This window comes from Endozoicomonas sp. ISHI1, from assembly GCF_024606225.1.
Lineage (GTDB): Bacteria > Pseudomonadota > Gammaproteobacteria > Pseudomonadales > Endozoicomonadaceae > Endozoicomonas_A.
Window position 1 is genome coordinate 115343 of record NZ_JAGRPU010000011.1, and the last position, 42101, is coordinate 157443.

Here is a 42101-nt window from a genome sequence, read left to right on the forward strand (position 1 = left end):
AATACTCTCTTTCGCTTTATCTCTACTCTGGGTCTGAAACTGACAGGCTGGAAATTGTCAGGTAAAAAGCCAAATGCTCGAAAATATGTCCTTATTGCTGCCCCCCATACCAGCAACTGGGACTTTATTCTGGTGATAGCCATTGCCTTCAGATTCGGTATCAAGATTTCCTGGATGGGCAAGAGCGGCCTTTTTAAGGGGCCCATGGGCCCCATAATGCGTTGGATGGGTGGCATTCCTGTGGAGCGAAGCCGAAATACCGGACTGGTGCAGCAAGTCGTCGACCGGTTTAATGCTTCTGAGGATCTTATCGTGACTATCCCTCCTGAGGGAACGCGCAGCAAGGTAGGCCAGTGGAAAAGTGGTTTTTATCATGTTGCGGCTGGTGCAGGTGTGCCCATTGCCCTGGGGTTTCTGGATTTTAAAACCAAAGTGGGAGGTTTTGGTCCCATGTTCTTCCCTACGGAAAAATACGAGGATGACCTGAAGAAGATTCAGGACTTCTATCGGGGGATGACGGGCAAAAGGCCTCATAGATTCTGAAGAGACCTGCTGGTATTTGGTGTGGGATAGGTAAATGGCTGCAAATAGTCATCAGTAGCTATAAACCCCTTCTCTCTATCGGCTAAAAACAGGCCGGTTGCTTGAAATACAGCTATCTATGTTGAGCGATTAGCGATAGAATGACCGCCCTTTTGTGGGAAGGCTGTTCAATAAGGCTTCCCAGTAGTCCTGGTACTCCGTTTACCTCTGTGGTCGGTTTGCATATTGAATGCTCATCGGATACCGACCCTGTCAGTTCTTTCGAGATCATCAACGAAGTCATGGACACCCAACTGCCATGAGTGAAAAGGCCGCTGGCTGTTAATGAGCGGCCGGAACATGGTTAATAATCACCGCACGTTACGAAAAGGATCGTGCAGTGGATCAGTGTACATGGGAGTCTGTTCACAGGCTCAGGTCGCAAGATCCGGAAAGAGCGATCAGCGTTTTCATTGGATTATTCAAGCTAATCAATAACTTGTCTGACTCTCTGAAACCTGTCCTGTTCCATAGAACATGATGACCGTCTTTCTACCTGCGACTGGCCCATGGGTGATTCTCACGGCTTAAGACCGGCATTACCCCGTCGGCTGCCTGTCAGAGTATCTACAGGGACAGCACTGATCATATCAATGCCTAATTTTTCGGAGCACTTGATGTCTGACGACACAACCCCTACTGAGTCAATGATTACCTTTGCTGAACTGCCCCTTTCTCCGGCGGTGATCAGGGCGGTACAGGATGTTGGTTATGAAACACCTTCTCCTATTCAGGCTCAGAGTATTCCCCGGATTCTGGATGGTAGAGACCTGCTGGGTCTGGCCCAGACCGGTACAGGCAAAACCGCCGCTTTTGCCCTGCCAATGCTTTCCAGACTGGATATGAAGGCCAATGATCCTCAGGTTCTGGTCCTGACACCAACGCGCGAACTGGCCATCCAGGTGGCTGAAGCTTTCCAGCGTTATGCCCGTCACATGCCTGGCTTCCATGTACTGCCAGTTTATGGTGGTCAGGATATGCGTGGTCAGCTGAGAGGTCTCAAGCGTGGTGCTCATGTTATTGTGGGTACGCCGGGTCGTGTCATGGACCATATCCGCAGAGAAAGCCTCAAATTGGATGCACTTAAAGCGGTCGTTCTGGATGAGGCCGATGAAATGCTGCGCATGGGCTTCGTCGATGACATTGAATGGATCATGGAACAGACACCTGAAGAGCGTCAGGTAGCCCTGTTCTCTGCCACTATGCCCAGACAGATTCGCAAGATTGCTGATACGCATCTGAAAAATCCTGCCACTGTTGAGATCAAGGCGAAAACCGCCACTGTTGATACCATCACTCAGAAAGTCTGCATGGTCAGCGGCTTTCACAAGCTGGACGCACTGACCCGTATCCTTGAAGTCGAACCTTTTGATGCCATGATTATCTTCGTGCGCACCAAAACCGCGACCGTAGAGCTGGCTGAAAAGCTGGAGGCAAGAGGTTTTGCTGCTGCTGCATTAAACGGTGACATGAGTCAGGGGCTGCGTGAAAAAGTGGTGGATCGACTGAAGAAAGGCTCTCTCGATATTCTCATCGCCACCGATGTTGCAGCCCGTGGTCTTGACGTTGAGCGTATGTCTCACGTCGTAAATTACGACATTCCTTATGACACGGAAGCTTATGTTCATCGTATTGGTCGAACTGGCCGTGCTGGTCGTCAGGGTGTTGCTATTCTGTTTGCTACGCATCGTGAGCGTCGTATGTTGCGTGCTATTGAGCATGCTACCCGTCAGCGCATCGAAACTATGCGTCTGCCATCCATGCGTGACGTCCGTGATATGCGCATCCGTGCCTTCAAGGAAGAGGTTGTGAAATCCCTGGAAATGGGTGAAGAGCTGGATGCATTTCGTGAAATCATTGCTGAGCTGGAAACCGAACATGCACTGAGTTACCAAGACATGGCCGCTGTTCTTTGTTTTATGGCTCAGAAAGATCGTCCGTTCCCGGATGGTAAAGAACCAGAACGTACACAGCGTGAGCGCCGGGATCGTGGCGACAGGGGAGACCGTGATCGTGGTGAGCGTCTTCGTCGTGATCGGAAAGAAGATAATGAAGGCATGGTTCGTTACCGTGTTGATGTAGGTCGCGATCAGGGTATTTCGCCCGGAGACCTGGTCGGTGCGATTGCCAACGAAAGTAATATTTCTGGCAAAAACATCGGTCACATCCGCCTTTTCGACACCTGCTCTTCCATCTACCTGCCGGAAGGTGTGGATGCGACTACGCTGGATGCTCTGAAAAATGTCAAGGTACGCAACAAGGCTCTCGGTCTGAAAGTTTGGGTTGATGATGGTCGTCGTGATAACAGTCGTCCTCCTCGTCGTGGTCGTGGTCGTGAAGGTGAAGGTTTCAGAAGAGATCGTGATAATCGTGGTGGAGACAGACGTCAGAGTTCACGCAGGCCTCGTCGTGAAGCATAAGCCGGTCATCTTTCCCTGATGATGAAAAAGCAGAAGCCAGGTACTTCTGCTTTTTTTTTGAGTGGAGCACTGCAAAAGTCGATTAACAGACCGTTAAAGGGCGGGTAGACTGTCAGGAAATAAAAATTAAAGAGGTCTCGTTTATGCTATACGTGGCATTTTCTGGCTCGAAAGGGCGAGGAGTCTTTACCCGTAAAAAGATTGAGCGAGATACGGTCATCGAGCGTTGCCCTGTTCTTGAATTGCCTCCTGAAGATCTTGAACATATCGATCAAACGTCAATATACAACTATTACTTTACCTGGGGCGAGGCAATGGATTCAGCCGCCATTGCTTTGGGGCTGGGTTCAATTTATAACCACTCTTACACACCTAATGCACTCTATCGGTTTGATATGGACGACCGGGTGATTGAATTTATTGCCATTAAAAAAATTCGGCCCAATGAAGAGATAACGATTAACTACAACGGTTCACCAAACGATCGATCGCCGCTTTGGGAAGGTATTCAGTGGGAACCCTGAACAGTGGATACCTGAATTCAGGAATCATTAGTTAGTATGATTGATTTATGTTGTGAATCATTTGGCTGCTACACTAAGAGATGTTTATCTGGAGGTGTTCAGTCATATGAGTATCGGTCGATGTTCTACTGTTTGCTACTTCTTTGTCGTGTATAGGTGTCGCTTCTATCCGGGTTAGTGGTGTCACTGCAATCTTGGGTTTCATCAGGATTCTGTACTACTTTTTATAGAACTGTATTCCGTATATAGCTCCGTATTTTGTGTCAGGCCTTGGTAATGAAGGTTTCTGGCGGTTTTCAATGAGCAGCTTCAGGGTTTATGCTCAGGCCTTTCTGCCAGAGCAGAAATCAAGAACCGTCTCACGTGAGGTATAAGGTAAAATCATGAGAACCATGGGCCGTTATGTTCTGGTGCTGGCAGCAGGAGGTTTTCTTGCTGCCTGTACTACACCGGACAAGAGTGTGGTGGTAACACCCACTGACGTTGAGGGTAAAACCTGGGTGCTGCATTCCCTGAATGGCGCGCCACCGGTAAATGGTAAAAGAGTTACCCTTGAGTTTCAGTCTGCTTCCAGCAAGGATGGTCAGATCAGTGGTCGCGGCCCTTGTAATGGTTACTTTGGTAGCTATACGATGCAGCAGGATGAGCTGCAGTTTGGTAGAGTGGGCTCCACCATGATGGCCTGTCCGGAACCTTACATGAAACAGGAAATGGCTTATTTCAAAGGGCTTCAGCAGGTTGACACCATGACGTCCAATGGTCTGGTGATGACTCTCAAGGGGCGCCACAATGATGAGACGATCACTTATTTTGCAGAGAGCGCGAAAGTCAGAGGGGTCATCAAATCATCCACAGGCAGTTTCCCTGCTGGCTCGGATGTTATCGTTTCGATGAAAGATATCACCAACAAGGATCATCACTCGAATCTGATTGGTGAGAAAAAAATCAGGCTGGATCAGGGGGTTGATGGACCCTTGAAATTTGATGTTCCATACTCGCCCTCTCTGATTGAGCCAAACCACACCTATTCTGTTGCTGTAGAAGTCAGGCAAAATGGAAAGCTGATTTCCCACAGTACTTCGAATAAGATTATTGATTTCTCCAGACCTCTGGAATTTAACTCAGGTCAATGATTATGGCTTGAATGCCTGTTCAGAACTTCAGCCAGTTGATAACCTGAAGTCGTTATCCTCTCTTTTGCAATCCTTTGCCCTCTCAGCAAATATTCTTTGCTGAGAGGCTTGCCTGTTTTGATCTGATCAAAGACTGATGTTCTCTGTATATCAAGGCTCTCCCTGGTCCGGTTTGCAGGGGACTTCCACCGACACATGGCGCCTTCTTTTCCTCTGTTCCGGAAGCAACTACTAACTTATTGGTCAGGGTATGGCTGGAAAGATTCTCTCAGCTCACGGTTAATGTGATAGATTTAGACCTTCCATTTTACTGTTAACAAGACACAAAGGAGTTCCCGTTATGCAGTTTCGACCCTGTATTGATCTGCACGAAGGCAAGGTGAAACAGATTGTGGGAAGCTCTCTGCGTGATGGTGATAATTCGGCTCAGGTGAATTTTGAAAGTGACCGTTCAGCGGCTTATTTTGTGGAACTTTACCGTCAGGAACAGTTAACCGGTGGCCATGTCATAAAACTGGGGCCCGGTAATGAGGTCGCCGCCGCTTCAGCTCTTTCAGGCTGGCCCGGAGGCCTTCAGGTTGGCGGCGGTATTACAGCAGAAAATGCCGTTCAGTACCTTGATATGGGAGCCTCCCACGTCATTGTGACCTCCTACGTTTTTAAGGATGGTCAGATCAATTTTGAAAATCTCAACAAATTGCTGGCCGCGGTGGGCAGGGAGCGCCTGGTGCTGGATCTTTCCTGTAAGAAAAAAGGCGGTGACTATTTCATTGTCACGAATCGCTGGCAGAAGTTTACCGATACTCGAATCAATGCTCAGACACTGGAGAAGCTGGCTCACTATTGTGATGAGTTTCTTGTTCATGCCGCATCGGTTGAAGGCTTGATGGGTGGGCCTGATCTGGAACTGGTTTCCCTGCTGGCTCAATATTCACCCGTTCCGGTGACCTATGCGGGGGGGATTGCCTCTCTGGAAGACATTGAGGCGGTGAGAAAAGCCGGTAACGGTCAGGTGCACATTACCATAGGCAGTGCTCTGGATATTTTTGGTGGTTCCCTGGCGTTTATGGATGTCGTCGCGAGCTGTAAAACGGATTACCCATCTTAAGCAAGCCGTTTTGAATAACTGTCAGTATCAATATCAAGAATTTCAACCGTCAGAATATTCACGTTCGGGATGATCTGGTCAGCAGCACTGAGCACTTTTTGGCTCAGATCTTTCTTCTCGGTGGTGGTACGACCTTTCATAATCCTGACGGTGATGTGAACAAAGGATTGCTCAGGCTGAGCGGTTTGAAAGTACTCACAGGGGATGGCTCTGGACTTGATGTCTTCTGCTTTAAATAGCCTTGATTCCAGAGCGCTTTGATGAACAGTTGAAATCAGATCTCTGATTGAGTGATTCTGTTCAATGTCTGAAGAGTATTCGATGACGCAATGTGGCATGGCGAATTGTCTTTAAGAAGTGTTGTGAAGTAGCCTATCAAAAGCTCGGGAAGAGAAACAGCAAGAAAGGTGGCTCTATAAATTCCTGTTGATTCTTGTCTATTCTGGTTGTTTGGAAAGGAAACGATGAACTAATACATGAACAGTCAAACACTGGGAAGCACCCTGCTGGTAGCAGGCACATCTATTGGGGCAGGTATGCTGGCTTTGCCGCTGGTTTCTGCTGCTACGGGTATTTGGTCAGGCATCCTGCTGATGATGTTAATGGCTGCTCTGGCCTGCTATGGAGGTTTGCTCATAGCGGAGGCCTGCCGCGCCGTGCCAGAAGCCGATAACCTTCATGGTGTGGTGGGGCGGTTGCTGGGAAAATCTGGTCAGGCTGTGGCTATTCTGGCCATGCTGTTTCTATATTATTCACTCTGTTCAGCCTATATCACAGCCGGCGCAGGGCAAGTTGTTTCCTTCAGCCACAGGATGGGACTGGCTCTCAGTTTTTCTCAGTCAGCTACGCTGGTGGCAGTTGTTATTGCCGTTATGGTGGTGATCGGGACTGTGGTTGTGGATTATGCCAATCGCACAATGTTCTTCCTGATGATGATGTTATTGATGTTCATCATGGTGCTTCTACTGCCAGAAGCAGAAGCCGAAAATCTCACCCTTGGAGTCGGTGAACCCGGTATGCTCTTCGCCGCTTTGCCAGTACTTTACACCTCCTTTGGGTATCATTGTGCAGTACCTACCGTCGTGCGATATGTCAAAGGCAGGCCCGGAGATTTTCGCCTGGCATTGGTGCTGGGCAGTGTCTTGCCCCTTGTGGTCTATTCACTCTGGCAGGTTGCGACCAACGGTACTTTGTCATCTGTGGAGATCAACAGCCTGCACAGTAGTCCGGATGCAGTGGGCCAGCTTATCCGTAAAATTGGGGATGCCAGTCATTATTCCGGCTTTAGTTATCTCATCAGTGGTTTCACAGTCTGTGCGCTGGGTACTTCATTTTTAGGAGTGGCCATTGGCCTGTTTGATTATCTGGCTGAGGTCAGCCAGAGACCTGATAACATCATGGGTCGTATTCAGACTGTCTGCCTGACACTGGGCCTGCCATTGCTGGTGGCGGTTTTGTTTCCGGGAGGCTTCGTGATGACTCTGGGCTATGCTGCTGTGGCTTTGGTGATTCTGGCGGTCTTTATTCCTGTCATGCTGGTCTGGGAAGCACGAAAGCAGGACCTTGAAGAGCCTTATCAGGTGGCCGGGGGCAAACTGTTGCTGGTGATTATGTGTTTGATCGGGCTGGCCGTCATTCTTGCTCAGGCAGGCATTGTTTCCGGCTGGCTGCCAGCTCTGGATTCTTGATCATTCATAAAAAATCACTGTCAGAAGAGTTTGTCTGGTTGTTTGAGAATGATCCGATTAATATCAGTTCATCCACTCAGGAAAACAGGAACTCCTCATGTTACGAAAAGCACTTCTGGTAGCCTCTGCGCTGCTTCTCCCGGCTTTGTCTCTTGCCAATGGATACGTTGGTCAATGGTACACCGTTGATGAAGAAACCCATAAAAAGGAATCTCTGGTGACTATCTGGGAAGAAGGTGATCAGCTGAAAGGCAAGATTGTGGAGATCCTTGATCCTGCATCCAGAAATGCGGTCTGTGAAAAATGCAAAGGTGATAATAAGGATCAGAAGATAGAGGGGCTGACTTTTCTCTGGGGGATGAAAAAAGACGGTTCTCAATACGACAACGGAAAAGTGCTAGATCCGAAGTCGGGCAAAGTATACAGCGGCAGCATGAAATTGATTGACGGAGGTAAAAAGCTCAAGCTTAGGGGGTATGTGGGCTTTTCATTGTTAGGCAGAACCCAGGTTTGGGTTAAAGCCGACTAGCAGCCTGTCGGACTTAAGCGTCCGTAGCGAGGATTGCAAGACGCAGTAGGACAGCCTTAAGTCCGACAGGCTGCTAGATAGATTTGAAAATGGCCCTAAGTCCATGGGCCAATAATAGCCGGCAGAGATGACTGCCGGGGTCAGTGAATGGCTCCAATGAAGCCATATGGCAGTCATTTGTACTGACTGAAGAGCTCAGCTTTGTCGTCTTTCTCCTTTTTCAAAGTCAGTGCCAAAAACAGAATTGCCATGCCACAGGCTGCCAGTATCAGCATAAAACCGCCACTCCAGCCCATCGCGTCAACAATGACTCCCATGGCCAGGTTGGCAAACAGCGCACCACCGAGGTAACCAAACAGGCCGGTCAGGCCAGTGGCGGTTCCGGTCGCTTTCTTCGGGGCTGAGTCAGCGGCCTGCAAACCTACCAGCACCACAGGACCATAAATCAGAAAGCCCACAAATATCAGGCAGAGGTTATCAATCATCGGGTGCCCGGCAGGGTTCTGCCAGTAGATAACAATGGCTACACAGACCAGCGCCATCATCCACATACTGACTGGAGCACGACAGCCTCTGAAAAAGCGGTCACTGGCCCAGCCACAGAGCAGGATACCCGGAATGCCTGCAAACTCGTAAAAGAAATAGGCCCAGCCACTTTGAGCCATTGAAAAACCTTTAACTTCTTTCAGGTAAGTTGGCGCCCAGTCCAGTACTCCGTAGCGAACCAGGTAAACGAAGACATTGGCCAGTGAGAGATACCAGAGCAGTTTATTGTTGAATACATATTTGAAAAAGATGTCTTTGGCCGACATCTCTTGCTCATGGTGATGCTCGTCATAGGATTTAAGCTTATCGCCAGTCCAGGCTTCGATGCTGGGCAGACCGCAGGACTGGGGGGTATCTCTTAATAATGTCCAGGTGATACCGGCCAGAACAAGGGCTACGACGCCATGGAACCAGAGCTGTGATTGCCAGTCGCCAAACAGAAAGACCGCAAATATGGCCATAGGTCCCACCAGACCGGCTCCGAGGTTATGAGAGGTATTCCAGTAGGCCCATTTAACCCCTCTTTCTCTAACGGAGAACCAATGTGTCATGACCCTGCTGCCCGCCGGATAGCCCATGCCCTGAAACCAGCCATTAAGAAACAGCAGGGCAAACATGGCAGGGACTGAAGCTGTGGCAAAAGGAACGGTTCCCATAAAGATCATGGTCAGAGCCGAAAGAATCAGGCCAATACTCATGAATTTCCGGGCGTCACTGCGATCAGACAGGTTGCCCATGAGAAACTTGCTAAAGCCATAGGCAAAAGAAACGGCTGAGAGGGCCACGCCGAGTTCGGATTTGCTAAAACCCTGTTCAATCAGATTGGGCATGGCCAGAGAGAAATTTTTGCGAATCAGGTAATAAGCGGCATAGCCAACAATGATGCCGAACAAAACCTGAAAACGGAGCTTTTTATAAGTTTCATCGACTTCTTTGGACGCAATCTGCTCTTGATGAGCAGGAGGACTGAGAAAGCCCAGCATATGAAGTACTCCCGAATTTATTTGCTAGTGCCATTTTTCCCGAATATGTTTTTATGTCTGGGCAGCCAAGAGTTACGTCTTGTATTCCTTTGGCCGACAATTGGGTCCATGGCTGAATGATCCGAAACGGCTTTTCTCTCCATACTGCGAGAATCATTCTTACAGGCAACTGCAAAATGATGGTTAGACTCACCGATATCAAAAGAGAAGCTGCTTTATAAGTCCCACAGAACCTGTGTGAAGATGTGCCTATGGGTTTTTATCAAGTGTTAATTTCAGTCCAGATTTGTGATTTAGCAAGTCGAAAGTCTAAAAAACTTAATATCCGAATGAAATTTGTTAAATAGAACTATCGTTTAATTTTCTGTTATTGAAGCCATGTACTTGCCTGTCCGGTACAGTAAAATGCTGTTAATTATCTTTTATATGCAGGTTCCATGAACTGGTTCGTTTATATCATTCTGGCAAGTAACAACAGTCTGTACACGGGTATTACCACCAATATCGAACGGCGCTGGAAAGAGCACTCGGGCGAAAAGAAAGGCGGTGCTCGATTTTTCAATGGTAAAAAACCTTCTGCCCTGATGTATGTGGAAGAAGGTCATAACCGTTCAACAGCAGGCAAGCGGGAAGCCGCCATTAAAAAGATGACTCGTACCCAGAAGGAAGCTCTGCTGAAAGAAAAGCAAAACAGGGCTTCAAACTATGCTGAAGTGCTGCCAACAGGGGCAGGTTTTGAGTAATCGATCCTGTCAGAATGCGCTTCCTGTCAAAAGATACATTGAAATCAAAAGTGCCAATGCCGGTGGGTTGTAGAGGGTGTTGGCTGCACTGATATACTGAGTCTTGAAGCTGCCCACATTGACAGACAGGGTTGATTTCCATACTCGTATACGGCTGAACTCGGGTGATGCCTCAAATAAATAAACCTCACCATTGCGATATTCAGGCTTGAGTATGGTCAGGCGTTCACCTGCTTTCTGACATAACCAGCTATCAACAATCCTTCCTTTATTGTTCAGCAGGCTGATCTTGGTGTTGGGTTCGTTACACAGTGCAACCACCGGGTAATTCCTTTCTTCGAAGATAGAGGCCGTTTGGGTCCGGTTATAGCTGATCTCCCAGATTAACTGAATGGGGGGTGTCACTGAACGATCATAGTCGGTGGGAATTATTTCAGTAGCCGTTGTCATGGCCGTTTCGGTATCTTCGTCAGCATCGGTGTCACTAATAATAACAGGAACCTTGTCTGTCGCATTTGTCATAACCGTTTCGGTATTCGTTCTGGCAGGACGGGTAGTGGTCACAGGATCTGTTACAGGCGTTGTTAAAAGAGTGGTTAAAGGAACAGGGGTATAAGGGGGAATGATAAAACCGTCATTTAACTGAGGATCCGGGTCTGCGCAGCCGGGATTGGCGTCAGCCGTTTTATTACAGACGTAAACCTTTAGGCGCATGTTGTGTGTCAGGCAGTGTCCGCCTTTTTTGTTATGAATAGAAGACTCCAGGCCATTGGATGTGGATAGGAAGTAGTAATGTTTTCCCCCTTCAAAGGTTCTGTCGTTGAGTCCGGCAGCATGTTCGAGAAAAAGTATGCTAAGAAAAGACAGCTCGACGGGTTGGTTGCAAGGAAAGAGATCTATGACTTTATCTCGTGGATTTTCTCCTATTTCACAATTCTCATAGTAGGTTTCGTTGTCCGTTAGCCATATATTTTCGTACATGGTTAGGGTTTGTCTATCATTAGCGCGCTTCTTTACCACTGTCGGCTTATTGGGACAAATAAAATACAGCTGCGAGTTTAGTCTCACAGATATGCTCTTGTTCTTGGCGTGGGAATATAAATGATCCCACCACCAGACGCTGGTGTAGACATCACGAGCATCGCATGTCTGAAACAGAGGGAGTAACAGCAGGAATCCGAATAAAACAAATTGCATGGTTTTTCTCTGTTAAAAGTCAGAATAAAAGTAGCAGACCTATCTGCATAGCTTCAGAAAATCGTGTCAGAGCATGCTTGCAGTAAAAAGATACATTGAGATCAAAAGAGCTAACGCCGATGGGTTGTAGTGTGGGGTGGCCTTACTGATATAAAGATCCTGAAAACTACCCACATTGACAGACAGGCTCGATTTCCATACTCGTATACGTTCATATTCGGGTAATGCCTCAAATAGATACGTTTCGCCATTCCGGTATTCAGATTTAAGTATCGTCAGATGCTCACCGGCTTGTCGGCATAACCAGCTGTCGACAATCGTTCCTTTATTGTTTAGCAGGCTGATCCTGGTGTTGGGTTCTCTACAAAGTGCAATCACCGGGTAGTTTTCTTCTTCAGTGAGGTAGGCTGTTTGGGTCTGGTTATAGCCGATCTCCCAAAGTAACTGAATGGGCTCTGCCAGTGAATGATGAAACCTGGTGGAAGCTGTTTCAGTAGCTATTATCCTGACCGCTTCGTTATCGTTGTGAGAATCGGTATCACTGTCGCTAGCAGTGTAGGGGCCCGTCATTATGACAGGAGCCTTTTCAGTCGTATTTGTACTGACCGTTTCGGCATCGGAGTCGGTAGTAACAGCAGGAACAGTCGTCGTTACAGGGTCGGTTAATGGCTCTGTTAAAAGAGTTGCAAAAGGAGCAGGAGTAAAAGGATTGTTTGCAGAAAACCTGTTTATATTAGGGTCCAGGCCTTTTTTGCAGTTAGGGTCCGGGTCTCCTCCTTTCATGCAAACGTAAATCTTGAGGCGCATGTTATGTGTTGAACAATGCCCGCCTTTTCTTCTATAAACTGAAGATTGAGTGCCATCTGATGTGGAAAAGATATAGTAATTTTTTCCTCCTTCAAAGGTTCTGTCGTCTGCTCCGGCAGCATGTTCAAGAAACAATAAATTAAGATAAATTAATTCATTGGGCTTGTTGCAAATAAAGCGATCTATAGGTTTATTGGTTCCTATTGCTTTCAATCCCCCTACTTCACAATTCTCATAGTCGGTTGCGTTGCTCGTCAACCATATATTTTCGTACATTGTTGAGGTTTGCCTATCGTGACTGCGCTTTTTTACCACTGTGGGCAGGTTGGGACAAATTATAGAGATCTCTGAGTTTAAATGCACAGTGATGCTCTTGTTATCAGCATGCGAATAAAAATCGTACTCCCACAAAATGCTTTTGTAGACATCACGAGCATTGCATGCCTGAAACAGATGGAGTAACAACAGGAACCCGAACAAAATAAATCGCATCGTTTTTCTCTGGTAAAAAGTCAGAATGAATGTAGCAGACTTTTCTACGCACTTTCAGAAAATCGTGTCAAAGTGCATTTGCAATAAAAAGATACAATGAAATCAAAAGCGCCAATGCCGGTGGGCTATAGAGTGAGTTTACATTACTGATATAACGATGCTTGATGCTATGCACATTAACAAACAGGCTTGATTTCCATATTCGCCCGGGACTGTATTCGGGCGAGGCCACGAATAGATAAACATCGTCATTCCGGTACTCCGGTTTAAGTATCGTCATACGCTCATCTACTTTCTGACACAACCAGCTATCAACAATCCTCCCTTTATTGTTAAGCAGGCTGATTTTTGCGTTGGGTTCATTACACAGTGCAACCACCGGGTAATACTCTTCTTTAGAGATGGTGGTTGTTTGGGTCTGGTTGTAGCGGATCTCCCATATTAACTCAACGGGCTCGTTCGGTGGATCATTATGGATGGTGGAAACCGCTTCAGTGGCCTTTCTCGTAAACGTTTCAGTAGCCTTTGTCGTAACCGCTGCAGTAGCCTTTGTTGTAACCGTTTCGGTATTAGTATTGCTATAGGTATCAGTAATAATGGCAGGAACATTCGGCACTCCGGGATTTATTAAGCCGAACATGAAAGGAGATGGCGTAGAAGGATCACTTGGAGGAATAATGTTTAACTTAGGGTCTATGTTTTTGCAGAGAGGATGGGGGTCACTACGTTTTTTACAGACATAAATCTTGACGCGCATGTTGTGGGTCAGACAATGTCCGCCTTTTCTGTTGTTAAGTGAACCTATGGTGCCGTCTGATGTCGACAATACATAATAATATTTCCCCGCTTCAAAAGTCATATCGTTTTGTCCGGCAGCAAATTCAAGAAACAGTAGATCTACAAAAAACAGTCGAGTGGCATCGTTGCAAACAAAATGGTACGCCAGACTTGAGGTGTTTGTTGGTATCTCACAGTTTTCGTAGAAGGTTTCGTTCTGTACTAACCATAGATTTTCATTCATTTCTGAGGATTGTCTGTCGAACCCGCGTTGCCTTGCCACAGTGGCGATATTGGGACAAATAAACCCTATCCGTGAGTTTATCCGTACAGCTATGGTTTTGTTCTCGGCGTGTGAATATAAATCTTCCACCCATAGAGCGCTTGTGTAGACATCACGAGCATTACATGTCTGAAACAGACAAAACAACAAGATGAATCCGAACAAGACCCGTTTCATAATGTTTCTCTTCTACGAATTCACAGTGTGCTTGCACTAATAAGATACATAGAGATCAAAAGCGCCAACAACGATGGGTTATAAAAGGCGTTTGCGTTATTAGTATGATAATCCCTGGAGCTAACCACATTGATAGACAGTTTCGATTTTGATGTCCGCAAGCGGCGATACTCAGATGATGCCTCAAATAGATGAGTGTCGCCATTCCGGTATTTGGGTTTAAGTATCGTCAGGCGCTCACCGACTTTCCGACATAGCCAACTATTGGCAATGGTTCCCTTGTTGTTCAGCAGATTGATCCTGATGTTGGGCTCTCTACACTGCGCAACCACCGGATAATGCTCTTCTTCAAAGATATTTGCAGTTTGGTTCTGGTTATGGCCCATCGTCCAAACCAACCGAATGGGCTGTGCCAGTGAATGATCATATCTGGCAGGAACCGTGTTGGTCGCTTTTAGCGTGATCGTTGCGATATCAGTTTGAGCATTGTTGTCAGTCATAGTGACAGGAACCGACCCCGTCGCGGTTGTTGCCATAACTATTGCAGTGCTGTTGTCAGTCATAGTGACAGGAACCGACCCCGTCGCGGTTGTTGTCATAACTATTGCAGTTCTGTTGTCAGTCATAGTCACAGGAGCCGACCCCGTCGCGGTTGTTGCCATAACTATTGCAGTGCTGTTGTCAGTCATAGTGACAGGAACCGACCCCGTCGCGGTTGTTGCCATAACTATTGCAGTGCTGTTGTCAGTCATAGTGACAGGAACCGACCCCGTCGCGGTTGTTGCCATAACTATTGCAGTGCTGCTGTCAGTCATAGTGACAGGAACCGACCCCGTCGCGGTTGTTGCCATAACTATTGCAGTGCTGCTGTCAGTCATAGTGACAGGAACCGACCCCGTCGCGGTTGTTGTCATAACTATTGCAGTGCTGTTGTCAGTCATAGTCACAGGAGCCGACCCCGTCGCGGTTGTTGCCATAACTATTGCAGTGCTGTTGTCAGTCATAGTGACAGGAGCCGACCCCGTCGCAGTTGTCACAATTACTGCGGTATCGTTGTCAGCCATAGTGACAGGAGTTGCTCTCTTCACGGTTGTCATAACGATTGCGGTACTGTTGTCAGCCATAGTGACAGGAGTCGCTCCCGCTGCGGTTGTGATAACTATAGCGGTACTGTTGTCAGCCATAGTGACAGGTGTCGTTCCCGCCGCGGTTGTCACAACTATTGCGGTATCGTTCTTAGCCATAGTGACGGGGACCGTTTCATTAGCGATTGTGCTAACCATTGCAGTACCATTGACAGCGGTATTGGTGGGAACGGTCGTCGTTAAAGGAGTTGTTAAAGGCGTTTTTACAGGGGCAGAAAGAAAAGCACCCGTTGCACTATACCAGTTTAACTGAGGGTCCGGATAAATGCAGCCGGGATCCGTTTCATTGAATTTTTTACAGATATAAACCTTGAGGCGCATGTTATGTGTTCGACAATGTCCGTCTTTTCTGTTACGTACTGTGCTCGATTCCCCCGTTGACGTGGATAGGAAATAGTAGTGTTTTCCCTCTTTAAAGGTCACGTCGTCTTTTCCGGCAGCATGTTCAAGAAACAGAATACTAAGAAAAACCAGGCGTGTGGGTTTGCCGCATACGTAGCGGCTTGTGAATTTGTCTTGAGGATCATCTCCTATTTCACAATTCTCATAATAGGTTTCGTTGTCCGTTAGCCATACATTTTCATACATGGTTGAGGTTTGCCTATCGTGGCCACGCATCCTGACCACAGTGGGCAGATTAGGGCAAACAAAATACAGCTGTGAGTTTAACTTTACCGATATGCTCTTGTTCTCGGCCTTCGAATATAATTCGTCTATCCACCAGGCACTTTGGTAGACGTCACGAGCATCGCATGCCTGAAACAGATGGAATAATAACAGGAGCCCGAATAAGACAAATGGCATAGTATCTATCTGGTAGATAAGTCAGAATAAAAGTAGCAGACATGCCTTCACATCTTCAGAAAATTCCACACTTTCAAGTCTTCCTTCCCATGGGCAGCAAGGCCTCTGAAACCGACCTGACTTTGCTCCATAAAAAAACAGTTATCTGCTCATACTGAAGACCTTCCAAGGAATCACAAAATCTTACAAAAATAATTCAAGACTGCCGGGTAAGCGGGTATAATGCGCTCCCGATCAGGTTTGAATAATCTGTAGATGGCCGGTGGCAGCCCGGACGACATTCACAACAATAAGACGAGGAGCTCTCCATGGAAGTAGCTTTTTGGGATGGCAAACGCGCACCCGGTATATCTGATCATATTGACTTCGGAGCCTTCTCTAATCTCAGGGAAGTGATTGCAGATGCTGTCGACAGACACGGAGACAAGCCCGCGTTCACAGGGCTGGGATTAACGCTCAGCTTTAAGGAAGTGGATCGGCTGAGCGATCAGTTTGCAGCTTACCTTCAGCAACACACCGGACTGCAGCCCGGCGATCGCATCGCACTACAGATGCCCAACATTCTGCAATACCCGGTGGTGGCCTTCGGTGCCATCAAGGCCGGTTTGGTCATTGTAAATACGAACCCCCTCTATACCGCCAGAGAGATTAAGCATCAGTTTAATGACGCAGGCGTGAAAGCTCTGGTTTGCGTCAATATTGTTGGGCACCTGATCGAAGAAGTTTTGCCTGAGACCGGTGTTGATCACCTGATAGTGACAGATCTGGCGGATCTGTTGCCCTGGCCAAAGCGCTCCATAATCAACTTTGCCGTTAAGCACATCAAGAAAATGGTGCCGGCTTATAGCCTTCCAACAGCGGTACCTTTCAGGCAGGCCCTGGCACTGGGTAGCAAGGCAACCTACAAGCCACCCAGGCCGGCTCAAAAAGAAGACCTGGCTGCTTTGCAGTACACAGGAGGAACTACCGGTGTCGCCAAGGGCGCCATGCTGACCCATAACAATCTGATCAGCAATGTTCTTCAGACAGTAGAGTTGAGAAGGCAGACAAAAGCTGATGGTAGTCCGGTTTCCAATCCTGAAGGTGATACCGTGGTAGCGCCGCTGCCTCTTTACCACATCTATGCCTTTTCGGTTCATCTATTGTCTTACTTCTCTCTGGGGGGGCACAGTATCCTGATTGCCAACCCCAGGGATATTGATACGTTCATCAAAACCATCAAGCCCTGGCGTATTAATGCATTCATTGGCCTCAACACTCTGTTTGTGGGCTTGATGAATCATCCTGAGTTCAAGAATATTGACTTTTCTGATCTGAGAGTGACCAACTCCGGGGGTACGGCACTTCAGCAGGCCACAGCAGATCGCTGGCTCGAACTCACTGGTTGCCGAATCGGTGAAGGTTATGGTTTGTCTGAAACCTCTCCGATTTTGACCGCTAACCCTGCGGGTGATTTTGTTCAGGACGGCACAGTGGGTATTGCCTTACCGGGTACCGCTCTGAAAGTCATTGATGATGAAGGCAATGATTTACCTTTTGGTGAACGCGGTGAACTCTGTGCAAAGGGCCCCCAGGTCATGGCGGGTTACTGGCAGCGCCCTGAAGCCACTGCTGAAGTTCTGGACGACGGCTGGTTCCGTACGGGGGATGTAGCCATCATTCAGGAAGACGGTTATGTACGTATAGTTGACCGCCTGAAAGATATGGTGCTGGTATCCGGCTTTAATGTTTATCCCAATGAGATTGAGGATGTTGTCGCCAGACACGAAAAAGTTCAAAACTGTGCGGTGATCGGAGTGCCTGATGAGAAAACAGGTGAGGCAGTAAAACTCTTTGTTATTCCCCAGGATGACAGTGTTACCGAGCAGGAGTTAAAGGATTATTGCCGCAAGAATATGACAGCTTATAAAGTGCCCAGACAGGTAGAGTTCAGAGTAGAGCTCCCGATGACGCCTGTAGGCAAGGTATTGAGGAAAGATCTTCGTGCACAAGAGCTGAAGAAGCTGGAAACAGTTTGATACAGTCATCGCTCTCTGCTTTAAGCCTCATTTTAGCCTTGATAGACCAGTGGCATAGACTCGTAATGAGTCTATGCCACTGGTGAGTAATAAAACTATTGCGGCTAAGCGTATGATTTAATTCGATTGGTCGTATGATTGGCTATTAAAAAGTTGTTGTTTTTTTCTTGATTCGTCAATTGTTATTTTTTTGTATCATAATTTATGTACGACACTGTTTACAGTTAGTCATTGCAATGGTACTTTTGACGCTTTCTAAATAATACCTATCCTGGTTTTTTCTAATGAATATTTTTGAAGAGTCACTGAATATCCTGAAATCAAAAGTGCAGTTGCGTAAATTGTTTCAAGGTATGCATGTTGAAGATATAGAAAGTGTTATCAAGCGCGTAGAAGCGATCCATGAAGAAAAAGTGCGTGAGCACAATGAACAGAAGGAACAACAAGGGCGCAAAAGAGAAGCTGTTGAAAGTATTCTGGGTCAAATGCATGAAAAAGGTCTGACCCTCGAAGATCTGGCGGCTTCTGCCGTTGCCGAGAAAGTCAGAAAAGGAAAGCCAAGACAGCGTTATCAGTTTCAATATGAAAAAGGAGATGGCTCTGTGGTCAGCTGGGAAGGTGCTACCACAGGTCGTATCCCGGCAGAGTTTACTGAGTATCTCTCAAAAACTGGAAAAGAACGTAAAGACTGTATTGTTGCCGAACTTTAATATTCTTCAGCTCAGAAGTTATTATTACTTGGCCTGATAGATAGCCAGGAACTCAAATAAAAAAACCGGATGACTCCGGTTTTTTTATTAATCGGATTTAAGATCAGAGACGTTGCTTGATCATTTCTTTCAGTGCGCCTTCTTCGGTGAAGCCTCTTAACACTTCATCAGGGAATACCAGTGCCGGTGTTCCACGAATGCCAAGCTCCTGTGCCAGACGCAGGTTCTCATCAAGTTGCTGAGTGACAGACTCGTCCACTTTCAGATTGTCAGCCTCAATGCCCTCTGCTTTCAGTGCAGCTTTAATAGTGCTGCTGCTATGTCTGCCAGGCTTGGACATCAGACGCTGGTTAACAGGCAGGTATTTACCCTTGTCCTGCTTAAAGGTGGCCAGGGCCATTTCCGCAGCTTCGCGAGACTCAGGACCGAGGACAGGGAGTTCCTTGATGACAATTTTTACGTCAGGGTTCTCTTTAACAATTTTCTTCAGAATAGGATCCTGACGCTTGCAGAAGCCACAGTTGTAATCACCAAAGTAGGCAATAGTCACCTTGGCTTCAGGATTGCCCATAATGGGGTTCTCAGGGTTCTCAAAAAGCACTTTTTGACGGGCTTCCAGCATCTGCTTTTCGGCATTCTGCTGAGCGGCGATTTCTCGCTTTCTTAGCTCGTTCATGGCTTCAACCAGAATGTCCGGGTTTTCTATCAGGGTTTTACGAACCAGCTCTCTGACTTCTTGCTGTTGCTGATCATCCAGAGGCTCTGCCTGAAGGTTGAGCGAGCCCATCAGTAAGGTGGTGGTGAGAATAAGAGTTTTTTTCATGGTGCTCTTCTGTGAGTCGGTATTTGTTTCCCTGAGTCGTTGCTGAAGCTCATGAGAGTGAGGTTCGCTTCAGGGGCGATATGGCTTTGATTGTCACTTTGTCATGATTAAATGGCAATGGCAAAGACTAATAAGCCGGGCTATCTGACTCTGGAGCCCTTCTGCTCGTATTACTTCGGGGCTCAGGTCATTTAACAGCGAAAAGCATTTCATCATGATTTTATGGGAAGCTTTTCAGGCTGATTTCATGAATTTACATGGATGTCGCCTTCTCGATAGCTGCTGTTACAGTGTCGTGGTCGAGAATAACCGGCAGCGGTATTCCTTCAGGAGCACCCGGACCGTAGATAATATTGAAGGGCACACCAAATCGTCCATTCTTCTGAAGGTAGGCATTAATTTCTTCTGAAGGACGGGTCCAGTCTCCCCGCATGGTCACAACAAAGTCCTGCTGTAGGAGACTGTTGGTGGGATCCCTGTCGATGACCCTGATCTTGTTGGCTTTACAAGTGATACACCAGTCAGCGGTGACATCAACAAAGATGACTTTTCCCTTAGCGACCGAGCTGGCAATTTCCTGCTCATTCAAGGTTTTCCAGGTTAGGTTGTCTGATGTTGATTGCTCCGGTGTGAAGAAACCGGTCGACCAGGCCCCGAAGAGAACTATCGCCATTGACAGAAATAATGAGGGCAGTAGCAATAATCCTTTTCCTGATTGAGGCATCAAACTGGTCAACAAGGCGTGCAGGATCATAAGGGTTGGAATCACGGCAATAATCAAAAGCAGATAGACTGGCAGGAATACCTGAAGCAGACTGATTAGCCACAGAGAAGTCACCAGCAGCATCAGTGCCAATATACGGCGAAGGTTGATCATCCACTGTCCGGGTTTTGGCATCCACTTCAACAAAGAGGGTCTGGCAGCAATCAGCAGATACGGAAGGGCAAGACCTATGCCCAGGGCAGTGAAAATGGCAAACAGGTTGAAGCTGTTAGTCGACAAGGCAAAGGCGACGGCGGTTCCCAGGAATGGAGCTGAACAGGGCGTTGCCAGAAGTGTTGCGAACATGCCCTGAACAAAGTGGCCTGCAGTACTGTTATCACCTGCTGTAGCCAGTTTAGTCGACAGGAAAGAAGGCAGGCGAATTTCAAACATGCCCATCAGGTTGGCAGCAAAAAGAGCAGTCACCACTACCATGAAACCAATAAACCACGGATTCTGGAACTGAATACCCCAGCCAATACTGTTGCCAGTCAGCTTGAGTATCCAGAGGAAGGTCGCCAGTAACCAGAAGGAGAAAATAATGCCTGCCGCAGAACTCAGAAACTGTTTACGAGTGAGGCTGGCTTCCTGACCTGATGCATGGAGTACGGAAGAGAGTTTCATACCAAGAACAGGAAGAACACACGGCATAAGGTTAAGGATCAGGCCGCCCAGTAGAGCCAGACCCAGTAATACTATCAGGCTTGCTGCACCGCTACCTCCAGACAGTGAAATGGCAGTACCCTCTTCGACAGGCAGTGTTTTTTCAAGGCCACTGTCTCCGTTGAGAAGGGTGACTGTGACAGATTCACCCGACAGGTTGTATTCACCCAACCAGCTTGACGCATTCATAATGGCCTGAAGCTGATTACCCACAATGGTCACTTCCGGCAGACTGAAGGTTATCTCTTCCTGGCCATCAATAATGACGTCAACGGCTTTTTCCCAGCCAGTTTCAGACTGGGCAGTGACAACAACCTTGTTGTTTTCTTTATCCCATACAACAGATTCTGCGCTTAGCCCTGTGTCAGGCATATTCGTCGGAACCCTCGAAAGCGCTTTATCGATCAGGAATGATGCTTGCGGGTCTGCTTTCAGATCAGTGGGGGTAAACTCCAGTTGAATCTCATAATCTGTCAGAACGCAGACCGTGGTGCAGGAAGACAGGCGCAGTCTGGCATTGATGGCGACAGGCTGACTCAGGTCTTTGACCTGAATCAGAAGAGGAAAAACAGTGCCGTTTTTATAGCCAAGTGTGTGCAGCCCCAGCATTTCTATGCGTTCCGGAACAGGCCAGAGCCACTCAACATTTTCTATATTACTGCTGCCTTGTGGCTCTTCTGTTCGCCAATCGATTTCGGGCGGAATTCCGGCCTCACCGGGTGATCGCCAGTAAGTCTTCCAGTCACCTGATAACTGCACTTCCAGTGACGCATAAAGTTGGCGGGTGGTTGGGTCTGCTTCACCAGAGAAGTGTAGCCTGACTCTGGCCTCAGGCTGTTGAGGGTTCACCAACCAGTCCGTTGACAGAGCATAGGCAGGTCGATTGAGCAGCGAAAGAAGGAGTACCAGACATAAGCTGAAGAGCATAAGCAGGGTATTTTTTCTGCTGTTTTCCGGAGCGGTTGAAGTGCAGCTCGTCTGTGAGTGCTGATTAAACGATCGTATTTTCATGTATATCCCGATAAATTCAGGCAAACCTCAAGTCAGTTGAGTAGGGCCAAAGACTGGACGGTACAAAAAAGACCTGAGTCTATCTCGACATTGGCACCTTAGCCTGAAAAAACATTGTCAGGGTAAAATGTGGCCGACCAGCGGCCGACCTCTATCAGTCCTATGGAGAATACGTTGGGCTCTGGTGACTGGATTCAGGAAAATGACTTTTCTTTGAAATTTTTTTTCTGTTTTCTTATTCACTTCGGCTTCTAAGTTGTCGCCATGCGGATGCTGTGGCTGGCCTTTGTTCGTGTATTTATTCCTGACTTGAATTCTTTGAGTGTAAAAGCTATGAAATCAACCAACAGCTGGCTCCCATCTGAAATATCAGTCGATTGCACTTTTAGAGAAACAAGCCCAAGGTTTGCAAAAAAGTGTCGTTCAATGCCTGCTTCACTGCAAAAGCTTTGTGCAATCGTTAATAGCCTTTGCTATTGGCTGCGATCAAGGCGGCTTTGATAGGCTCAACACCCGGCTTGATCAGATTTCTATGTTGCGGTCAATTTTTTTGAGTCCGGGTGACTATTGTGAGAAATCCGCCCATTGGCAGGGGGGCCGGTGTTTGGCTGGCACTCATTGGTAGAAAGGTGTGGTAAGTGTTTTCAACAAAATAACTGATTAACACACTGAATTACTTGTGGATAACTCATGAAGTGCCTGAGATTACAGGGTGTTTTTGCATTGGTTGAAAAATAATCAGACGAGAGTGCCTTGGGTATATCAGGTCTGATGAAATCAGTATATATACGTTATTTGTTGTTTATTAGATAACAAAATTTTGTGCATAACCTGCTTCAATAATTGTTTTTTTGAGACTGTGTTCAAAGCTGTAGCCTGCTTAGAGCAGGCTACAGGCAGAAGTCTCAGTGATTACGATCCACATCAAAAGCTGCAAAAGCCTGCTGAACCGGCATGATTTCCATAGCATTAATATTGACGTGGGCCGGCCTGCTTGCGACCCAATAGATGCTTTCGGCGATATCTTCTGCTGAAAGGGGTTTCATGCCCTCATAAACGGCATCGGCTTTAGATTGATCTCCATCGAAACGCACGACTGAAAATTCAGTTTCTGCCATTCCGGGTGCGATATTGGTCACTCTGATGCCAGTCCCCAGAAGGTCAGAACGAAGATTCAGGGAAAACTGTTTTACAAACGCCTTGGTACCACCATAAACATTGCCACCAGGGTAAGGATAAGTCCCGGCAACCGACCCCAGGTTTATAATACTGCCACTGTTGTTTTTCTTGAGGGCAGGTAAAAGAGCATGAGTGATTAAAACCAGTCCTTTAATGTTGGTATCAATCATGTTCATCCACTGTTGTGTATCACACTGGTCGGCCGGTTTAGTGCCCAGGGCCAGACCGGCATTATTGATCAGAGTATGGATGTCTGAAAAAACTTCCGGGAGAGTGCTTACCGCTTTTTGAATCGCAGCTTCATCTCTCATATCAAACACGAGGCAGTGAACCGGGCAGGATGCTGAGAGTTCCCTGGCCAGTGATTCCAGACGTTTTTTTCTTCTGCCGGTAATTACCAGCTGCCAGCCTTGTTCAGTGGCAAAACGACGGGCACAGGCTTCACCAAAGCCGGAAGTGGCTCCGGTTATAAATACAGTTTTCAAGCTCAAGGGGGGCTCCTTGGAGGTCAGATCGGGTCTTTTTCATCTTCCTTATTATGTCAGATTCCCAGAATTATTATTTTTTTAGTGTCAGCGAGACTCCTGGCCATTGCTGTTGCGTAGCCTAATGTCTTCTATAGTGAGTGTCGATTACTGATTCCTTCATTGGGGTACTCCACTATGACTGTTCCACGCAGCAAGATAACGAACGAACAGGTTCACAGAGGCCAGGCCGTTTATTCAAAGGGAGTTCTGAACATCTATGATATCGCCGTACTGGGTATCTCCAACCGCCTTGTCTGGCAATGTCCGACACCCATACTTTTGGACTGGTTTAATCAGCATGTCAGCAACCCGCATCTGGATATAGGTGTGGGCACGGGCTATTTCCCTGATCACTGCCAGTTCCCAACCTGCCGACCATCGTTGACATTGGTAGACCTTAACACCAACTCGCTTGACTACGCTGGGCAGCGATTAAAAAGATATCAACCCAGTACTCTGGTGCATAACGTTTTTAAACCTTTTACCACCTTGCCGGTAAATAGCTTCAGCTCGATTAGCATTAACTATTTACTGCACTGTCTGCCCGGCAGCATCCATAGCAAAGCTGTCGTGTTCGACCACTTTAAGCCATTGCTGAATGAAGGTGGGAAATTGTTTGGTGCCACCATTCTTCGTAGTGGAGTAACTCGTACTTTGCTAGCGAAAGCTCTTATGGGCATATACAACCGGAAGGGGATTTTTAGCAATCAGGAAGATCATCTGGATGGGCTAGAGCATGAATTGTGCTCAAGATTTAATAGTGTGGACATTCAAGTGACGGGTTGCGTAGCTCGTTTTGTAGCCATCAATAAATAAGTGCAGGAATAGATCTATACCTATAATGAGAACACCCTCTGGTCTGCTGTTGATCCTATCGACTCTGTACACAAAGTATCCCACGGCTTAGCCGGGAGTGATCAGGCCCGAAGGCCTGATGTCAAAGAGAAGTTATCCGAAATCGCTGGCAGGTGTGCTACCACCGACTACTGGCTGGCTGGAAGTTGCACCCCGTGGCACGCGGATGTCTTCCACAAGAGTCTGGATATGCTTGGGGGGGGCCGCAGTCAGATGACAAACCACCATGGATACACTGAAGTTGATCAGCATGCCCAGTGTGCCAATACCTTCCGGAGAGACACCAAACCACCAATTTTCTGCTGTGTTGGCAGCGGGGTTGATGAATTTGAAGTAAACGATGTAGGCGAAGGTGAATGCCAGGCCAGTGACCATGCCGGAAATAGCCCCTTCACGGTTCATACGTTTATAGAAGATGCCCATCAGGATGGCCGGGAAGAAGGAGGCCGCAGCCAGGCCAAAGGCAAATGCCACCACTTGTGCGACAAAGGCCGGTGGATAAATACCAAACAAACCTGCAATAACAATGGCTACGCCTGCGGCGATTCGGGCAGCCAGCAGTTCCTGCTTGTCAGAGATATTTGGCATCAGGTTCTTTTTCAGCAGATCGTGAGACACCGAGGTTGAGATCACCAGGAGCAGTCCCGCAGCTGTTGAGAGTGCAGCAGCCAGCCCGCCTGCCGCAATCAGGGCTATGACCCAGCCTGGCAGCTGAGCAATCTCGGGGTTGGCCAGAACCATAATATCGCGATCAACATACAACTCATTCTCACCGGCAGATGGATCGTTGGATACCAGACGTTCGCCGCTTATACCTCGCTCAGAAGTAAACTGTGGTTTGCCTTCCATTGGTCGACCGTCAGTGTACTGGATTTTTCCATCTTCATTCTTGTCGATCCAGGCAATCAGACCGGAGTTTTCCCAGTTGGAGAACCATTCGGGCAGATCTTTGTAATTGGATTCACTCACGGTATTCAGCAGATTGATTCTTGCAAAACTGGCCACAGCAGGGGCTGTCGTATAAAGGACAGCGATGAACAACAGGGCATAACCAGCAGACTTACGAGCGTCACGAACCGTCGGGGTGGTGAAGAATCTGACAATAACGTGAGGCAAGCCTGCGGTACCGACCATCAGCGCCATGGTGATAAAGAACACATCGATAGTGGATTTAGAGCCATCTGTGTATTGTTTGAAACCCAGTTCCGTCGAGAGCCCGTTCAGTTTTTCAAGAACCGATTGTCCGGTACCTGTTACCTCACTGCCAAAGCCCAGCTGGGGAATGGGGTTGCCGGTAATCATGATGGATATGAAAATAGCAGGAATCATAAAGGCAAAGATCATCACACAGTACTGTGCGACCTGAGTGTAGGTGATCCCTTTCATACCCCCCAATACGGCGTAGAAAAAGACAATACCCATACCGATCAGAACACCCATGGTGATGTCCACTTCCAGGTAACGTGAGAATACGATGCCAACGCCTCGCATTTGGCCTGCTACATAGGTAAAGGAGATGAAGATGACGCAGATCACTGCCACTACACGCGCAGTCTGCGAATAGTAACGCTCACCCACAAAGTCCGGCACTGTGAACTTGCCGAACTTTCTGAGGTAGGGAGCCAGACACATGGCCAGCAGCACATAACCGCCGGTCCAGCCCATCAGGTAAACCGCTCCGTCACGACCAACAAAGGAAATAATACCGGCCATTGAAATAAAGGAAGCGGCAGACATCCAGTCGGCCCCCGTTGCCATACCGTTAGCGACCGGGTGAACGCCTTTGCCGGCAACATAATATTCACCCGTGGACCCTGCCCGTGACCAGATAGCGATGGCAATGTAGAGGGCGAAAGAGGCGCCGATGAAGAGGTAAGTCAGCATTTCAGTGCTCATGCTTCTTCCTCCTCTTCATAGACATTGTATTTATGATCCAGACGGTTCATCTGCCAGGCATAAACAAATATCAGTATCACAAAGGTGTAGATAGAACCCTGCTGGGCGAACCAGAAGCCCAGAGGGAAACCGCCCAGCTGAAACTGGTCAAGGTGATCAACGAACAGGATTCCGGCGCCGTAGGAAACTGCAAACCAGATGACGAGAAGGCTGAGTAACAGGCGGATATTCTCGCGCCAATAAGCGGCCGCTGCCGCTTTCCCGGGGTCTATAGGTTGTGCCACTGTGGGATTCTCCCATAATTATTATTGGTATCAGAGTCAGCGATCTATGAGTCTCGCAGGTGCAGTGACCACCATAGCAGGATATGCCGTATCTGCCTTTTCGACTTTAGGCTAATAAGAGGTATTGTGCCCATTCTCACTCTGTGACCCACAGGGTCTAAAAGCATGGGAGCCAGTAATTTGCGACACCCTCAAACAGCTTGAATCCTTGCGGGCTGACAAGAAATGGGTTCGACTGAGCTCCCACCGTATCAGCATTTTGTGATTTGTGCCGACCGTGTAGCAAGCGACACACCTGTCTTTATTATCCCCCCGGTGACTTTCATGGAAGATGTCGCCTCAAATTATGAAGCTAAATCACAATGCTGAAGAAGCTCTATCCATCAATTTCATTGAAGAATTCATCCAGATCCTCAATGCCTTGGGATTCATTCATGAGATCCTGCCAACTGTCAGGAGGCGTTCCCGCATTTACCAGTTTCTCAAACACCGAATATGCATCGGTCTTGCTACCGTAGGCACGTTTGGTTTTTTCGTCATTTACCCAAGCATATATGATGATTCTGGCTGCTTCGTCATAGCGGAAAAACAGCCGGTACTGTTGAAAAAACTTAGCTCGAAACCAGTGTTTTCTGGCTTTTCCAAGCGTCAAGCCTTGGCGGTATATAGGGTCAGAGGGATTGCTTGGAACCCGTTCAAACGCCAACTGGATTATTGCCGCCAGTCGTTTTGTGGCGTTTTTCTTTTGAAAGGAATCAGGATGCTGCTGTTTCAGTTTTTTGACCTCGACAGCCAAACTCTTGAGTTGTGCGACAAACATGGGGTGGGCCAGAATCGTCCAGCCATGAAAGTCATTACGGATGGAAGGCATTGCCGATCAATCCTCACCAAGAGTCTCATCAAGATCAGTATCAATCTCCCCAACCAGATCATTGAGCTTCCGGGCAAGCTCCGGGGAAACCGGCTTAAGTGTTTGGGGATGGTTTTTCATATCCTGCTCAAGAAAATCCAGGAAGCCTCCTATTACGGGGTCTCCCTCGTCACTCTGGTACTTGGAAAGCAGGACACTGCCATCGGAGCGAATCTCATACTGAAGCTTTTCCTGCTTGTTTAATTCCAGCGCCTTTCTGACCGAGGCCGGAATAGTCGTCTGGTAACGATCCGTCAGCGTGGATCGATCTACGAACACATTTTTCATGATGAAACCTTCGGGTGTTAACTATCAATTATCATAGTAATGCGAATGCATTACTGTGTCAAAATCGTGGTTGCGGCTAAAACAGTTATCAAGCGGGCACTGAACGCCCTGCTGACGGTAGTTCGGGGTTAAAAACAGTTCGCAATAATCTATTATAATCTAAAGCTATCTAATATAATCTCAAGAATGGATAAGAGATTAGTGAAGATAGGTGACCCAACAGGCAAAGCGACTCTTGCAGACCTTATCGGAAAACAAGCCCGTTAAAGCATCTACCGCCAACCTGGCTAAGAACCGGGCAAATCAAACAATCCTCAACTCCAGCTTTCTCCCCATCACCAGAGCGGCATTCGCCAGTGTTTTCAGGTTCAGGCTGGTGCTGTTGGGATCAAGAAGACGATCCAGTTGTGAACGGCTGGTGCCCAGGCGGCGGGCAAAGGTTGATTTGTTGACCTTCTCTGTTTCCAGGTACTCGCTGATTTGCCAGGCCAGGACTCGCTTTATAGCCTCTGCCTGGCATTCGGGCAGCAAGCCCTCTTCTTCCAGGAAGTCGTCGAAACTACTGCCAATATGGGGATTACTCATCACTTGCCTCCTTTTTGTTCCCTTAGCACGTCATCACGGCGTGTTTTTGCGAGCTTAAGATCGTTTGCCGGGGTTTTATCCGACTTTTTGATAAAGCCGTGCAGTAACACCATGTCAGCACCGGCTACTGTGAAGAGCACTCTGGCAATACGGGCATCCGATAGATGGATACGAACCTCCCAAAGCTTCGCATCCATTTTTCTTACCAGTGGCATACCGATAGGCCAGCCAATCTCAACCGTCTTAATGTCTTCACCCACCGTCCGGCGATCATCACGGGACAATGATTTCAGCCACTCCCGGACAGGCTCATTCCCTGAAGACGCAACAAAGAATCGAACGGCTATAATTTTCATTTCTTAATTGTACCAAAATTGGTACGTTTGGCAATTTACACTTTCGTCCTTGAGTCGAAGGGCCGCCTCTGGGTTATCATCGGAGATATAATCAATAATGGTCAAAAGGTCGTTACGAGCAGGGCCCAAGCACTCCAATTTATGCACGTTGTTTTTTCCTTTCGATCAAGGCTTGGGCTTCATCCATAACCTGGTTATGGGATAAAACATCTTCAGAGTTCAAGGCCTGCTTAACCTGCTCCCGGAACCAGGCATCATGCGCTTCAGGGTCACTGGTGAGGCCGACGGGCAGGCCACCTTCTTTGGTTATCCGGGTTTGCAGGATCCGAACCGCATCAGACAGGGTTAAGCCGAAGTTGGCCAGCTTTTCGGTTGCTTCTGTTTTTAATGCGGCATCTACACGGACGTGCAGCATTGATGTATGAGCCATAACAAATATCCTTTTTAAGTAATGTTTATTTCTATTCACTCGGACAATATTGCCACAGTCGTAAACGCTCAAAGTGCTTCATCCCCAACAGGCGGGATGGAATCCCATTCGGTAAATTCTTCCGGCATGGCGGCTGACAGATCGCACTGGGCCAGCAATTCATCCATTGAATAGCGTGGTCGGTTGAATTCACTGATAATAGAATTCTTCCCGGTTTTCATCTTCAATCCTCACTTTGTAATCCCATCTGGACATTCTGATCTTGATCAAATTGACGTCAGGTTAAGGTAGACCAAAATCTGGCAATATTATTGACTTAATCATAATTAATCACTATTTTTCAAAGTTGTTAATATCTGATTAAGAGAGGGATTATCATGGCTCAAACAGACACAAAGGTACTTACTGCCCATGTGCCATTACCTTTGGCCGAAAAAGTGGAACAGCTGGCAAAAAGACTTGAGCGATCAAGGGGATGGATTATCAAACAGGCTCTATCTGCCTGGATTGATCAGGAAGAGGAACGCGACAGGCTAACCCGGGAAGCACTGGCAGATGTAGACGCAAATGCTGTCATTGATCATCAGGCCGTGCAGGAGTGGGCAGAAAGTCTTGGAACTGAAACCCCCTTGCCGGTGCCGCGCTAATGGAAATAAAGTGGACGAGTAAAGCTCTTTCTGACTTGTCGCGGCTGTATGATTTTTTAGCTCTTGTGAATAAGCACGCAGCAGCTAAAACAGTTCAGTCTTTGACATCCAGTCCTGCCAGTCTTATAGAAAATCCAAGGCTTGGTGAAAGACTTGAAGCTTTTGACCCCAGAGAAGTCAGAAAGGTGCTGGTAGGGCCCTATGAAATGCGCTACGAAATCCAAAACTCAAACATTTATATTTTGAGGCTCTGGCATACCCGTGAAGATCGATAGTATTCCACGTCATAGGTACCCGAGAATCCGAGCGGATCAATCTTGTTTGTTGAGCCACAAGGCCCGGCGTTTAAATCATAGCAGTGACTACTTAATATCCACGACCTTCAAATCCTGCTGTTTTTTCAGATCCAGATCGCGGTAGCGAATCCCGGATTTATCAAAGTCTACCGATGCAAAATCAATCTCTCGAATACGGCTGTTAAACATGGTTTTGTAATAGTATTTCAAGTCTTTGGTATCCATGGCTGTCGTCCACTGAGTGGAACCCAGAGTGTCGTCTTTGGGGAGTTCATCTCTGGCCAGTACTGCACCAGAAGGAATATCAAAATTGTTCAGGATGCGCAGTGCTTCCATTGCGGCGGCATAACCGTCTTTGAGTGGGCGTACTGAGTTTCTCAGTGCTGCAGCCCGAACAAATCGGGAAACGGGAGTGTAATCGCCAGGCAGGCCTATCATGCCCGAACCAGCACCGTGAGGGGCTAACTCCAGATCGCCTACTTTAATGCCCGGTTTCGCTTTAGCGGTAAGGCCGACGTAGTTTCTCAGGTTTTGCAGATGCCACGGAAATTCTGGACTGTTGGTCAACACGCCGACGGGGTTGTCATAAATACTTAGCTTGCCGCCATGGGTGTACTCCACCACAATTGATGCCCCTGAGCGATCTGTCATCATGAAATGAATCGGCGGCACGATATTGCCCAAGCCTTTTTCCTTCACGGGGGCAACATCTACTTTTGGAAGATTTTGCTTTACCTCTTTTATCGTAGACTGAGTAGTCAGTACCCAGTTGCTGATGTCTTGAGGGCCGATTGTGTTTGCTGCTTTGGCAGGGTCATAGGGTGGAAACTCGGCGACGCCGGGCAAGTACAGCACTGAAACCGCCAAGCCTCTTACGTTCATTCCATCGATAAGCGACGGTTTGTTCAGGCCATTGATACCAACAACTCCGTATTTGGTTTTCCACCTTAAGCCCGGTTTGCCATCGGGTGTGAGACCTGTAAAGGCAGTGTCTCGTGGTATCACCATAATTTTTGATTCCAGATCGAAGGTTCCCCACTCTTCAGTGCGAGCCTGGATGACCGCATGGTCCTCTGAAACCAGCGTAATGGCTGTACAGGCCAGAGCGGTTGGAGTCTGAACAACGGTGATAAGAAGGATTGCGCTTAGAATAAAGGTTGTAACGACCGGTACTTTTAACGAAGGAATGTTCATGAAAAGTGCTCTTTGTGACAAGTCAGGCGCGAGGAAAGTATAGTCTCTTATTATGAGTTGGCCACCGCTAATCAGTTAAGGGTATGCCAGCAGGTGAGGGTAAATAGCAAGAATTGATGAACGGTTGATCGGTGACGATTGTTAATTGGCAGGGGCTGCCCATGACCTAACTATTAATCAGGCAACCAACCTTCCTCCATGATTTGCTCATAACTCCATGGGCATTCAGGCGGGAAATCATTCGTTTTGCACTGCATATCGTTGGCGGCTAACTTCCTGGCATGTTTATAAGCCTTTAAAAAAATCTCATCCAGCTTATTGTTTAGCCCCGGGTTTTCTTCCAACTCCTGTTGAATGGCAATTGGTTGCTTGCCGATACTGATCGCCCAACTCCGATACCACTGATCCATGCCATGAAGATCATACTTTTTCGATTGCATTTGCCATTTAAGCGCATGGAGAAACAACTGCTCAAGAGAACTCTTTAAAGTCCGGTAACGAGCCTTGCCCATGTCTTCAACTTCTTCAAGCAGATTGTCGATGTCCAACTCGCTGAAACGGCCTTGTCTGATCAACTCGGCTTGTTGGTACGACCAGCTATAGAAATCAGTTTCGTACAAATCGCTCATTGAGGGTCTCCTCTGGTCAATGGTCAGTATACACAATCATCTCTTACCCGACCGCTACCTCTTGGCGATTATAAAACAAGCAATCATGCACCAAAAAAACACCTGTGGGGAAAGGAGGGACAAGTTGGCCTGCTTCAAGCTCAGCAGCAAAGTGGCGATATAAAAATCTACTATCTGAGCATGGTTAATGACATGAAAACTGGCGGCCCCAATCTTCCTGTAAATGGCCCAAGGGGCAGGCAGGATACACATCAAAATCCATCGATACCCTCCGGTAATACCCAACCCTCGAAGGTCAATATGGGCCCCCGGGACGTGTCTGTTCACAAAACGACCGGTGCTGCATTGGAAGGTTTGGAAGGTAAAGCAGGCCAGCACTCCCCTTATGTACCTATCCACAAACGGGATGTTGTCATTGAGAAAGTGAAGGGCAGCTTCTGGAACGCCCTCCTGCGAACCTTTTCCACTGCAGCGATGGGGTTCATCCGACTCGGAATGGGCGTCCTTGGCAACAAGGCCAACGACCAGTTAGATAGCAATAAAAAGTTTGCTGGGGAAAACAAAAAGAAACTGCAGACCTTTATGGCTGAGATGAAATCCATTCAGGTTAAACAGAATAAATTAAGACAAAAGCTTCCCCACCTGAAACCTGACGAGCAGCATCAATTTGCAGAACTCCAAAAAAGGTTTTTTGAATTAAGAGCTGAACTGAGCAGGCTGGAGCTAAACATTCAGGGGATCAATCAGACAGAGCCTCTCCTGGAAGCCTGGGATAAGACGATCAAGAAAGAGATGCAAGACTTCCTGGCGTTGATCAAAGAGCAAATGGGTCCCGGACTTAAACTGATACATGGGCTTCAACACGTTTTTAAAAAGTCCGAAAAAGGGCCGTCTGCTGGCAAGGTTTATCACCTCAATCTGGGAGATATGTCGACCAAACTATCGACCGGTGCTGAGCTGAAGGTGCAAAACGTTGGTGTGTTTATAGAGCAGTGTTCTTTGTCACCCACGGGTGAGCTGACACTGGATATTGCCGATATCAGGGCAGATGTATCGTCAATGGGTGCCAGTGGCGAGGTCGAGCCAATGACTTTATCCGGAGGCATCCGTATCAAAATGAAGCCTCCGGCCAGTGGCTACTTGCACAAGGCGTTGACCGGCAATATCGTGAAAGCTCCCATGCATCTTTATGGATTGCACAAAGCGCTGAAGCCTGTTTTTGATGGCATGTTCACAAACCCGCCTAAATCCAGGTTCAGTGATGTGGCTGAAGTGTCTGTTAAAAGCCTTCAGTTAGAGAAAAAAGATGGACAAACTTTGGCGCTGCAAGACGCTCCGTTTGCTCACTCGCTGATTGATTTGGTGATCCCGCTAATGTCGGGAAGCTCCAAGCCTCCTCTTGCAGCATTGGAAGCTGAGAAGCAATGGAAGCATAAAGGATTGGAAGTGGTATGCGAAAATCTGGCCAAAGAAGAAAAAGAGCGAAATGACGATCTTGGTCAACTCCGGGAAGATATGAAACGCATGCCTGAGGGCGAAGCAAAAGACCGGTGTCAACAAATGGATCATCAAGCGGCCAGCGAGCTGGAAATGGTAGCGAAAGAGAAAGCAGTCAAAAGCCGCGAGTTAATGTTTAGCAAACAGGCAAGAGACGTTCAGCAAAAACGATTAAAAGATATTGAGTCGTACGTTGAGATGAACCGGGTGCTGATCGATCTGGTCTATGGGCTGGCGGCTGTGGCCAATGCCAACCCGGCAGGCTTACAAAAGCATTTTGATATTCCGGAAATGAATATTCCTGTATCAAATACCTGCTCTGTTGACTTGAATCAGCTCAAGATCAATGTATCTGATTTTTCTTTCAGTGAACGCGGTGTCGTGGAGCTGAGTATTCCGGAGATGGCCAGCGATATCACCGTTCAGAACGAAGCGACGGGAGAGAAAAGGTCGGTACCGGTCATCGCCAGAGGCGCAGCTATCAAAATTCGCCCACCCTATGGACCCCTGGTCAAGGAACTGTTGCAGCTGAAGTTTCCAGTGGACTCCAACACACTGGAAAAAGTCGTTATGCCGATTTATAGGGAGACGGCCAAAAAGAAGCACTCGGGGGGGGCTCAAATCTCTGATTATTTGGAGATTGATCTGGGTACGGTTTCCTGCCTGACCCGGCAGGGGGAGGTGACTTTCTCAGCGGAGAAAGATAGCCAGTACCAGCAGCGCAGCGAGGAGTTTGTAAAGAAAACCGGAGACCTGCTTTCGAATGATGTTGATGCAGTGGAGATGTCGTCAGCACTGGCGTCGGCAGGTTTAACCCAGGAGTCTCAGCAGAAAGTCTGGAAACTCTGTGAAGAGGGCGTTTTTGCTGATCCCGTTGTTTTTGCGCCAGAAAAACTGCAGCACCTGGTATTGCCGCTCTCTCAGAACGAATCGCAACAAGAGCCGCAGCAAGAGAGGGTGGATGAACCTGTTCAGGACGAAACTGGTGAAGGTTATAACAGCTCCACCTCTCTGGATTCATTGAAAGTTGAGCCGCCAGTATCACGGACTTCATCGCTGCCGGAGGTAGAGGTACCCTTGAACACGGAAGTGACTTCCCCTTTTTCAAAACCGAAATCACCAGAGAACTCAACCCCGGATGCTGAGGTCTCAAAACCTGATCCTGTCGTAACAACTTCAATGGATAGTACGTTTTCAATAGATAGTACGCTTTCAATAGATAGTGTGCCCACAGATGACACGCTTTCAATAGATAGTGTGCCGACAAATCCGGAACCTCCGCAGAATGTAATGGCACGATCTTCTGTTTTTGAGCCTGAACGGCTTCAGTCAACAACAGTTAACGCTCGAATAACCGACGCAGTCACACCACCTTCATCATCGTTAACTGAAAAGGTCGAAGCATCCAAAGTCGAAACACCCAAAGCCGAAGAAGCACCGGTCAGGAAGCCTTTATCCCAGGCCGTTGTCCAGCCTGCCACAGAAAAGTCACCAGAGGCATTAAAGTTCAATGACTTGAAAGACTGCGTAGGGGTAATTAATCCACAGTTCCGGACAAAAGATGGAAAAAGGATGGCTGATTTCGAAATGCGAATTGCTCCACAGAGCTTGATGAAAAAACTGTCCTTGTGGATGAGCTTCTTCCTCGGTAAGAAAGAGATGACCGTACAGGTGGTTCTGCCCATTGTCGGAAAAGGTTCGAGGCTGCAACTTCAGTCACCTTCTGTTCAATTGAAAAAGCAGGATTCTTACAACCCAGCCGTCTGGTTAGCGACTTTTGTGTTCAATCGCAGGCTCAGGAAGATGCAATACCAGTTGGAGCTGGACCAGGTTGAGCAGCAGAAGCGTCTAAGTCTCGCTCAAAAGTCTCTGGACAGCCCGGCCTGAGGCCGGGAGTCTGTTTTCAAAACACCCTCAACGGACATTCAGTGCTTCATCCCGGTAGCGCAAAAAGGGTTCCAGAAAAAATTCCAGCAGTCGGCGTCTACCGGTTTTTACCTCGGCAGAGACCATCATATCCACATGCAAAGGTTCATTCTGACCGTTAACATTGACAAATTGCTGGTTCAATCGGATGTATACCGGGTACATTAATCCCTGCTCGCCCAGGTTCCGTGCATCTTTGGAAACCAGCTCAACTACGCCTTGCAGATAGCCAAAAAATGTATATGGAAAAGTTTCTATTTTGATATCGGTCACCATCCCCACCTTCACAAAACCGATATCCTTGTTTTCCACCATGACTTCCGCCTGTAGCTGGGCATTGTCCGGAACCAACGACATCAAAGTGACCGCCGGCTGGATCACCGAGCCGTCACCCAGCACCGATAATTGTTGTATCGTGCCGTCTTCCGGTGCCCGGATATAACAATTCTGGTTGTGTTCCCTGGCTTTAATAATGCTGATCTCTAGTTCAGTAATCTTGTCACTGAACTCATTGAGTTTTTCCATGCGTTCATGCCGAAATGCTTTTTGTCTACTTTCTTTTTCGCTAACAAGGGCTGCCAACTCTGCCTTTGCTTCATTCTGGTGACTCTGTTGGACTTGCAGCTGCTGGCTGGTATCCAGCTGTTTTTCCCTGACGGCTAGCCACTCCAGTCGTGAAACAAGGCCTTTGTCCAATAATTGCCGAGTCGCTTTTTCATTTTCCAGATGCAGGGGGTTAAGCATTTGCAGTCGATCAATTTCGGCCTGAATCGCCATGATTTTTGCCCGGCGCTGACTGATTTGCTGCACTATGGATTGATTGCTGCTCTGATAATGCTGGTAGTCATAATCCAGTAACTGTTGCTGGCGAAACCACTGGTCAGGGCTTGGCTTTCCCGAGAGTGGTAGCTTAGCCTGGGTAATCCACTGCTGCAGGTTGGGAGGCGGAGCCAAAGGCGTTTCCGTTGCCGATTCAAGCAACAATTGCAATCGCCCGACATTGAGTTGGTTGTGCAGCAACATGGCTTCAATCTGGCGAATATCAGCTTCTGGTTCAGTGGGGTTTAGCTTGATCAGTAATTGGTTTTTATCAACATGCTCACCTTCTGTGACATAAAGGGTATCCACCCGGCCAGCAATCAGTGATTGTATTTCCTTGACCTTGCCCACTGGTATTATTCTGCCATTGGCAGTGACTTCGGTGTCAATAAAGCTGAACCAGCTCCAGAGCAAAACAAAAGTCAGCAGGGCACAAATTAGCAACATCAGGACATGAGCAAACGGTGACGGTGGTGATTCGAGAATTTCAACCGCTGCCGGCAGAAACTCCAGTTCATCTTTTTTGCGCCTGACCTGAGGATGCTTTTTCTCATGGTGCAGGCTGTCCCTGATCAGCGTGAATATGCGTCCCAATGGTTTAAACACGTTCTGCTACACCGATTTGTGAAGACCACAGCTGAGCATAGCGGCCACGCTGTTGAACCAGCTCATTATGGCTGCCATCTTCTTCAATAACCCCTTTTTCGATCACCACAATCCGATCGCAATGACGGATAGTTGAGAGTCGATGGGCGATGATGATGACGGTGCGGCCTTTGCAGATAGCCCGCATGTTGTCCTGAATAATTTTTTCTGACTCATAATCCAGAGCTGATGTTGCTTCATCAAAAATCAGGATATTGGGCTGGGTGGCCAGTGCTCTGGCTATCGCCAGGCGCTGAAGCTGTCCGCCTGATAGCCCTATGCCGCGCTCACCCAGCTCAGAATTGTAGCCATGGGGCATTTCGATAATGAAATCATGGGCTCCGGCCAGTTGGGCTGCAGCGATGACTGATTCCATATCCAGGGTTGGATTCGCAAGAGCAATATTGTCCCGAATGGTGCCATTAAACAGCACGCTGTCCTGGAGGACGACACCGATCTGGCGTCGGATCCAGGCTGGGTTTAATAGTGAAAGGTTGGCACCATCAATATAAACCTTGCCACTTTCTGGTATAAAGAGCCGCTGGATCAGCTTGGTCAGCGTTGACTTGCCAGAGCCTGAACGGCCGGCAATGCCGATCACTTGTCCTGCAGGAATGTTCAGGTCTATGCGGTTCAGTACTGCGGGGCTCGAAGGGCTGTAGCGAAAAACAACATTTTCAAGCCTGATGGCTCCTTTCATTGCCGGTGGTGAAGATTGGCTTAAATGACTTTGGGGCTCGGTGGGGGCATTGATGATGTCACCGAGACGGGCGATAGCAATGCGAAATTGCTGAAAGTCTTGCCAGAGTTGGGCAAGCCTCAGGATGGGGGCAGAAATCTGCCCTGAAATCATATTGAAGGCGATCAATTCGCCTACCGTCATATGCCCATGAATGACCTCCAGAGATCCTTGCCACATCAACAGGGCAATGAACAGTTTGTTCACCAGCTGTACCGACTGACTGCCGTACATGCCCGTCACCACGGAACGGAAAGAGGCCTGGGCAAAACCGGCCAGCTGATGTTCCCAGCGCTGGCGCATCTGGGGTTCGATGGCCATGGATTTAAGGGTCTCTACCCCGGTCAGGGTTTCGGTCAGAAATGCCTGGTTAATGGCACTGCGGTGAAACAATTCTTCGGTTCTCTGGCGCAGGCGGGGAGTGATCAAAATAGAAATGATAATGTAGAATGGAATCGAGCTGACCACGATCCAGGCCAGCCGACTGGAATAGAAGAACATGACAGCTATAAACAACAAGCTGAAAAACAGATCAATGACCAGAGTGAGAGCACTGCTGGTCAGGAAATTACGCACATTTTCCAGCTCACGCACACGAGCCACAACCTGACCCACGGGTCGATTCTGGAAGAAAGCAACAGGAAGTTTCAGCAGGTGCCGGAATAACCAGGTACCTAATTCAACATCAACCCGGTTGGTGGTATGTGAAAAAACATAGGTTCTCAAGCCACCCAACATAACCTCAAACAGGGAAATGGCCAGCAGCGCGATAACCAGTACATTCAGAGTCATTTCCGCCCGGTGAACCAGCACTTTGTCCATCACCACCTGAAAAACAAGTGGCGTCAGCAGGGCAAATAGCTGTAAGAAAAACGAAGCAATCAATATGTCTCTGAACAGTTTTCGAAACTTGACAATAGCCGGTATAAACCAGTTGATATCGAAGTGCTGATTTTTGCCTGGCAGAATGCTTCGATCAGTCATTAAAATGGCCTGGCCACGCCAGTGACTCCAGAGGTCATCCAAAGAAATTGACTCTGGTCTCATTCCCTCCCGTTGAATCAATGCTTTGCCATCGCTGATGGCGGCTATAATGAAAAAATGCTCGTTTTTGTCTATGGCAATAAACGGACAGTGTATTTTAGCTAATCGCTGTCGCCTGATTCTAACTTGTCTGGCTCTCAGTTTCAGTTGTCTGGCGGCTCTGAGCATAGTCAGTGGGGTCAGGTCTTCTCCCTCTGGGCAGAACTCATGTTTGATGACACTCATGTCAATGGTTTTCTTCAGGTATTGCGTCATCAATAAAAAGCAAAACAAGCCACTCCCGGCAGATGGCTCGGTATCAGCATCTGTAGTGCCCATTGGCAATATCCTTGTTCTTGGTTCTGTTGCAAAAAAACGCTTCAACCTGAAGGTGCAGTTCGCTAATCCGTTACAGCTGTTTAGTTGAGTCTTGCATTGTAGACTTTCCCGGCGGTCCCGTTACAAATTTTTTGCATACCATAAAAACTGGTCTTTCAGGCACAGTGAGAAGTTTTTTAGAAGTTTTTTTGTAAGCAGACCCTTGATTAAGCATGCTACCTTATATGGTCAGCTATTTTAGTTTAGTCGTGAGAGGTTCTCACTTTCGCGGAAATGACTGGAACGGTAAATTCTGCCTTACCGCCCGGGAAGTAATATTGATCATGAATACTGATATTTTACGTAAAGTTTCTGCCTGTTTTGAGGCTCTCGGGGGCTGTACTTGCTTTACCGTTATTTTTCTATTTTTTGGGATGCCTTCTTTCGGACTTGGACTGACATTGATTGACAATGTGTTGATGCACGAAACCTATCAGGTTGCAAATAAGACCCAATGGTTTGGTGCTCCTGCGGGCGTTGCATTATTTGCCCAAAAACACAATGTAACTGCGAATATGACAGTGGTTGTTTTAAACGACAGAGGGCTCTGTCTTGCATTCCATTGTTCAGAGGGTTCTGACCAGTGTGTTGTGCAAACGACGATCCAGATATCACCCAACTCAAGACAACACCGAAGCCTGGTTAAAAGAGAAAACTGCTTCTACGTGGCCAGTGATTCGGATAAAGAGGGAGGAAGTATTGGCAGCTTCATTTGGGAACAGGGGCAGCTGACCACAGGCCCTTTGGTGGCGTTTGCTGGTGTCTCGTCGCTTGGGGTGAGCCCTGATGGTAAATGGCTGGCGGCTTGCTCTCTACTCATGGGTGAGTTGCGGGTTTATCAGCAGGAAAAAAACTGTCAAACGGGATCATTCCAACGCTTTGGTGGACAAAGTCACTATCTTTTTCGCCAGGGCTGCTCCTCTGCCAGTTTCAGTAAAGACAGCAAGCAATTGTGTGTCAGTTGGACGTTTGACAACCAAATAGCCTGCTTTGAGCAATCGGCTGGAGATTGGCGGCCTGTAACGGTACTGACACCGGCTATTGATGAGGTGGTTATTGATCAACCCGTTGGGGCTACCTTCGCAGATGCACACTTGTTGGTTATCCATAGAGGTGGAGAGTTAGTTTTATGCCCTCCCAAGATGGTTAATCAAACCACTGGCACGGGTCCTGCTCACTATTCCTACCAAGCTCTTGGTTGTCGGTTGTATTCCCATCAATGTCAAACCGCTACCGGGCAGCAGGCCATGACCCAACAGGTTTGTTCATTCAATCCGTGTGAGAATGCCATGTTTCCACCGAATGGGGAGGGAGTGGAGGATACCATCGAGTCAAGCTGGCCAGACCTGGGAAAACTGGATGAAATCCGACAGTACTACAGCAATACCTTTTTGATTGCTGGCGAGCGGGGCTTGCACGTTGTTCAGTTTGACAATGGTAGCATCTGTTATCAAACAACTCTGGCCAGCCCCCATGGAAGTGCGGATTGGCCGGGAAACCGAATTACGTTTGACTTCAGTGGTGACCAGCTAGTGGTCGGTAGTCGCTTTAATCATTCCGTCCATCTCCTGAAGATTCATCAAGCGGGTGGTCGGCCCCTTGGTTCGTTTTCACCATTGCGGGTTGCTTCGATGATGTCGCTAGTGACCACGTTGTTTAACGCTGTTGCTATTTTGCGATGCTGGTGACTCACTTTTTGTTTGCAAAATGATGATGGCCTGTTATCCGTTTTTGAAGGGGGTCGGAATACCCCTGTATGTCGGACCCTCAGGTTTTTCTACGCCTTAAATTACCGAAAAATTACAACAAATGGAGATACAACGTGATTGACAGTAACCTTTGGCGCTGCCCTGGTGGCACTCATCCACGACGATCAGGTCAAAGAAGTCGGGCGAGAATTGCCTGAAGATGTAATGCTCTTCTTTCTTGCCCGTCACCGCCTGGTAAAGCACCCGGCAAAGGCATCTGTGCTTTGGTAATTCATTTTGATTCCCTTCTGTTAATTGCCTACATTGGTAGGCCAATGGAGGTATTTTATGGAAAACTTGTACGACACTGATTTCTACACATGGTCCTACCAACAAGCTGAGCTTATCAGGCAAGGCCGTTTTGATGAACTGGACATTGACAACCTGGTTGAGGAAGTTGAGGACATGGGTAGAGCCCGTTACCGTTCTGTAGATAGCCGTTTGTCTCAATTACTCATGCACGCTCTTAAATGGCAGATGCAGGTTGGAAAAAATGATCTGCATGAGATGGATCGTTGGTTCCGAAGTTGGTCAACCAGTATTGCCAAGCAGCGGGACGCCATAGAGAAAGAGCTTCAGGAAAATCCTGCTCTCAATAGCAAATTGACTGAGATTTTTCCGAAGGCTTATGATTATGCCCGAAAGCTGGCCGCCAGAGAGATGCTGTGCAAACCCGACGCTTTCCCGACTGAATGCCCATGGACCTACGAACAAGTCATGACAGAAGACTGGCTGCCGGAGGCGGACCATGACTGATTTATACAAATTCTGTTTCGACTTCCATAGTCGCCAGATGGTCTGGAAGGCGGTGTAGGTTTTGCCGGTACCAGAGGCCATGACCAGCAGGATACGATCCTGGCCCTTGGCGATGGCCTCAATGGTCCGTTTGATGGCGTTGGCCTGATAGTAGCGCGGACGTTTGCCGTCCTTGTTGATATAGAAGGGGCGCTGATGCTTTTACGAACGGAGTATCAAGATGGTCGGCGTATTCCAGTGCCTGTTGCCGACCTGCTCCCACACTGTGGTTATTATCTTTGGCTTCAATGACGGCGATTGGCAGGCCGTCCCGTTAGAAGAGCAGTTAGTCAGCCCGCCTTTCTCCCCTCCCCCGGCTGTGGAGTGTGCCTTTGACGGTTATACGACCAACGGCAAAGGTAACTTCTTCGCGAATTTGCGTGTGTATGTTCCAGCCGGATTTCTCTAGCAGCCTGTCGGACTTAAGCGTCCGTAGCGAGGATTGCAAGAAATTGAGGATAAAAATTTCTGCTTCTGAGGAGAATAGCGAGCTATTTGACGAAGAAGCAGGAATTTTTAGACCAATTTA

The 42101-nt window shown here is 47.8% G+C and carries 41 protein-coding genes and 1 pseudogene (1 of these 42 cut by a window edge); 17 read left to right on the forward strand and 25 right to left on the reverse strand.

Features of this window, described 5'->3' with window-relative positions; all coding sequences use genetic code 11:
• From KBW69_RS09295 to KBW69_RS09305, 3 genes are all read left to right on the forward strand, one after another.
• Positions 1-543, forward strand: partial view of a lysophospholipid acyltransferase family protein gene (locus KBW69_RS09295; RefSeq protein WP_257276121.1) — the 3' portion only. Its footprint begins 33 nt before the window's first position; 543 of the gene's 576 nt are visible here — the last part of the coding sequence; the start codon falls outside the window, past its left edge; it ends in the stop codon at positions 541-543.
• A 656-nt stretch (positions 544-1199) separates the two neighbouring features.
• Complete coding sequence (locus KBW69_RS09300; RefSeq protein ID WP_257280691.1) at positions 1200-3002, forward strand: DEAD/DEAH box helicase; 1803 nt, start codon at positions 1200-1202, stop codon at positions 3000-3002.
• 143 nt (positions 3003-3145) lie between these two features.
• Complete coding sequence (locus tag KBW69_RS09305; RefSeq protein ID WP_257276123.1) at positions 3146-3526, forward strand: SET domain-containing protein; 381 nt, start codon at positions 3146-3148, stop codon at positions 3524-3526.
• Positions 3527-3599: 73 nt separating this feature from the next.
• On the opposite strand, the gene KBW69_RS09310 is transcribed toward KBW69_RS09305, so the two are convergent.
• Positions 3600-3731 (reverse strand): hypothetical protein, encoded by a 132-nt coding sequence (locus tag KBW69_RS09310; RefSeq protein ID WP_257276124.1) that lies wholly within the window; start codon positions 3729-3731, stop codon positions 3600-3602.
• A 178-nt stretch (positions 3732-3909) separates the two neighbouring features.
• On the opposite strand from KBW69_RS09310, the gene KBW69_RS09315 reads away from it, so the two are divergent.
• Positions 3910-4659 carry an META domain-containing protein gene (locus KBW69_RS09315; RefSeq protein ID WP_257276125.1) on the forward strand — a complete coding sequence of 250 codons (750 nt, stop codon included), beginning with the start codon at positions 3910-3912 and terminating at the stop codon, positions 4657-4659.
• Here the strand turns inward: KBW69_RS09315 and KBW69_RS23740 are convergent.
• Positions 4653-4856: a S1/P1 nuclease gene (locus KBW69_RS23740; RefSeq protein WP_368736483.1), complete on the reverse strand. Its 204-nt coding sequence runs from the start codon at positions 4854-4856 to the stop codon at positions 4653-4655. The two genes, KBW69_RS09315 and KBW69_RS23740, sit on opposite strands and share 7 nt — an antisense overlap.
• 143 nt (positions 4857-4999) lie before the next feature.
• Between KBW69_RS23740 and hisA the strand changes: the two genes are divergently transcribed.
• Positions 5000-5767 carry a phosphoribosylformimino-5-aminoimidazole carboxamide ribotide isomerase gene (gene hisA, locus KBW69_RS09320; protein ID WP_257276126.1) on the forward strand — a complete coding sequence of 256 codons (768 nt, stop codon included), beginning with the start codon at positions 5000-5002 and terminating at the stop codon, positions 5765-5767.
• Here hisA and KBW69_RS09325 read toward each other — a convergent pair.
• On the reverse strand, positions 5764-6105 hold the full coding sequence (locus KBW69_RS09325; RefSeq protein WP_257276127.1) for a 5-carboxymethyl-2-hydroxymuconate Delta-isomerase: 342 nt from the start codon (positions 6103-6105) through the stop codon (positions 5764-5766). The genes hisA and KBW69_RS09325 overlap by 4 nt on opposite strands.
• Positions 6106-6243: 138 nt before the next feature.
• Here KBW69_RS09325 and KBW69_RS09330 point away from each other — a divergent pair, with 138 nt between their 5' ends.
• Entirely contained in the window at positions 6244-7455 is a 1212-nt protein-coding gene (locus KBW69_RS09330; RefSeq protein ID WP_257276128.1) for an aromatic amino acid transport family protein, read from the forward strand.
• A gap of 97 nt (positions 7456-7552) precedes the next feature.
• The gene (locus KBW69_RS09335) at positions 7553-7984 is read left to right on the forward strand and encodes a DUF2147 domain-containing protein (protein ID WP_257276129.1); all 432 of its coding nucleotides are present in this window, start codon (positions 7553-7555) and stop codon (positions 7982-7984) included.
• A gap of 173 nt (positions 7985-8157) precedes the next feature.
• Here KBW69_RS09335 and pgtP read toward each other — a convergent pair whose 3' ends face one another.
• Positions 8158-9513, reverse strand: a complete 1356-nt coding sequence (gene pgtP, locus KBW69_RS09340; RefSeq protein ID WP_257276130.1) for a phosphoglycerate transporter protein PgtP — start codon at positions 9511-9513, stop codon at positions 8158-8160.
• Positions 9514-9950: 437 nt separating this feature from the next.
• Between pgtP and KBW69_RS09345 the strand changes: the two genes are divergently transcribed.
• Entirely contained in the window at positions 9951-10256 is a 306-nt protein-coding gene (locus KBW69_RS09345; RefSeq protein WP_257280692.1) for a GIY-YIG nuclease family protein, read from the forward strand.
• A gap of 9 nt (positions 10257-10265) precedes the next feature.
• Here KBW69_RS09345 and KBW69_RS09350 read toward each other — a convergent pair whose 3' ends face one another.
• The 4 genes from KBW69_RS09350 to KBW69_RS09365 all read right to left on the reverse strand — a co-directional run bounded on the left by KBW69_RS09350 (position 10266) and on the right by KBW69_RS09365 (position 14489).
• Positions 10266-11453 (reverse strand): hypothetical protein, encoded by a 1188-nt coding sequence (locus KBW69_RS09350; protein ID WP_257280693.1) that lies wholly within the window; start codon positions 11451-11453, stop codon positions 10266-10268.
• A gap of 66 nt (positions 11454-11519) precedes the next feature.
• Complete coding sequence (locus KBW69_RS09355) at positions 11520-12752, reverse strand: hypothetical protein (protein ID WP_257280694.1); 1233 nt, start codon at positions 12750-12752, stop codon at positions 11520-11522.
• A gap of 67 nt (positions 12753-12819) precedes the next feature.
• Entirely contained in the window at positions 12820-13773 is a 954-nt protein-coding gene (locus tag KBW69_RS09360) for a hypothetical protein (protein ID WP_257274427.1), read from the reverse strand.
• 236 nt (positions 13774-14009) lie between these two features.
• Positions 14010-14489, reverse strand: a complete 480-nt coding sequence (locus tag KBW69_RS09365) for a hypothetical protein (RefSeq protein ID WP_257280695.1) — start codon at positions 14487-14489, stop codon at positions 14010-14012.
• 1 nt (position 14490) lies between these two features.
• On the opposite strand from KBW69_RS09365, the gene KBW69_RS09370 reads away from it, so the two are divergent.
• The 3 genes from KBW69_RS09370 to KBW69_RS09380 all read left to right on the forward strand — a co-directional run bounded on the left by KBW69_RS09370 (position 14491) and on the right by KBW69_RS09380 (position 18666).
• Positions 14491-15387 carry a hypothetical protein gene (locus tag KBW69_RS09370; protein WP_257280696.1) on the forward strand — a complete coding sequence of 299 codons (897 nt, stop codon included), beginning with the start codon at positions 14491-14493 and terminating at the stop codon, positions 15385-15387.
• Between the two features lie 859 nt (positions 15388-16246).
• Complete coding sequence (locus KBW69_RS09375; protein ID WP_257275119.1) at positions 16247-17956, forward strand: AMP-binding protein; 1710 nt, start codon at positions 16247-16249, stop codon at positions 17954-17956.
• Between the two features lie 284 nt (positions 17957-18240).
• Positions 18241-18666 (forward strand): H-NS family nucleoid-associated regulatory protein, encoded by a 426-nt coding sequence (locus tag KBW69_RS09380; RefSeq protein WP_257275117.1) that lies wholly within the window; start codon positions 18241-18243, stop codon positions 18664-18666.
• Positions 18667-18769: 103 nt separating this feature from the next.
• On the opposite strand, the gene KBW69_RS09385 is transcribed toward KBW69_RS09380, so the two are convergent.
• The 3 genes from KBW69_RS09385 to KBW69_RS09395 all read right to left on the reverse strand — a co-directional run bounded on the left by KBW69_RS09385 (position 18770) and on the right by KBW69_RS09395 (position 23590).
• On the reverse strand, positions 18770-19489 hold the full coding sequence (locus KBW69_RS09385) for a DsbA family protein (protein WP_257275115.1): 720 nt from the start codon (positions 19487-19489) through the stop codon (positions 18770-18772).
• 253 nt (positions 19490-19742) lie between these two features.
• A complete protein-coding gene (locus KBW69_RS09390; protein WP_257275113.1) occupies positions 19743-21926 on the reverse strand; it encodes a protein-disulfide reductase DsbD in 2184 nt (727 codons plus the stop codon).
• Between the two features lie 905 nt (positions 21927-22831).
• Positions 22832-23590 carry an SDR family oxidoreductase gene (locus KBW69_RS09395; protein WP_257275112.1) on the reverse strand — a complete coding sequence of 253 codons (759 nt, stop codon included), beginning with the start codon at positions 23588-23590 and terminating at the stop codon, positions 22832-22834.
• 177 nt (positions 23591-23767) lie between these two features.
• Here KBW69_RS09395 and KBW69_RS09400 point away from each other — a divergent pair, with 177 nt between their 5' ends.
• Positions 23768-24448, forward strand: a complete 681-nt coding sequence (locus KBW69_RS09400) for a class I SAM-dependent methyltransferase (protein ID WP_257275111.1) — start codon at positions 23768-23770, stop codon at positions 24446-24448.
• Positions 24449-24580: 132 nt separating this feature from the next.
• Here the strand turns inward: KBW69_RS09400 and KBW69_RS09405 are convergent, their stop codons facing one another.
• The 8 genes from KBW69_RS09405 to KBW69_RS09440 form a co-directional block, all read right to left on the reverse strand.
• Positions 24581-26383, reverse strand: a complete 1803-nt coding sequence (locus KBW69_RS09405; protein WP_257280697.1) for a sodium:solute symporter family protein — start codon at positions 26381-26383, stop codon at positions 24581-24583.
• Complete coding sequence (locus tag KBW69_RS09410; RefSeq protein WP_257275107.1) at positions 26380-26667, reverse strand: DUF4212 domain-containing protein; 288 nt, start codon at positions 26665-26667, stop codon at positions 26380-26382. The genes KBW69_RS09405 and KBW69_RS09410 overlap by 4 nt, the downstream gene beginning before the upstream one ends.
• A gap of 376 nt (positions 26668-27043) precedes the next feature.
• Positions 27044-27538, reverse strand: a complete 495-nt coding sequence (locus KBW69_RS09415; protein WP_257275105.1) for a type II toxin-antitoxin system YhaV family toxin — start codon at positions 27536-27538, stop codon at positions 27044-27046.
• A gap of 6 nt (positions 27539-27544) precedes the next feature.
• The gene (locus KBW69_RS09420) at positions 27545-27865 is read right to left on the reverse strand and encodes a type II toxin-antitoxin system PrlF family antitoxin (protein WP_257275103.1); all 321 of its coding nucleotides are present in this window, start codon (positions 27863-27865) and stop codon (positions 27545-27547) included.
• Positions 27866-28168: 303 nt separating this feature from the next.
• Positions 28169-28450: a helix-turn-helix domain-containing protein gene (locus tag KBW69_RS09425; protein WP_257275095.1), complete on the reverse strand. Its 282-nt coding sequence runs from the start codon at positions 28448-28450 to the stop codon at positions 28169-28171.
• The gene (locus KBW69_RS09430; RefSeq protein ID WP_257275094.1) at positions 28450-28806 is read right to left on the reverse strand and encodes a type II toxin-antitoxin system RelE/ParE family toxin; all 357 of its coding nucleotides are present in this window, start codon (positions 28804-28806) and stop codon (positions 28450-28452) included. The genes KBW69_RS09425 and KBW69_RS09430 overlap by 1 nt, the downstream gene beginning before the upstream one ends.
• A gap of 139 nt (positions 28807-28945) precedes the next feature.
• Positions 28946-29236, reverse strand: coding sequence for a type II toxin-antitoxin system RelB/DinJ family antitoxin (locus KBW69_RS09435; RefSeq protein ID WP_257275093.1), 291 nt, complete (start codon positions 29234-29236; stop codon positions 28946-28948).
• 68 nt (positions 29237-29304) lie between these two features.
• Positions 29305-29457, reverse strand: a complete 153-nt coding sequence (locus KBW69_RS09440; RefSeq protein WP_257275091.1) for a hypothetical protein — start codon at positions 29455-29457, stop codon at positions 29305-29307.
• A 156-nt stretch (positions 29458-29613) separates the two neighbouring features.
• Here KBW69_RS09440 and KBW69_RS09445 point away from each other — a divergent pair, with 156 nt between their 5' ends.
• Positions 29614-29883 (forward strand): CopG family ribbon-helix-helix protein, encoded by a 270-nt coding sequence (locus KBW69_RS09445; protein ID WP_257275089.1) that lies wholly within the window; start codon positions 29614-29616, stop codon positions 29881-29883.
• Positions 29883-30158, forward strand: a complete 276-nt coding sequence (locus KBW69_RS09450) for a type II toxin-antitoxin system RelE/ParE family toxin (RefSeq protein ID WP_257275087.1) — start codon at positions 29883-29885, stop codon at positions 30156-30158. Before KBW69_RS09445 ends, KBW69_RS09450 begins: the two co-directional genes overlap by 1 nt.
• Before the next feature lie 87 nt (positions 30159-30245).
• Here the strand turns inward: KBW69_RS09450 and KBW69_RS09455 are convergent, their stop codons facing one another.
• Both KBW69_RS09455 and KBW69_RS09460 read right to left on the reverse strand, forming a co-directional pair.
• Positions 30246-31373, reverse strand: coding sequence for a choloylglycine hydrolase family protein (locus KBW69_RS09455; RefSeq protein ID WP_257275086.1), 1128 nt, complete (start codon positions 31371-31373; stop codon positions 30246-30248).
• 173 nt (positions 31374-31546) lie between these two features.
• Positions 31547-32002, reverse strand: a complete 456-nt coding sequence (locus KBW69_RS09460; protein WP_257275085.1) for a DUF29 domain-containing protein — start codon at positions 32000-32002, stop codon at positions 31547-31549.
• Between the two features lie 192 nt (positions 32003-32194).
• Between KBW69_RS09460 and KBW69_RS09465 the strand changes: the two genes are divergently transcribed.
• Complete coding sequence (locus KBW69_RS09465) at positions 32195-35386, forward strand: hypothetical protein (RefSeq protein ID WP_257280698.1); 3192 nt, start codon at positions 32195-32197, stop codon at positions 35384-35386.
• Between the two features lie 27 nt (positions 35387-35413).
• Here KBW69_RS09465 and KBW69_RS09470 read toward each other — a convergent pair whose 3' ends face one another.
• Complete coding sequence (locus KBW69_RS09470; protein WP_257280699.1) at positions 35414-36850, reverse strand: HlyD family type I secretion periplasmic adaptor subunit; 1437 nt, start codon at positions 36848-36850, stop codon at positions 35414-35416.
• Positions 36843-38990, reverse strand: a complete 2148-nt coding sequence (locus tag KBW69_RS09475) for a type I secretion system permease/ATPase (protein ID WP_257275080.1) — start codon at positions 38988-38990, stop codon at positions 36843-36845. Before KBW69_RS09475 ends, KBW69_RS09470 begins: the two co-directional genes overlap by 8 nt.
• Positions 38991-39313: 323 nt before the next feature.
• Here KBW69_RS09475 and KBW69_RS09480 point away from each other — a divergent pair, with 323 nt between their 5' ends.
• Positions 39314-40717 carry a WD40 repeat domain-containing protein gene (locus KBW69_RS09480; protein WP_257280700.1) on the forward strand — a complete coding sequence of 468 codons (1404 nt, stop codon included), beginning with the start codon at positions 39314-39316 and terminating at the stop codon, positions 40715-40717.
• Between the two features lie 96 nt (positions 40718-40813).
• On the opposite strand, the gene KBW69_RS23745 is transcribed toward KBW69_RS09480, so the two are convergent.
• Entirely contained in the window at positions 40814-40981 is a 168-nt protein-coding gene (locus KBW69_RS23745; RefSeq protein WP_373690684.1) for a DEAD/DEAH box helicase family protein, read from the reverse strand.
• Positions 40982-41065: 84 nt separating this feature from the next.
• Between KBW69_RS23745 and KBW69_RS09490 the strand changes: the two genes are divergently transcribed.
• Positions 41066-41533, forward strand: coding sequence for a DUF29 domain-containing protein (locus tag KBW69_RS09490; protein ID WP_257275067.1), 468 nt, complete (start codon positions 41066-41068; stop codon positions 41531-41533).
• Positions 41534-41545: 12 nt separating this feature from the next.
• Here KBW69_RS09490 and KBW69_RS23750 read toward each other — a convergent pair.
• Positions 41546-42032: pseudogene (locus KBW69_RS23750) on the reverse strand (DEAD/DEAH box helicase family protein); the annotation flags it as partial.
• Positions 42033-42101: the final 69 nt, after the last annotated feature.

Bases quoted from the DNA above. Each gene is read 5' to 3' on its own strand.
- KBW69_RS09300 (WP_257280691.1), top strand. From the start codon at position 1,200: ATGTCTGACGACACAACCCCTACTGAGTCAATGATTACCTTTGCTGAA.
- KBW69_RS09305 (WP_257276123.1), top strand. From the start codon at position 3,146: ATGCTATACGTGGCATTTTCTGGCTCGAAAGGGCGAGGAGTCTTTACC.
- KBW69_RS09310 (WP_257276124.1), bottom strand. From the start codon at position 3,731: ATGAAACCCAAGATTGCAGTGACACCACTAACCCGGATAGAAGCGACA.
- KBW69_RS09315 (WP_257276125.1), top strand. From the start codon at position 3,910: ATGAGAACCATGGGCCGTTATGTTCTGGTGCTGGCAGCAGGAGGTTTT.
- KBW69_RS23740 (WP_368736483.1), bottom strand. From the start codon at position 4,856: ATGTGTCGGTGGAAGTCCCCTGCAAACCGGACCAGGGAGAGCCTTGAT.
- hisA (WP_257276126.1), top strand. From the start codon at position 5,000: ATGCAGTTTCGACCCTGTATTGATCTGCACGAAGGCAAGGTGAAACAG.
- KBW69_RS09325 (WP_257276127.1), bottom strand. From the start codon at position 6,105: ATGCCACATTGCGTCATCGAATACTCTTCAGACATTGAACAGAATCAC.
- KBW69_RS09330 (WP_257276128.1), top strand. From the start codon at position 6,244: ATGAACAGTCAAACACTGGGAAGCACCCTGCTGGTAGCAGGCACATCT.
- KBW69_RS09335 (WP_257276129.1), top strand. From the start codon at position 7,553: ATGTTACGAAAAGCACTTCTGGTAGCCTCTGCGCTGCTTCTCCCGGCT.
- pgtP (WP_257276130.1), bottom strand. From the start codon at position 9,513: ATGCTGGGCTTTCTCAGTCCTCCTGCTCATCAAGAGCAGATTGCGTCC.
- KBW69_RS09345 (WP_257280692.1), top strand. From the start codon at position 9,951: ATGAACTGGTTCGTTTATATCATTCTGGCAAGTAACAACAGTCTGTAC.
- KBW69_RS09350 (WP_257280693.1), bottom strand. From the start codon at position 11,453: ATGCAATTTGTTTTATTCGGATTCCTGCTGTTACTCCCTCTGTTTCAG.
- KBW69_RS09355 (WP_257280694.1), bottom strand. From the start codon at position 12,752: ATGCGATTTATTTTGTTCGGGTTCCTGTTGTTACTCCATCTGTTTCAG.
- KBW69_RS09360 (WP_257274427.1), bottom strand. From the start codon at position 13,773: ATGAATGAAAATCTATGGTTAGTACAGAACGAAACCTTCTACGAAAAC.
- KBW69_RS09365 (WP_257280695.1), bottom strand. From the start codon at position 14,489: ATGACTGACAACAATGCTCAAACTGATATCGCAACGATCACGCTAAAA.
- KBW69_RS09375 (WP_257275119.1), top strand. From the start codon at position 16,247: ATGGAAGTAGCTTTTTGGGATGGCAAACGCGCACCCGGTATATCTGAT.
- KBW69_RS09380 (WP_257275117.1), top strand. From the start codon at position 18,241: ATGAATATTTTTGAAGAGTCACTGAATATCCTGAAATCAAAAGTGCAG.
- KBW69_RS09385 (WP_257275115.1), bottom strand. From the start codon at position 19,489: ATGAAAAAAACTCTTATTCTCACCACCACCTTACTGATGGGCTCGCTC.
- KBW69_RS09390 (WP_257275113.1), bottom strand. From the start codon at position 21,926: ATGAAAATACGATCGTTTAATCAGCACTCACAGACGAGCTGCACTTCA.
- KBW69_RS09400 (WP_257275111.1), top strand. From the start codon at position 23,768: ATGACTGTTCCACGCAGCAAGATAACGAACGAACAGGTTCACAGAGGC.
- KBW69_RS09405 (WP_257280697.1), bottom strand. From the start codon at position 26,383: ATGAGCACTGAAATGCTGACTTACCTCTTCATCGGCGCCTCTTTCGCC.
- KBW69_RS09415 (WP_257275105.1), bottom strand. From the start codon at position 27,538: ATGCCTTCCATCCGTAATGACTTTCATGGCTGGACGATTCTGGCCCAC.
- KBW69_RS09420 (WP_257275103.1), bottom strand. From the start codon at position 27,865: ATGAAAAATGTGTTCGTAGATCGATCCACGCTGACGGATCGTTACCAG.
- KBW69_RS09425 (WP_257275095.1), bottom strand. From the start codon at position 28,450: ATGAGTAATCCCCATATTGGCAGTAGTTTCGACGACTTCCTGGAAGAA.
- KBW69_RS09430 (WP_257275094.1), bottom strand. From the start codon at position 28,806: ATGAAAATTATAGCCGTTCGATTCTTTGTTGCGTCTTCAGGGAATGAG.
- KBW69_RS09435 (WP_257275093.1), bottom strand. From the start codon at position 29,236: ATGGCTCATACATCAATGCTGCACGTCCGTGTAGATGCCGCATTAAAA.
- KBW69_RS09440 (WP_257275091.1), bottom strand. From the start codon at position 29,457: ATGAAAACCGGGAAGAATTCTATTATCAGTGAATTCAACCGACCACGC.
- KBW69_RS09445 (WP_257275089.1), top strand. From the start codon at position 29,614: ATGGCTCAAACAGACACAAAGGTACTTACTGCCCATGTGCCATTACCT.
- KBW69_RS09450 (WP_257275087.1), top strand. From the start codon at position 29,883: ATGGAAATAAAGTGGACGAGTAAAGCTCTTTCTGACTTGTCGCGGCTG.
- KBW69_RS09455 (WP_257275086.1), bottom strand. From the start codon at position 31,373: ATGAACATTCCTTCGTTAAAAGTACCGGTCGTTACAACCTTTATTCTA.
- KBW69_RS09460 (WP_257275085.1), bottom strand. From the start codon at position 32,002: ATGAGCGATTTGTACGAAACTGATTTCTATAGCTGGTCGTACCAACAA.
- KBW69_RS09465 (WP_257280698.1), top strand. From the start codon at position 32,195: ATGAAAACTGGCGGCCCCAATCTTCCTGTAAATGGCCCAAGGGGCAGG.
- KBW69_RS09475 (WP_257275080.1), bottom strand. From the start codon at position 38,990: ATGGGCACTACAGATGCTGATACCGAGCCATCTGCCGGGAGTGGCTTG.
- KBW69_RS09480 (WP_257280700.1), top strand. From the start codon at position 39,314: ATGAATACTGATATTTTACGTAAAGTTTCTGCCTGTTTTGAGGCTCTC.
- KBW69_RS09490 (WP_257275067.1), top strand. From the start codon at position 41,066: ATGGAAAACTTGTACGACACTGATTTCTACACATGGTCCTACCAACAA.